General features: G+C 70.4%; 65 protein-coding genes (2 of these 65 only partly in view). 56 read left to right on the top strand and 9 right to left on the bottom strand.

All coding sequences use genetic code 11. The annotated features are described in order from the left end of the window. The 35 genes from rplC to AB0L21_RS05855 form a co-directional block, all read left to right on the top strand. Positions 1–518, top strand: the 3' portion of a protein-coding gene (gene rplC / locus AB0L21_RS06025; RefSeq protein ID WP_059252066.1) for a 50S ribosomal protein L3. The gene continues 127 nt to the left of window position 1, outside the view; 518 of the gene's 645 nt are visible here — the last part of the coding sequence; its start codon lies beyond the left edge, outside the window; its stop codon occupies positions 516–518. Between the two features lie 8 nt (positions 519–526). Beyond that, complete coding sequence (rplD, locus tag AB0L21_RS06020) at positions 527–1,180, top strand: 50S ribosomal protein L4 (RefSeq protein ID WP_103812795.1); 654 nt, start codon at positions 527–529, stop codon at positions 1,178–1,180. Then, positions 1,180–1,599: a 50S ribosomal protein L23 gene (rplW, locus tag AB0L21_RS06015; RefSeq protein WP_189298177.1), complete on the top strand. Its 420-nt coding sequence runs from the start codon at positions 1,180–1,182 to the stop codon at positions 1,597–1,599. Before rplD ends, rplW begins: the two co-directional genes overlap by 1 nt. Positions 1,600–1,637: 38 nt before the next feature. Then, on the top strand, positions 1,638–2,474 hold the full coding sequence (rplB, locus tag AB0L21_RS06010; RefSeq protein ID WP_030601203.1) for a 50S ribosomal protein L2: 837 nt from the start codon (positions 1,638–1,640) through the stop codon (positions 2,472–2,474). Between the two features lie 12 nt (positions 2,475–2,486). Further along, on the top strand, positions 2,487–2,768 hold the full coding sequence (gene rpsS, locus AB0L21_RS06005; protein WP_030641188.1) for a 30S ribosomal protein S19: 282 nt from the start codon (positions 2,487–2,489) through the stop codon (positions 2,766–2,768). A 43-nt stretch (positions 2,769–2,811) separates the two neighbouring features. Further along, positions 2,812–3,159: a 50S ribosomal protein L22 gene (gene rplV, locus AB0L21_RS06000; protein ID WP_006130776.1), complete on the top strand. Its 348-nt coding sequence runs from the start codon at positions 2,812–2,814 to the stop codon at positions 3,157–3,159. After that, positions 3,159–3,980, top strand: coding sequence for a 30S ribosomal protein S3 (gene rpsC, locus AB0L21_RS05995; RefSeq protein WP_014674374.1), 822 nt, complete (start codon positions 3,159–3,161; stop codon positions 3,978–3,980). The genes rplV and rpsC overlap by 1 nt, the downstream gene beginning before the upstream one ends. A 5-nt stretch (positions 3,981–3,985) precedes the next feature. After that, positions 3,986–4,405, top strand: coding sequence for a 50S ribosomal protein L16 (rplP, locus tag AB0L21_RS05990; RefSeq protein WP_009190136.1), 420 nt, complete (start codon positions 3,986–3,988; stop codon positions 4,403–4,405). Continuing rightward, complete coding sequence (rpmC, locus tag AB0L21_RS05985; RefSeq protein WP_003974259.1) at positions 4,405–4,629, top strand: 50S ribosomal protein L29; 225 nt, start codon at positions 4,405–4,407, stop codon at positions 4,627–4,629. The genes rplP and rpmC overlap by 1 nt, the downstream gene beginning before the upstream one ends. Beyond that, positions 4,629–4,913, top strand: coding sequence for a 30S ribosomal protein S17 (gene rpsQ / locus AB0L21_RS05980; RefSeq protein WP_014674375.1), 285 nt, complete (start codon positions 4,629–4,631; stop codon positions 4,911–4,913). Before rpmC ends, rpsQ begins: the two co-directional genes overlap by 1 nt. 104 nt (positions 4,914–5,017) lie before the next feature. Then, positions 5,018–5,386: a 50S ribosomal protein L14 gene (rplN, locus tag AB0L21_RS05975; RefSeq protein WP_003998823.1), complete on the top strand. Its 369-nt coding sequence runs from the start codon at positions 5,018–5,020 to the stop codon at positions 5,384–5,386. Between the two features lie 2 nt (positions 5,387–5,388). Next, on the top strand, positions 5,389–5,712 hold the full coding sequence (gene rplX / locus AB0L21_RS05970; protein WP_014674376.1) for a 50S ribosomal protein L24: 324 nt from the start codon (positions 5,389–5,391) through the stop codon (positions 5,710–5,712). Next, entirely contained in the window at positions 5,712–6,269 is a 558-nt protein-coding gene (rplE, locus tag AB0L21_RS05965; RefSeq protein WP_030345436.1) for a 50S ribosomal protein L5, read from the top strand. The genes rplX and rplE overlap by 1 nt, the downstream gene beginning before the upstream one ends. Positions 6,270–6,274: 5 nt before the next feature. Next, the gene (locus AB0L21_RS05960) at positions 6,275–6,460 is read left to right on the top strand and encodes a type Z 30S ribosomal protein S14 (protein ID WP_003948630.1); all 186 of its coding nucleotides are present in this window, start codon (positions 6,275–6,277) and stop codon (positions 6,458–6,460) included. A 211-nt stretch (positions 6,461–6,671) separates the two neighbouring features. Beyond that, positions 6,672–7,070, top strand: a complete 399-nt coding sequence (gene rpsH, locus AB0L21_RS05955; RefSeq protein ID WP_014674378.1) for a 30S ribosomal protein S8 — start codon at positions 6,672–6,674, stop codon at positions 7,068–7,070. A 24-nt stretch (positions 7,071–7,094) separates the two neighbouring features. Then, on the top strand, positions 7,095–7,634 hold the full coding sequence (gene rplF / locus AB0L21_RS05950) for a 50S ribosomal protein L6 (protein WP_030601192.1): 540 nt from the start codon (positions 7,095–7,097) through the stop codon (positions 7,632–7,634). Between the two features lie 3 nt (positions 7,635–7,637). Further along, positions 7,638–8,021 (top strand): 50S ribosomal protein L18, encoded by a 384-nt coding sequence (rplR, locus tag AB0L21_RS05945; protein ID WP_344349894.1) that lies wholly within the window; start codon positions 7,638–7,640, stop codon positions 8,019–8,021. A 36-nt stretch (positions 8,022–8,057) separates the two neighbouring features. Continuing rightward, positions 8,058–8,663, top strand: a complete 606-nt coding sequence (rpsE, locus tag AB0L21_RS05940; RefSeq protein WP_019753099.1) for a 30S ribosomal protein S5 — start codon at positions 8,058–8,060, stop codon at positions 8,661–8,663. Positions 8,664–8,665: 2 nt separating this feature from the next. After that, entirely contained in the window at positions 8,666–8,848 is a 183-nt protein-coding gene (gene rpmD / locus AB0L21_RS05935; protein WP_003998814.1) for a 50S ribosomal protein L30, read from the top strand. 2 nt (positions 8,849–8,850) lie between these two features. Further along, positions 8,851–9,306 carry a 50S ribosomal protein L15 gene (gene rplO / locus AB0L21_RS05930; protein ID WP_014674382.1) on the top strand — a complete coding sequence of 152 codons (456 nt, stop codon included), beginning with the start codon at positions 8,851–8,853 and terminating at the stop codon, positions 9,304–9,306. Between the two features lie 187 nt (positions 9,307–9,493). Beyond that, positions 9,494–10,807, top strand: a complete 1,314-nt coding sequence (gene secY / locus AB0L21_RS05925) for a preprotein translocase subunit SecY (RefSeq protein ID WP_365704580.1) — start codon at positions 9,494–9,496, stop codon at positions 10,805–10,807. Beyond that, positions 10,807–11,469 carry an adenylate kinase gene (locus tag AB0L21_RS05920; RefSeq protein ID WP_356336820.1) on the top strand — a complete coding sequence of 221 codons (663 nt, stop codon included), beginning with the start codon at positions 10,807–10,809 and terminating at the stop codon, positions 11,467–11,469. Before secY ends, AB0L21_RS05920 begins: the two co-directional genes overlap by 1 nt. A gap of 100 nt (positions 11,470–11,569) precedes the next feature. Then, entirely contained in the window at positions 11,570–12,406 is an 837-nt protein-coding gene (gene map, locus AB0L21_RS05915; protein ID WP_365704583.1) for a type I methionyl aminopeptidase, read from the top strand. Positions 12,407–12,640: 234 nt separating this feature from the next. Then, positions 12,641–12,862: a translation initiation factor IF-1 gene (infA, locus tag AB0L21_RS05910; protein ID WP_003948620.1), complete on the top strand. Its 222-nt coding sequence runs from the start codon at positions 12,641–12,643 to the stop codon at positions 12,860–12,862. A gap of 60 nt (positions 12,863–12,922) precedes the next feature. Next, positions 12,923–13,036 (top strand): 50S ribosomal protein L36, encoded by a 114-nt coding sequence (rpmJ, locus tag AB0L21_RS05905; protein WP_003998809.1) that lies wholly within the window; start codon positions 12,923–12,925, stop codon positions 13,034–13,036. A 193-nt stretch (positions 13,037–13,229) separates the two neighbouring features. Beyond that, the gene (gene rpsM / locus AB0L21_RS05900) at positions 13,230–13,610 is read left to right on the top strand and encodes a 30S ribosomal protein S13 (protein ID WP_030641206.1); all 381 of its coding nucleotides are present in this window, start codon (positions 13,230–13,232) and stop codon (positions 13,608–13,610) included. Positions 13,611–13,676: 66 nt separating this feature from the next. Next, positions 13,677–14,081, top strand: coding sequence for a 30S ribosomal protein S11 (gene rpsK / locus AB0L21_RS05895; protein ID WP_003956432.1), 405 nt, complete (start codon positions 13,677–13,679; stop codon positions 14,079–14,081). Between the two features lie 144 nt (positions 14,082–14,225). Continuing rightward, the gene (locus tag AB0L21_RS05890; protein WP_003966937.1) at positions 14,226–15,248 is read left to right on the top strand and encodes a DNA-directed RNA polymerase subunit alpha; all 1,023 of its coding nucleotides are present in this window, start codon (positions 14,226–14,228) and stop codon (positions 15,246–15,248) included. A gap of 178 nt (positions 15,249–15,426) precedes the next feature. Next, on the top strand, positions 15,427–15,918 hold the full coding sequence (gene rplQ, locus AB0L21_RS05885) for a 50S ribosomal protein L17 (RefSeq protein WP_365704587.1): 492 nt from the start codon (positions 15,427–15,429) through the stop codon (positions 15,916–15,918). Between the two features lie 74 nt (positions 15,919–15,992). Beyond that, complete coding sequence (gene truA, locus AB0L21_RS05880) at positions 15,993–16,856, top strand: tRNA pseudouridine(38-40) synthase TruA (protein ID WP_365704589.1); 864 nt, start codon at positions 15,993–15,995, stop codon at positions 16,854–16,856. A gap of 381 nt (positions 16,857–17,237) precedes the next feature. Continuing rightward, complete coding sequence (locus AB0L21_RS05875) at positions 17,238–18,656, top strand: glycosyltransferase family 2 protein (RefSeq protein WP_365704677.1); 1,419 nt, start codon at positions 17,238–17,240, stop codon at positions 18,654–18,656. Next, complete coding sequence (locus AB0L21_RS05870; protein ID WP_365782463.1) at positions 18,656–19,717, top strand: glycosyl hydrolase; 1,062 nt, start codon at positions 18,656–18,658, stop codon at positions 19,715–19,717. The genes AB0L21_RS05875 and AB0L21_RS05870 overlap by 1 nt, the downstream gene beginning before the upstream one ends. After that, complete coding sequence (locus AB0L21_RS05865; protein WP_365782461.1) at positions 19,714–21,543, top strand: glycosyltransferase family 39 protein; 1,830 nt, start codon at positions 19,714–19,716, stop codon at positions 21,541–21,543. Before AB0L21_RS05870 ends, AB0L21_RS05865 begins: the two co-directional genes overlap by 4 nt. A 37-nt stretch (positions 21,544–21,580) precedes the next feature. Further along, positions 21,581–22,885 (top strand): UDP-glucose/GDP-mannose dehydrogenase family protein, encoded by a 1,305-nt coding sequence (locus AB0L21_RS05860; RefSeq protein ID WP_365704595.1) that lies wholly within the window; start codon positions 21,581–21,583, stop codon positions 22,883–22,885. Further along, on the top strand, positions 22,885–23,628 hold the full coding sequence (locus AB0L21_RS05855) for a polyprenol monophosphomannose synthase (protein ID WP_365704597.1): 744 nt from the start codon (positions 22,885–22,887) through the stop codon (positions 23,626–23,628). Before AB0L21_RS05860 ends, AB0L21_RS05855 begins: the two co-directional genes overlap by 1 nt. A 10-nt stretch (positions 23,629–23,638) precedes the next feature. Here AB0L21_RS05855 and AB0L21_RS05850 read toward each other — a convergent pair whose 3' ends face one another. Next, positions 23,639–24,511, bottom strand: coding sequence for a hypothetical protein (locus AB0L21_RS05850; protein ID WP_365782459.1), 873 nt, complete (start codon positions 24,509–24,511; stop codon positions 23,639–23,641). Positions 24,512–24,779: 268 nt separating this feature from the next. Here AB0L21_RS05850 and rplM point away from each other — a divergent pair, with 268 nt between their 5' ends. The 3 genes from rplM to glmM all read left to right on the top strand — a co-directional run bounded on the left by rplM (position 24,780) and on the right by glmM (position 27,316). Beyond that, the gene (gene rplM, locus AB0L21_RS05845; RefSeq protein WP_014674395.1) at positions 24,780–25,223 is read left to right on the top strand and encodes a 50S ribosomal protein L13; all 444 of its coding nucleotides are present in this window, start codon (positions 24,780–24,782) and stop codon (positions 25,221–25,223) included. A gap of 42 nt (positions 25,224–25,265) precedes the next feature. Beyond that, positions 25,266–25,778, top strand: a complete 513-nt coding sequence (rpsI, locus tag AB0L21_RS05840; RefSeq protein WP_103812805.1) for a 30S ribosomal protein S9 — start codon at positions 25,266–25,268, stop codon at positions 25,776–25,778. 179 nt (positions 25,779–25,957) lie between these two features. Next, positions 25,958–27,316, top strand: coding sequence for a phosphoglucosamine mutase (glmM, locus tag AB0L21_RS05835; protein ID WP_365704601.1), 1,359 nt, complete (start codon positions 25,958–25,960; stop codon positions 27,314–27,316). 98 nt (positions 27,317–27,414) lie between these two features. Here glmM and AB0L21_RS05830 read toward each other — a convergent pair whose 3' ends face one another. Together AB0L21_RS05830 and coaA are read right to left on the bottom strand one after the other, a co-directional pair. Further along, positions 27,415–28,347: a DUF389 domain-containing protein gene (locus AB0L21_RS05830; RefSeq protein WP_365782458.1), complete on the bottom strand. Its 933-nt coding sequence runs from the start codon at positions 28,345–28,347 to the stop codon at positions 27,415–27,417. A 22-nt stretch (positions 28,348–28,369) separates the two neighbouring features. Further along, a complete protein-coding gene (coaA, locus tag AB0L21_RS05825) occupies positions 28,370–29,359 on the bottom strand; it encodes a type I pantothenate kinase (RefSeq protein WP_365704605.1) in 990 nt (329 codons plus the stop codon). Between the two features lie 155 nt (positions 29,360–29,514). On the opposite strand from coaA, the gene glmS reads away from it, so the two are divergent. Beyond that, positions 29,515–31,362 carry a glutamine--fructose-6-phosphate transaminase (isomerizing) gene (gene glmS / locus AB0L21_RS05820; protein ID WP_365782457.1) on the top strand — a complete coding sequence of 616 codons (1,848 nt, stop codon included), beginning with the start codon at positions 29,515–29,517 and terminating at the stop codon, positions 31,360–31,362. A 15-nt stretch (positions 31,363–31,377) separates the two neighbouring features. Here the strand turns inward: glmS and AB0L21_RS05815 are convergent, their stop codons facing one another. Continuing rightward, complete coding sequence (locus tag AB0L21_RS05815) at positions 31,378–32,160, bottom strand: SDR family oxidoreductase (protein WP_365704609.1); 783 nt, start codon at positions 32,158–32,160, stop codon at positions 31,378–31,380. Between the two features lie 99 nt (positions 32,161–32,259). Between AB0L21_RS05815 and AB0L21_RS05810 the strand changes: the two genes are divergently transcribed. From AB0L21_RS05810 to tsaE, 5 genes are all read left to right on the top strand, one after another. Further along, on the top strand, positions 32,260–32,631 hold the full coding sequence (locus AB0L21_RS05810) for a holo-ACP synthase (RefSeq protein WP_103812811.1): 372 nt from the start codon (positions 32,260–32,262) through the stop codon (positions 32,629–32,631). A gap of 53 nt (positions 32,632–32,684) precedes the next feature. Next, on the top strand, positions 32,685–34,127 hold the full coding sequence (locus tag AB0L21_RS05805) for an NAD(P)H-hydrate dehydratase (protein WP_365782455.1): 1,443 nt from the start codon (positions 32,685–32,687) through the stop codon (positions 34,125–34,127). 473 nt (positions 34,128–34,600) lie between these two features. After that, positions 34,601–35,764 (top strand): alanine racemase, encoded by a 1,164-nt coding sequence (gene alr / locus AB0L21_RS05800; RefSeq protein WP_365782453.1) that lies wholly within the window; start codon positions 34,601–34,603, stop codon positions 35,762–35,764. Between the two features lie 134 nt (positions 35,765–35,898). Continuing rightward, on the top strand, positions 35,899–37,158 hold the full coding sequence (locus tag AB0L21_RS05795) for an alpha/beta hydrolase (RefSeq protein ID WP_365704615.1): 1,260 nt from the start codon (positions 35,899–35,901) through the stop codon (positions 37,156–37,158). After that, entirely contained in the window at positions 37,124–37,636 is a 513-nt protein-coding gene (gene tsaE / locus AB0L21_RS05790) for a tRNA (adenosine(37)-N6)-threonylcarbamoyltransferase complex ATPase subunit type 1 TsaE (protein ID WP_365704617.1), read from the top strand. Before AB0L21_RS05795 ends, tsaE begins: the two co-directional genes overlap by 35 nt. A gap of 324 nt (positions 37,637–37,960) precedes the next feature. On the opposite strand, the gene AB0L21_RS05785 is transcribed toward tsaE, so the two are convergent. After that, positions 37,961–38,515, bottom strand: coding sequence for a hypothetical protein (locus AB0L21_RS05785; RefSeq protein ID WP_365704619.1), 555 nt, complete (start codon positions 38,513–38,515; stop codon positions 37,961–37,963). Positions 38,516–38,639: 124 nt separating this feature from the next. Between AB0L21_RS05785 and tsaB the strand changes: the two genes are divergently transcribed. The 8 genes from tsaB to AB0L21_RS05745 all read left to right on the top strand — a co-directional run bounded on the left by tsaB (position 38,640) and on the right by AB0L21_RS05745 (position 46,240). Then, entirely contained in the window at positions 38,640–39,296 is a 657-nt protein-coding gene (gene tsaB, locus AB0L21_RS05780) for a tRNA (adenosine(37)-N6)-threonylcarbamoyltransferase complex dimerization subunit type 1 TsaB (RefSeq protein WP_365704621.1), read from the top strand. Positions 39,297–39,325: 29 nt separating this feature from the next. Continuing rightward, positions 39,326–39,826, top strand: a complete 501-nt coding sequence (gene rimI, locus AB0L21_RS05775) for a ribosomal protein S18-alanine N-acetyltransferase (RefSeq protein ID WP_365704679.1) — start codon at positions 39,326–39,328, stop codon at positions 39,824–39,826. Further along, complete coding sequence (gene tsaD, locus AB0L21_RS05770) at positions 39,819–40,910, top strand: tRNA (adenosine(37)-N6)-threonylcarbamoyltransferase complex transferase subunit TsaD (RefSeq protein ID WP_365782451.1); 1,092 nt, start codon at positions 39,819–39,821, stop codon at positions 40,908–40,910. The genes rimI and tsaD overlap by 8 nt, the downstream gene beginning before the upstream one ends. Beyond that, on the top strand, positions 40,907–41,164 hold the full coding sequence (locus AB0L21_RS05765; RefSeq protein ID WP_365782449.1) for a hypothetical protein: 258 nt from the start codon (positions 40,907–40,909) through the stop codon (positions 41,162–41,164). The genes tsaD and AB0L21_RS05765 overlap by 4 nt, the downstream gene beginning before the upstream one ends. 295 nt (positions 41,165–41,459) lie before the next feature. After that, positions 41,460–42,491, top strand: coding sequence for a LacI family DNA-binding transcriptional regulator (locus AB0L21_RS05760; protein ID WP_365704627.1), 1,032 nt, complete (start codon positions 41,460–41,462; stop codon positions 42,489–42,491). Between the two features lie 367 nt (positions 42,492–42,858). After that, the gene (locus tag AB0L21_RS05755; RefSeq protein WP_365782447.1) at positions 42,859–43,914 is read left to right on the top strand and encodes an LCP family protein; all 1,056 of its coding nucleotides are present in this window, start codon (positions 42,859–42,861) and stop codon (positions 43,912–43,914) included. Positions 43,915–44,583: 669 nt separating this feature from the next. Then, entirely contained in the window at positions 44,584–44,940 is a 357-nt protein-coding gene (locus tag AB0L21_RS05750) for a YciI family protein (RefSeq protein WP_365704631.1), read from the top strand. 43 nt (positions 44,941–44,983) lie between these two features. Beyond that, positions 44,984–46,240, top strand: coding sequence for an RNA polymerase sigma factor (locus tag AB0L21_RS05745; RefSeq protein ID WP_365782445.1), 1,257 nt, complete (start codon positions 44,984–44,986; stop codon positions 46,238–46,240). A 3-nt stretch (positions 46,241–46,243) separates the two neighbouring features. On the opposite strand, the gene AB0L21_RS05740 is transcribed toward AB0L21_RS05745, so the two are convergent. Further along, positions 46,244–47,464: a methyltransferase domain-containing protein gene (locus AB0L21_RS05740; protein WP_365782443.1), complete on the bottom strand. Its 1,221-nt coding sequence runs from the start codon at positions 47,462–47,464 to the stop codon at positions 46,244–46,246. 90 nt (positions 47,465–47,554) lie between these two features. Here AB0L21_RS05740 and AB0L21_RS05735 point away from each other — a divergent pair, with 90 nt between their 5' ends. The 4 genes from AB0L21_RS05735 to groL all read left to right on the top strand — a co-directional run bounded on the left by AB0L21_RS05735 (position 47,555) and on the right by groL (position 51,576). Continuing rightward, positions 47,555–48,466, top strand: a complete 912-nt coding sequence (locus AB0L21_RS05735; RefSeq protein WP_365782441.1) for a polysaccharide deacetylase family protein — start codon at positions 47,555–47,557, stop codon at positions 48,464–48,466. After that, positions 48,463–49,275, top strand: coding sequence for a polysaccharide deacetylase family protein (locus tag AB0L21_RS05730; protein ID WP_365782439.1), 813 nt, complete (start codon positions 48,463–48,465; stop codon positions 49,273–49,275). Before AB0L21_RS05735 ends, AB0L21_RS05730 begins: the two co-directional genes overlap by 4 nt. A 245-nt stretch (positions 49,276–49,520) precedes the next feature. Then, positions 49,521–49,829 carry a co-chaperone GroES gene (groES, locus tag AB0L21_RS05725; RefSeq protein WP_039652762.1) on the top strand — a complete coding sequence of 103 codons (309 nt, stop codon included), beginning with the start codon at positions 49,521–49,523 and terminating at the stop codon, positions 49,827–49,829. A gap of 118 nt (positions 49,830–49,947) precedes the next feature. Beyond that, a complete protein-coding gene (groL, locus tag AB0L21_RS05720; protein WP_365704641.1) occupies positions 49,948–51,576 on the top strand; it encodes a chaperonin GroEL in 1,629 nt (542 codons plus the stop codon). 76 nt (positions 51,577–51,652) lie between these two features. Here groL and AB0L21_RS05715 read toward each other — a convergent pair whose 3' ends face one another. From AB0L21_RS05715 to AB0L21_RS05705, 3 genes are all read right to left on the bottom strand, one after another. Then, a complete protein-coding gene (locus AB0L21_RS05715; RefSeq protein WP_365704643.1) occupies positions 51,653–52,360 on the bottom strand; it encodes an ester cyclase in 708 nt (235 codons plus the stop codon). A gap of 74 nt (positions 52,361–52,434) precedes the next feature. After that, positions 52,435–53,208 carry an SDR family oxidoreductase gene (locus tag AB0L21_RS05710; RefSeq protein WP_365782437.1) on the bottom strand — a complete coding sequence of 258 codons (774 nt, stop codon included), beginning with the start codon at positions 53,206–53,208 and terminating at the stop codon, positions 52,435–52,437. Positions 53,209–53,282: 74 nt separating this feature from the next. Further along, positions 53,283–53,933, bottom strand: the 3' portion of a protein-coding gene (locus tag AB0L21_RS05705) for an MOSC domain-containing protein (protein ID WP_365782435.1). 18 nt of this gene lie beyond the right edge of the window; the window shows 651 of its 669 coding nt (coding positions 19–669); its start codon lies beyond the right edge, outside the window; the stop codon is at positions 53,283–53,285.

The following is a 53,933-nucleotide window of genomic DNA, read 5'->3' as shown; positions in this document are numbered from 1 at the left end:
CGAATGACGTCGACGGCTACGAGTCCGTTCAGATCGCCTTCGGCGAGATCGACCCGCGCAAGGTGAACAAGCCCCTCAAGGGCCACTTCGCCAAGGCCGACGTCACCCCCCGTCGCCACCTCGTCGAGATCCGCACCGCGGACGCCTCCGAGTACACGCTCGGCCAGGAGATCACCGCTGCGGTGTTCGAGGCCGGCGTGAAGGTCGACGTGACCGGCAAGAGCAAGGGCAAGGGCTTCGCCGGCGTCATGAAGCGCCACAACTTCCGTGGCCTCGGCGCCGGACACGGCACCCAGCGCAAGCACCGCTCCCCCGGTTCCATCGGTGGCTGCGCCACCCCGGGCCGTGTGTTCAAGGGCCTCCGCATGGCGGGTCGCATGGGCAACGAGCGGGTCACCACCCAGAACCTGACCGTCCACGCCGTTGACGCGGAGAAGGGTCTGCTGCTCATCAAGGGCGCGGTTCCCGGTCCGAACGGCGGCCTCGTCCTGGTCCGCACCGCGGCCAAGGGGGCCTGAGGTAACCGATGAGCACTGTTGACATCCTTTCGCCGGCGGGCGAGAAGGCCGGTTCCGTCGAGCTCCCCGCGGAGATCTTCGACGCCAAGGTCAGCGTTCCGCTGATCCACCAGGTCGTCGTCGCGCAGCTGGCCGCTGCCCGTCAGGGCACGCACAAGACCAAGACCCGCGGTGAAGTCCGTGGTGGCGGCAAGAAGCCGTACCGCCAGAAGGGCACCGGTCGCGCCCGCCAGGGTTCGACCCGCGCGCCGCAGTTCGCCGGTGGTGGCGTCGTGCACGGTCCCGTGCCGCGTGACTACTCGCAGCGCACCCCGAAGAAGATGAAGGCCGCCGCCCTGCGCGGTGCCCTCACCGACCGGGCGCGTCACAACCGCATCCACGTCGTCTCCGGCGTGGTCGAGGGCGAGACCCCCAGCACCAAGGCCGCCAAGTCGCTGTTCGGCAAGATCTCGGAGCGCAAGAACCTGCTCCTGGTCGTCGACCGCGCCGACGAGGCCGCGTGGCTGTCCGCCCGCAACCTGCCCCAGGTCCACATCCTGGAGCCGGGCCAGCTGAACACGTACGACGTTCTCGTCTCGGACGACGTGGTCTTCACCCAGGCCGCTTTCGAGTCCTTCGTCGCCGGCCCGAAGGCCAACGACACCGAAGGGAGCGAGGTCTGATGGCCATCCGTCACCCCGCTATCGCCTCGAAGGCCGCCAAGGCCGCCAAGGCCGCGCGCGTCGCCAAGGCGCGCCGTCACGCCGCCGAGGGCAAGAACACCGTCGAGACCCCGCTGAGCAAGTCGTACACGGACCCCCGTGACGTCCTGCTGAAGCCGGTCGTCTCCGAGAAGAGCTACGCGCTCCTCGACGAGAACAAGTACACGTTCATCGTCGACCCGAACGCCAACAAGACCCAGATCAAGCAGGCCGTCCAGGCGGTCTTCGACGTCAAGGTCACCGGGGTCAACACGATCAACCGCCAGGGCAAGCGCAAGCGGACCCGCACGGGCTTCGGCCAGCGCGCCGCCACCAAGCGCGCGATCGTGACCCTCGCCGAGGGCGACCGTATCGACATCTTCGGCGGTCCGACCGCGTAAGCGGGTCGGATCGTCCGATATCGGACGAGGACTGAGAAATGGGAATCCGCAAGTACAAGCCGACTACGCCGGGCCGTCGTGGCGCCAGCGTCGCCGACTTCGTCGAGGTCACGCGGTCCACGCCGGAGAAGTCGCTGGTCCGTCCCCTGCACAGCAAGGGCGGCCGTAACAACGCCGGTCGTGTGACCGTTCGCCACCAGGGTGGCGGACACAAGCGCGCCTACCGCGTGATCGACTTCCGTCGTCACGACAAGGACGGCGTGCCGGCGAAGGTCGCGCACATCGAGTACGACCCCAACCGCACCGCGCGCATCGCGCTGCTGCACTACGCCGACGGCGAGAAGCGCTACATCCTCGCCCCGCGCAACCTGCAGCAGGGCGACACCGTGGAGAACGGTCCCGGGGCCGACATCAAGCCGGGCAACAACCTGGCCCTCCGCAACATCCCGGTCGGTACCACGATCCACGCGATCGAGCTCCGTCCCGGTGGCGGTGCCAAGTTCGCCCGCTCCGCCGGTGCCTCCGTGCAGCTGCTCGCGAAGGAGGGCGCCTACGCCCACCTGCGCATGCCGTCCGGTGAGATCCGTCTGGTCGACGTGCGCTGCCGCGCCACCGTCGGCGAGGTCGGCAACGCCGAGCAGAGCAACATCAACTGGGGCAAGGCGGGCCGCAAGCGGTGGCTGGGCGTTCGCCCGACCGTCCGTGGTGTGGTCATGAACCCGGTTGACCACCCGCACGGTGGTGGTGAGGGCCGGACCTCCGGTGGCCGCCACCCTGTGTCCCCGTGGGGCAAGAAGGAAGGCCGTACTCGTTCGCCCAAGAAGGCGTCGAACAAGTACATCGTCCGCCGCCGCAAGACGAACAAGAAGCGCTAAGGACGGGTTGAGATGCCTCGTAGCTTGAAGAAGGGGCCCTTCGTCGACGACCACCTGATGAAGAAGGTGGACACGCAGAACGAAGCCGGCACCAAGAACGTCATCAAGACCTGGTCCCGTCGCTCGATGATCGTCCCGGCCATGCTCGGCCACACGATCGCGGTGCACAACGGCAAGACCCACATCCCGGTGTTCGTCACCGAGTCGATGGTCGGCCACAAGCTCGGCGAGTTCTCGCCGACGCGCACCTTCCGGGGCCACGTCAAGGAAGACCGGAAGTCGAAGCGCCGCTAGCAGCGGATCGCATTCAGACACGTAAGTAACTGAAGGGACAACCATGGAAGCCAGGGCCCAGGCGCGGTACATCCGCGTCACGCCCATGAAGGCCCGCCGCGTGGTGGACCTCATCCGTGGCATGGACGCCACGGAGGCCCAGGCCGTCCTGCGATTCGCTCCGCAGGCCGCCTCGGTGCCGGTGGGCAAGGTGCTGGACAGCGCCATCGCCAACGCCGCGCACAACTACGACCACACCGATGTCGACAGCCTCTTCATTTCCGAGGCCTACGTCGACGAGGGCCCGACCCTGAAGCGGTTCCGTCCGCGTGCCCAGGGCCGTGCCTACCGGATCCGCAAGCGGACCAGCCACATCACCGTGGTCGTCAGCAGCAAGGAAGGAACCCGGTAATGGGCCAGAAGGTAAACCCGCACGGGTTCCGGCTCGGTGTCACGACCGACTTCAAGTCGCGTTGGTACGCCGACAAGCTGTACAAGGACTACGTCAAGGAAGACGTCGCCATCCGTCGGATGATGACGTCCGGCATGGAGCGCGCCGGCATCTCCAAGGTCGAGATCGAGCGCACCCGTGACCGCGTCCGCGTGGACATCCACACCGCTCGCCCGGGCATCGTCATCGGCCGCCGCGGCGCCGAGGCCGACCGCATCCGCGGTGACCTGGAGAAGCTGACCGGCAAGCAGGTCCAGCTGAACATCCTCGAGGTCAAGAACCCGGAGACGGACGCTCAGCTGGTGGCCCAGGCCGTCGCCGAGCAGCTGTCCTCCCGCGTCTCCTTCCGTCGGGCCATGCGCAAGAGCATGCAGTCCGCCATGAAGGCCGGCGCCAAGGGCATCAAGATCCAGTGCGGTGGCCGCCTCGGCGGCGCCGAGATGTCCCGCTCGGAGTTCTACCGCGAGGGCCGCGTGCCCCTGCACACGCTCCGCGCGAACGTGGACTACGGCTTCTTCGAGGCCAAGACGACCTTCGGCCGCATCGGTGTGAAGGTCTGGATCTACAAGGGCGACGTCAAGAACATCGCCGAGGTCCGCGCCGAGAACGCTGCCGCCCGTGCGGGTAACCGCCCGGCCCGCGGTGGCGCCGACCGCCCGGCCCGTGGTGGCCGCGGTGGCGAGCGGCGCGGTCGCAAGCCGCAGCAGGCTGCCGGTGCCGAGGCCCCCAAGGCCGAGGCTCCCGCCGCCGCTCCGGCTGAGAGCACCGGAACGGAGGCCTGACCGTCATGCTGATCCCCCGTAGGGTCAAGCACCGCAAGCAGCACCACCCGAAGCGCAACGGTATGTCCAAGGGTGGAACGCAGGTTGCGTTCGGCGAGTACGGCATCCAGGCGCTGACCCCGGCCTACGTCACGAACCGCCAGATCGAGGCGGCTCGTATCGCGATGACCCGTCACATCAAGCGTGGCGGCAAGGTCTGGATCAACATCTACCCGGACCGTCCCCTCACCAAGAAGCCGGCCGAGACCCGCATGGGTTCCGGTAAGGGTTCTCCGGAGTGGTGGATCGCCAACGTCAAGCCCGGACGTGTGATGTTCGAGCTGTCGTACCCCAACGAGAAGATCGCCCGTGAGGCGCTGACGCGTGCGGCCCACAAGCTGCCGATGAAGTGCCGGATCGTCAAGCGCGAGGCAGGTGAAGCGTGATGTCGGCCGGTACCAAGGCGTCCGAGCTGCGCGAGCTGGGCAACGAGGAGCTTCTGGCGAAGCTCCGCGAGGCCAAGGAAGAGCTGTTCAACCTCCGCTTCCAGGCGGCGACGGGTCAGCTCGAGAACCACGGTCGGCTGAAGGCCGTCCGCAAGGACATCGCGCGGATCTACACCCTGATGCGTGAGCGCGAGCTGGGCATCGAGACGGTGGAGAGCGCCTGATGAGCGAGAGCAACGTGACTGAGAACACCGAAGCCCGAGGCTTCCGCAAGACCCGTGAGGGTCTGGTCGTCAGCGACAAGATGGACAAGACCGTCGTCGTCGCCGTCGAGGACCGTGTGAAGCACGCGCTGTACGGCAAGGTCATCCGCCGTACGAACAAGCTCAAGGCCCACGACGAGCAGAACGCTGCGGGCGTCGGCGACCGCGTCCTCCTCATGGAGACCCGGCCGCTGTCCGCGACGAAGCGCTGGCGCGTCGTCGAGATCCTCGAGAAGGCCAAGTAATTCCTGCGGGGCAGACCCCGCAGGTCAGTTCCGCCAGGCTCGGCAGGGGCTCCCCCTGAGAGGGCAGCCCCTGCCGGGAACCGGCAGACGATCAGGAGATAGACGTGATCCAGCAGGAGTCGCGACTGCGTGTCGCCGACAACACTGGTGCGAAGGAGATCCTTTGCATCCGTGTGCTCGGTGGCTCCGGTCGCCGCTACGCGGGCATCGGTGACGTCATCGTCGCCACCGTCAAGGACGCGATCCCCGGTGGCAACGTGAAGAAGGGTGACGTCGTCAAGGCGGTCATCGTTCGCACCGTCAAGGAGCGCCGCCGTCCGGACGGCTCGTACATCCGCTTCGACGAGAACGCCGCCGTCATTCTGAAGAACGACGGCGACCCTCGCGGCACCCGCATCTTCGGCCCGGTCGGGCGTGAGCTGCGCGAGAAGAAGTTCATGAAGATCATCTCGCTGGCTCCGGAGGTGCTGTAAGCATGAAGATCAAGAAGGGCGACCTGGTCCAGGTCATCACCGGCAAGGACAAGGGCAAGCAGGGCAAGGTCATTGCCGCTTACCCGCGCGAGGAGCGTGTCCTGGTCGAGGGTGTCAACCGGGTCAAGAAGCACACCAAGGCCGGTCCGACCGCCAGCGGTTCCCAGGCCGGCGGCATCGTGACCACCGAGGCCCCGATCCACGTGTCCAACGTTCAGCTGGTCGTGGAGAAGGACGGTCAGAAGGTCGTCACGCGTGTCGGCTACCGCTTCGACGAAGAGGGCAACAAGATCCGCGTTGCCAAGCGGACGGGTGAGGACATCTGATGGCTACCACCACCACTCCGCGTCTGAAGCAGAAGTACCGCGAGGAGATCGCGGGCAAGCTGCGTGACGAGTTCAAGTACGAGAACGTCATGCAGGTCCCGGGCCTCGTCAAGATCGTGGTCAACATGGGTGTGGGCGACGCCGCCCGCGACTCCAAGCTGATCGAGGGCGCCATCCGCGACCTCACCACGATCACCGGTCAGAAGCCGGCCGTCACCAAGGCCCGCAAGTCCATCGCGCAGTTCAAGCTGCGTGAGGGTCAGCCGATCGGTGCCCACGTCACGCTCCGTGGCGACCGCATGTGGGAGTTCCTGGACCGCACCCTGTCGCTCGCGCTGCCGCGCATCCGCGACTTCCGCGGCCTGTCCCCCAAGCAGTTCGACGGCCGTGGCAACTACACCTTCGGTCTCACGGAGCAGGTCATGTTCCACGAGATCGACCAGGACAAGATCGACCGCGTCCGGGGTATGGACATCACCGTGGTGACCACGGCGACCAACGACGAAGAGGGCCGTGCCCTTCTCCGTCACCTCGGCTTCCCGTTCAAGGAGGCGTGAGCGAGATGGCGAAGAAGGCTCTCATCGCGAAGGCTGCTCGCAAGCCCAAGTTCGGTGTGCGTGGCTACACCCGCTGCCAGCGCTGCGGCCGTCCCCACTCCGTGTACCGCAAGTTCGGCCTGTGCCGCGTGTGCCTTCGTGAGATGGCTCACCGTGGCGAGCTGCCGGGCGTGACCAAGAGCTCCTGGTAATCCCGACTTTTAGGGATTCCTGGACCTCTCGGTAAGCAACCGGGACGGCAGAGGCGCCTGCCCTCATGGCTTAGGCTAGGAGGGTTGGGCCTCTGCCGCCCTGAACGACTTACTACGCCGTAGGTCCCCGCACCGCACCCGTCCCGTCCATGTACGGGGAGAGGGATGGCGCATATAGGAAACCCCGGCGAGAAAGGCCACAGGCCAATTCATGACCATGACTGATCCGATCGCAGACATGCTGACGCGTCTGCGGAACGCGAACTCGGCATACCACGACTCGGTGTCGATGCCGCACTCCAAGATCAAGTCTCACATCGCGGAGATCCTCCAGCAGGAGGGCTTCATCACGGGCTGGAAGGTCGAGGACGCCGAGGTCGGCAAGAACCTCGTCCTGGAGCTGAAGTTCGGCCCCAACCGTGAGCGCTCCATCGCGGGCATCAAGCGGATCTCCAAGCCCGGTCTCCGGGTGTACGCGAAGTCCACCAACCTGCCGAAGGTGCTCGGCGGCCTCGGCGTGGCGATCATCTCCACGTCGCACGGGCTCCTCACCGACAAGCAGGCCGGCAAGAAGGGCGTGGGTGGGGAAGTCCTCGCCTACGTCTGGTAACGGAAGGGAACGGAGGAAACAGCTATGTCGCGCATCGGCAAGCTCCCCATCGCGGTTCCCGCCGGCGTGGACGTCACCATCGACGGCCGTACGGTCAAGGTCAAGGGCCCCAAGGGCGAGCTGACCCACACCGTCGCGGCTCCGATCGACATCGCTAAGGGCGAGGACGGCACCCTTCAGGTGCTGCGCCCGAACGACGAGCGTCAGAGCAAGGCCCTGCACGGCCTCTCCCGCACGCTGGTGGCGAACATGATCACCGGCGTGACCCAGGGTTACGTGAAGAAGCTCGAGATCAGCGGTGTCGGTTACCGAGTGACCGCCAAGGGTTCGAACCTGGAGTTCGCTCTCGGTTACAGCCACCCGATCCTGGTCGAGGCCCCCGAGGGCATCACCTTCAAGGTGGAGACCCCGACCCGTTTCTCGGTCGAGGGCATCGACAAGCAGAAGGTCGGCGAGGTTGCGGCCAACATCCGCAAGCTGCGCAAGCCCGACCCGTACAAGGCCAAGGGTGTCAAGTACGAGGGCGAAGTCATCCGCCGCAAGGTCGGAAAGGCGGGTAAGTAAGCCATGGCATACGGGCAGAAGATCCTCAAGGGCGACGCCTACAAGCGCGCCGCGATCAAGCGCCGTCACATCCGGATCCGCAAGAAGGTGTCCGGTACGGCGGAGCGTCCCCGTCTGGTCGTGACCCGCTCCAACCGCCACATCGTGGCGCAGGTGATCGACGACCTGAAGGGTCACACCCTGGCGTCGGCGTCCACCCTGGACGCGTCGATCCGCGGTGCCGAGGGCGACAAGTCCGCGCAGGCCAAGCAGGTCGGCGCCCTGGTCGCCGAGCGTGCCAAGGCCGCCGGTGTCGAGGCCGTCGTGTTCGACCGAGGTGGCAACCAGTACGCCGGGCGCATCGCCGCCCTGGCGGACGCCGCCCGCGAAGCCGGGCTCAAGTTCTGAGCCGCTTGTAGCTAGCGGAAAGAGAGAGGTAATCCAATGGCTGGACCCCAGCGCCGCGGAAGCGGTGCCGGTGGCGGCGAGCGGCGGGACCGGAAGGGCCGTGACGGCGGCGCTGCTGCCGCCGAGAAGACCGCGTACGTCGAGCGCGTCGTCGCGATCAACCGCGTCGCCAAGGTTGTGAAGGGTGGTCGTCGCTTCAGCTTCACCGCGCTGGTCGTGGTGGGCGACGGTGACGGCACCGTGGGTGTCGGGTACGGCAAGGCCAAGGAGGTGCCGGCCGCCATCGCCAAGGGCGTTGAGGAGGCCAAGAAGCACTTCTTCAAGGTCCCCCGGATCCAGGGCACCATCCCGCACCCCATCCAGGGTGAGAAGGCTGCCGGCGTCGTGCTGCTCAAGCCCGCGTCGCCCGGTACCGGTGTGATCGCCGGTGGTCCGGTGCGTGCCGTGCTCGAGTGCGCCGGTATCCACGACGTGCTGTCGAAGTCGCTCGGCTCCGACAACGCCATCAACATCGTGCACGCGACCGTGGAGGCCCTGAAGGGTCTGCAGCGTCCCGAGGAGATCGCGGCCCGCCGTGGTCTGCCGCTCGAGGATGTCGCTCCCGCGGCCCTGCTGCGTGCGCGTGCCGGGGCGGGTGCGTAATCATGGCGCAGCTCAAGATCACGCAGGTCAAGTCCTACATCGGCAGCAAGCAGAACCACCGTGACACCCTGCGGTCGCTTGGTCTCAAGGGGATCAACACCGTGGTCGTCAAGGAGGACCGCCCCGAGTTCCGCGGCATGGTGCACACCGTCCGCCACCTCGTGACGGTCGAGGAGGTCGACTGATCATGGCGGAGCAGAACCCGCTGAAGATCCACAACCTCCGTCCCGCCCCGGGCGCCAAGACCGCGAAGACCCGTGTCGGTCGTGGTGAGGCGTCCAAGGGTAAGACGGCCGGTCGTGGTACCAAGGGCACCAAGGCCCGCTACCAGGTTCCGGAGCGCTTCGAGGGTGGCCAGATGCCGCTGCACATGCGCCTCCCGAAGCTGAAGGGCTTCAAGAACCCGTTCAAGACCGAGTACCAGGTCGTGAACCTCGACAAGCTGGCCGCGCTCTACCCCGAGGGTGGCGAGGTCACGGTCGAGGGTCTGGTGGCCAAGGGTGCCGTTCGCAAGAACAGCCTCGTCAAGGTCCTCGGCCAGGGCGAGATCTCCGTGGCGCTGCAGGTGACGGTCGACGCCGTCTCCGGCTCCGCCAAGGAGAAGATCACCGCCGCCGGCGGCACGGTCACCGAGCTCGTCTGAGTCCTTCGGACGACGCCTCGATGACGTAAACGATCCCGACCGGGGATACCTCACAATGGGGTATCCCCGGTTGGTCGTTCCTAGGGGGCAGTGTCGCCGGTAAGGTGGCCTGCACTGTTCTTTTTCGTATTCGTCGAACTCAGACCGTCACCCTTGACGCAGTTGCGCGGGGGTCGCAGGAGGCACCGTGCTCACCGCGTTCGCCCGGGCGTTCAGGACGCCCGACCTGCGCAAGAAGCTGCTCTTCACGCTGGGCATCATCGTGGTCTACCGGGTCGGTACCCACATCCCGATCCCCGGCGTGAACTACAAGGCAGTCCAGACCTGTGTGAACGAGGCGCAGGGCAACCAGGGCCTGTTCGGCCTCGTGAACATGTTCAGTGGTGGTGCGCTGCTGCAGATCACGGTCTTCGCGCTCGGCATCATGCCGTACATCACGGCCAGCATCATCCTTCAGCTGCTGACCGTGGTCATCCCGCGCCTGGAAGCCCTGAAGAAGGAGGGCCAGGCCGGCACGGCGAAGATCACGCAGTACACCCGCTACCTCACCGTGGCGCTCGCCATCCTGCAGGGCACCGGCCTGGTCGCCACCGCCCGCAGCGGCGCGCTCTTCAGCGGCTGCTCGGTCGCCACGAGCATCGTCCCGGACCAGGCGATCTTCACCACGATCACCATGGTCATCTGCATGACCGCCGGCACGGCCGTCGTGATGTGGCTCGGCGAGCTGGTCACCGACCGCGGTATCGGCAACGGCATGTCGATCCTGATGTTCATCTCGATCGCCGCGACCTTCCCGTCCGCGCTGTGGGCCATCAAGAAGCAGGGCACGCTGGCCGGCGGCTGGATCGAGTTCGGCACGGTCATCGCGGTGGGCCTGATCATGGTCGCGCTCGTCGTCTTCGTCGAGCAGGCCCAGCGCCGCATCCCGGTGCAGTACGCGAAGCGCATGATCGGACGCCGTTCCTACGGCGGCACGTCCACGTACATCCCGCTCAAGGTGAACCAGGCGGGTGTGATCCCCGTCATCTTCGCCTCCTCGCTGCTCTACATCCCGGCGCTCGTGGCGCAGTTCGCGGGGGGCAAGTCGGGCTGGAAGACTTGGATCGAGCAGAACCTCACCAAGGGCGACCACCCGATTTACATCGTTTCGTACTTCTTGCTCATCGTTTTCTTCGCGTTCTTCTATGTGGCGATCTCCTTCAACCCCGAAGAAGTAGCCGACAACATGAAGAAGTATGGTGGCTTCATCCCGGGCATCCGGGCTGGCCGACCGACCGCTGAGTACCTGAGCTACGTGCTCAACCGGATCACCTGGCCGGGTTCGCTGTATCTGGGTCTGATCGCTCTCGTACCGACAATGGCGTTGGTGGGCTTCGGGGCAAGCCAGAACTTCCCCTTCGGCGGGACCAGCATCCTGATCATCGTGGGTGTCGGCCTCGAGACGGTGAAGCAGATCGAGAGCCAGCTCCAGCAGCGCAATTACGAAGGGTTCCTCCGCTGATGCGTATCGTCCTCGTCGGGCCGCCGGGTGCCGGTAAGGGAACGCAGGCCGTCCGGCTCGCAGAGAAGCTGGACGTCCCGCACATCTCCACGGGCGACCTGTTCCGGGCCAACATCAGCCGGCAGACGGAGCTGGGCAAGCTCGCGAAGTCCTACATGGACGCCGGCAACCTCGTACCCGACGAGGTGACGATCGCGATGGCCAAGGACCGCATGGAGCAGCCCGACGCGGAGAACGGCTTCCTGCTGGACGGCTTCCCGCGGAACGTCTCGCAGGCGGAGGCGCTGGACGAGCTGCTGCAGACCGAGGGCATCACGCTGGACGCCGTCCTGGACCTGGAGGTCCCCGAGGACGAGGTCGTCAAGCGCATCGCCGGCCGGCGTATCTGCCGGAACGACTCCTCCCACGTCTTCCACGTGACGTACAGCCCGCCGAAGCAGGAGGGCGTCTGCGACGTCTGCGGCGGCGAGCTGTACCAGCGCGACGACGACTCCGAGGAGACCGTCCGCAAGCGGCTGGAGGTCTACCACACGCAGACCGAGCCGATCATCGACTACTACAAGGCGCAGGGACTGGTCGTGACGATCTCCTCCCTGGGCCCGGTCGACGAGATCACGCGGCGGGCGCTGGAGGCCCTCAAGCGCGAGAAGGCCGAGAAGTAGCTTCTGGCCCTTCCGGCCGCGGTGCCCTCCGAGGGCGCCGCGGCCGTAGTGTTGTACAGGTATCCCCAGTCGATGTGAGTGACGGAGAGCGCAGGCCCCCATGGTGCAGATCAAGACCCCCGAGCAGATCGCGAAGATGCGGGCGGCGGGCCTGGTCGTAGCCGCCATCCACGCGGCCACGCGCGAGGCCGCGGTGCCGGGCGCCACCACCAAGGACCTGGACGAGGTCGCCCGCAAGGTCCTCGCCGAGCACGGCGCCAAGTCGAACTTCCTGGGGTACGGCGGCTTCCCCGCGACCATCTGCACCTCGGTGAACGACGTGGTCGTCCACGGCATCCCCTCCGACGACGTCGTCCTCAAGGACGGCGACATCATCTCCATCGACTGCGGCGCGATCGTCGACGGCTGGCACGGCGACGCGGCCTACACGGCGTTCGTGGGCTCCGGTCACGCCCCGGAGCTGATCGAGCTGTCCCGGGTGACGGAAGAGTCGATGTGGGCCGGCATCGCGGCCATGAAGCAGGGCAACCGCCTGGTCGACATCTCCCGGGCGATCGAGACGTACATCCGCCGCCAGCCCAAGCCGGGCGGCGGCCGGTACGGGATCATCGAGGACTACGGCGGCCACGGCATCGGCACCGAGATGCACATGGACCCGCACCTGCTGAACTACGTCGACCGCCGGCGGGGCAAGGGCCCCAAGCTGGTCCCGGGCTTCTGCCTCGCGATCGAGCCGATGGTGTCGCTGGGCACCCCGCGCACCGAGGTCCTGTCGGACGACTGGACGGTCATCACCACCGACGGCACCTGGTCCTCCCACTGGGAGCACTCCGTCGCCCTCACCGACCAGGGCCCCCTGGTCCTGACGGCCCCGGACGGCGGCAAGGCGAAGCTCGCGGAGCACGGTGTCGCGGCGGCGCCGGACCCGCTCGCCTGACTGCGGGCAGGATCACATCGGTGCCGGATCCACTCGCCCGACGGCGTCAGGGGCGGGGTCCCGCTCGCATAGGGATCACCCCGATGGGGCAGACTTCCTCGATTCGCGTTTCCGGGTGCGCCGACGTAGACTGACTCGTCGGCTCTCGTGCACCCGCATGTCCGCATGCTCCCGCAAGGGAATCCCAGGGATCGCCTGAGAGTCGATCAAGGTAGTCGATTCGAAGGGCGAAGCGTGGCCAAGAAGCAAGGTGCCATCGAGATCGAGGGCACTGTCGTCGAGTCTCTGCCGAACGCCATGTTCAAGGTCGAGCTCCAGAACGGCCACCAGGTCCTGGCACACATCAGCGGCAAGATGCGTATGCACTACATCCGCATCCTCCCTGACGACCGGGTCGTGGTGGAGCTGTCTCCGTACGACCTGACGCGTGGCCGGATCGTCTACCGGTACAAGTAGATCTTGCCCGCGCCCCGGGCCCGCCCGGTGCGATGGCACTGACCCGGAGAACCTCACCCCATGAAGGTCAAGCCGAGCGTCAAGAAGATCTGCGACAAGTGCAGGGTGATCCGCCGTCACGGCCGGGTCATGGTCATCTGCGAGAACCCGCGCCACAAGCAGCGCCAGGGCTGACGCACGACCATCACCCTCTGCACCTCTATCGCAGAGTTTTCGCGCGACGCGAGCTGAATATGTTCATACGCAGAGCCCGAGCCGCCCAGCTCGACACCCCCGGTTCGGAGGCCGGGGACCCGGTTCGTACCTAGTACGGCGGCCGGGAGCCGGTTCTGTGGAAGACCTCCGAAGATTCACCAGGAGCCATTGAATGGCACGCGTTTCCGGTGTCGACATCCCGCGCGACAAGCGCGTGGAGATCGCCCTCACCTACGTGTTCGGCATCGGCCGGACCCTCTCGAAGGAGACGCTGGCTGCGACCGGCGTCGACCCGAACACCCGCGTTCGTGACCTGACCGAAGAGCAGCTGGTCGCGATCCGCGAGTACGTCGACAACAACATCAAGACCGAGGGTGACCTCCGTCGCGAGATCCAGGCCGACATCCGCCGCAAGGTCGAGATCGGCACCTACCAGGGTCTCCGTCACCGTCGCGGTCTGCCCGTCCGCGGTCAGCGCACCAGCACCAACGCCCGCACCCGCAAGGGCCCGCGTCGCGCCATCGCCGGCAAGAAGAAGCCGGGCAAGAAGTAGTCCGCAGCGGACACCTGTCCACGGTCTTCGCTGTAGGACCGACCACCTCCCTCTAGGAGTTTGTAGATGCCCCCCAAGGGACGTCAGGGCGCTGCCAAGAAGGTGCGCCGCAAGGAAAAGAAGAACGTCGCTCACGGCCACGCGCACATCAAGAGCACGTTCAACAACACGATCGTGTCGATCACGGACCCGTCCGGCAACGTGATCTCCTGGGCCTCCGCCGGCCACGTCGGCTTCAAGGGCTCCCGGAAGTCCACGCCGTTCGCCGCGCAGATGGCCGCCGAGTCGGCCGCCCGCCGCGCCCAGGAGCACGGCATGCGCAAGGTCGACGTGTTCGTCAAGGGCCCGGGTTCCGGTCGTGAGACCGCGATCCGCTCCCTGCAGGCCACGGGTCTTGAGGTCGGCTCCATCCAGGACGTCACCCCGACCCCGCACAACGGCTGCCGTCCGCCGAAGCGTCGTCGCGTCTGACGCCTCGCAGGTCGCTGGTTGCGGGCGGCACGGCTCTTTCGGGTCGTGCCGCCCGTACCCTTGCAGTACCCGCGCTTTTCCCGGGCGCGGTTTCCGTCGGACGTCAAATAGCGGGCGTCCACGAAAGAAGGATCTGATCCACACATGCTGATCGCTCAGCGTCCCTCGTTGACCGAAGAGGTCGTCGACGAGTTCCGCTCCCGGTTCGTGATCGAGCCGCTGGAGCCGGGCTTCGGCTACACCCTCGGCAACTCCCTCCGCCGTACCCTCCTCTCCTCGATCCCGGGTGCCGCCGTCACCTCGATCCGGATCGACGGCGTGCTGCACGAGTTCACCACCGTGCCGGGCGTCAAGGAGGACGTCACCGACCTGATCCTCAACATCAAGCAGCTGGTCGTCTCCTCGGAGCACGACGAGCCGGTCGTGATGTACCTGCGCAAGCAGGGCCCGGGTCTGGTCACCGCCGCCGACATCGCGCCCCCGGCCGGTGTCGAGGTGCACAACCCGGACCTCGTCCTCGCCACGCTCAACGGCAAGGGCAAGCTGGAGATGGAGCTGACGGTCGAGCGTGGCCGCGGTTACGTCTCCGCCGTGCAGAACAAGCAGGTGGGCCAGGAGATCGGCCGTATCCCGGTCGACTCGATCTACTCGCCGGTGCTGAAGGTCACGTACAAGGTCGAGGCCACGCGTGTCGAGCAGCGCACCGACTTCGACAAGCTGATCGTCGACGTCGAGACCAAGCAGGCGATGCGTCCGCGTGACGCCATGGCGTCCGCCGGTAAGACGCTGGTCGAGCTGTTCGGTCTCGCGCGCGAGCTGAACATCGACGCCGAGGGCATCGACATGGGTCCGTCCCCGACGGACGCCGCGCTCGCCGCCGACCTGGCGCTTCCGATCGAGGAGCTGGAGCTCACCGTCCGGTCGTACAACTGCCTCAAGCGTGAGGGCATCCACTCCGTGGGTGAGCTGGTCGCGCGCTCCGAGGCCGACCTGCTGGACATCCGCAACTTCGGTGCGAAGTCCATCGACGAGGTCAAGGCGAAGCTGGCCGGCATGGGCCTGGCGCTCAAGGACAGCCCGCCCGGATTCGACCCGACCGCCGCCGCGGACGCCTTCGGTGCCGACGACGACGCCGACGCCGGTTTCGTGGAGACCGAGCAGTACTGAGCGCTCCGCGGGGAGGCCGTACTGCTTCTGCGGGCCGGTTGCGGCTGGTCGCGCAGTTCCCCGCGCCCCTTCCGGGGCGCCCCTTCGGGGACGCCCCGGATCTCCGACGAGCAACCGCTCGCTCGGATACTGACCCCGGTACCTGACACGGCCGGGGCAGACACACAGGAGAAGAACCATGCCGAAGCCCACCAAGGGTGCCCGTCTGGGCGGCAGCGCCGCGCACGAGAAGCTGCTCCTCGCGAACCTGGCGAAGAGCCTCTTCGAGCACGGCCGTATCACCACCACCGAGGCGAAGGCGCGCCGTCTGCGTCCGTACGCCGAGCGTCTGATCACCAAGGCGAAGAAGGGCGACCTTCACAACCGCCGCCAGGTGCTTCAGGTCATCACGGACAAGAGCGTCGTCCACACGCTCTTCACCGAGATCGGCCCGCGGTACGAGAACCGTCCCGGTGGCTACACCCGCATCACCAAGATCGGTAACCGCCGTGGCGACAACGCGCCCATGGCCGTCATCGAGCTGGTCGAGGCGCTGACGGTTGCCCAGCAGGCGACCGGCGAGGCCGAGGCCGCCACCAAGCGTGCGGTCAAGGAGGCCGAGGAGACCAAGGCCGAGGAGACCAAGGTCGAGGAGACCGAGGCTCCCGCCGAGGAGTCCAAGGACGCCTGAGGCTCTGCCTGACGCGGCAAGCGGGTTCGCCCTTCGGGGCGGGCCCGCTTTCGCGTACTTGAGAGGATCCGTACGTGAGTGACGAAGTACAGCCCGGCCATGTCCGTCTCCGCCTCGACCTGTCCTACGACGGCACCGACTTCCACGGCTGGGCCAAGCAGGCCGGTGGCAGGCGGACCGTGCAGGGGGAGATCGAGGACGCCCTGCGCACGGTGACCCGGTCCCGGGAGACGTATGAGCTGACGGTCGCCGGGCGGACCGACGCCGGGGTGCACGCGCGCGGGCAGGTGGCGCACGTGGATCTGCCCGAGGGTGTCTGGCGTGAGCATCACGAGAAGCTGCTCAAGCGGCTCGCCGGCCGGCTGCCGAGGGACGTGCGGGTGTGGGCGCTCAGGGAGGCGCCGAGCGGTTTCAACGCGCGGTTCTCGGCCGTCTGGCGGCGGTACGCGTACCGGGTGACCGACAACCCGGGCGGTGTGGACCCGCTGCTGCGCAACCATGTGCTGTGGCACGACTGGCCGCTCGACGTGGACGCCATGAACGAGGCCGCCCGGGCGCTGCTCGGGGAGCACGACTTCGCCGCCTACTGCAAGAAGCGGGAAGGGGCGACCACGATCCGCACGCTCCAGGAGCTGAGCCTGGTCAGGGGCGATGACGGGATCATCACCGCCACCGTGCGCGCGGACGCCTTCTGCCACAACATGGTGCGGTCGCTGATCGGCGCGCTGCTGTTCGTGGGAGACGGGCACCGGGGGCCGGAGTGGCCCGGGAAGGTGCTGGCAGCGGGGGTGCGGGACTCCGCCGTGCATGTCGTACGGCCGCACGGGCTGACGCTGGAGGAGGTCGGCTATCCGGCCGACGAGCTGCTGGCGGCCCGGAGCAAGGAGGCGCGGAACAAGCGGTCGCTTCCCGGAGTGTCGGGCTGCGAAACCTGTTAGTTACGTTGCATTTCGCTGATCTTATGCCTCATGTCTGGACTTACCGGACGTAACCCTTCTTACCAACTCTTACGCGTTCCATACCTCTCGGATACAGTTGCGCCTCCCGGCCAGACGTTCGACAGGGGTGGCCGGGGTTGGTGGGGGGTCGACGGGCCGGTACGCCCGGGGTTGGACAACGGCATGACATCAGTGGGTTCCGTGCGGACCGGGGGGCGTCGCGCGGCGCGCCAGAGGGGTGGGCGGCGACGGGCCGGGCGGGGCGGTAACCCCGCGCTCGGACTGCTGCCGCTGCCGCCGACGGACCGGGAGAAGTACTCCTACGCGCACCGGCATCTGTGGATCCTGACGATCAGTTCGCTGGTCAGCTTCTGCTGTCTGGTGGTGAGCCAGTTCAAACTGGCCCAGTCCACGCCGGTGCTGTGGATCTACACCCCGCTGCTGGTGTTCACGGTGATCTACTACCTGGTGTCACTGCGGGTGAACGGCTTCACCCGGGACTTCGACATCGCCCACCACCGGCGGCTGGTGCAGAACTGGCGGCCCGAGGTCTACCCGTCCGTCGACGTGTTCCTGCCGGTGTGCGGGGAGCCCATCGAGGTGCTCCACAACACCTGGCGGCACGTGCGGGCGATGGCCGACCGGTACCCCGGAGTCTGCGTGCCGTTCGTGCTGGACGACGGCGCGAGTCCGGAGCTGGCCGCGATGGCCCGGGACTTCGGGTTCCGCTACGGCACCCGGGAGAACCGGGGCTGGTTCAAGAAGGCGGGCAACCTGCACTTCGGCTTCGCCCGGTCCGACGGCGAGTACATCCTCATCCTGGACGCCGACTTCACCCCGCGCGCCGATCTGCTGGAGGAGCTGCTGCCGTACATGGACGGCGATCCCCGGATCGGCATCGTCCAGTCCCCGCAGTACTTCCGGGTGCTCGACTCGCAGAACTGGATCGAGCGCGGCGCGGGCGCGGTGCAGGAGCTGTTCTACCGGTCCGTGCAGGTGTCGCGGCAGGGCAGCGACGGCGCCATCTGTGTCGGTTCCTGCGCGGTCTACCGGCGGGCGGCCCTGGAGACCAACGGCGGCACCACCCTGATCGAGCACTCCGAGGACGTGCACACCGGCTTCGACCTGCGCGGGCTCGGCTGGGACCTGAGGTACGTCCCGGTCGCGGTGTCCACGGGCGTGTGCCCGGACACCGCGGGTGCCTTCTTCAACCAGCAGTACCGCTGGTGCTCGGGCTCGATGAGCCTGCTCGGCAGCCGCAAGTTCTGGCAGGCGAAGATCAGGCTCTCCAGCCGGCTGTGCTACATGTCCGGGTTCTTCTACTACATCCACACCGCGCTGTTCACCTTCGCGGCGCCGGTCATCCCGATCGTGCTGCTGCTGATGATGCCGGAGAAGCTCAAGGTCGAGCATCTGCTCCTGGTGGTGCCCAGCATCCTCTACACCACGATCGTCTTCCCGATGTGGCACCGGGCGCCGTACCGCCTGGAGGCGTGGGCGGCCCGCATGATGTACGGCTGGGCGCACGTCTTCGCCATCTGGGACATCCTGCGCAAGAACCGGATGGGCTGGCAGCCGACCGGTTCCTCCGGCGCCAAGAAGAACAAGACGCGGCGCTTCTGGATCGGCATGTGGGCCTGGAGCGGCGGCACGGCGCTGATCTGGGTCACCGCGGCGGTGTACCGGACCTTCACCATGAACGCCCCGGACTTCGCCCTGATCCTGTCCTCGGGGTTGTTCTACGCGCTGGTCGTGGGCCGGGTCCTGGTCCAGCCGCGCTCGGGGGCGGAGGCCGCCTGATGCGCCTGACGAAACGATTCCGCAGCGGCCGTACGGCCCGACTCCGCAGTGGCCGAACGACCCGCGCCGCCCTGGCCGGCGTCCTCGTCGGCGTCCTCGCGCTCAGCGGCTGCTCGCTGCTCGGCGACGACTCCGGCGACTCGCCGGCGTCCGGCGGCGGCACGTCCGCCCCGCACACCACGGCCGGCGCCGGCCAGGACGTCCCCTATGACGTCACCCCCCTGCTGAAGCCGGCGCGGAAGTACTTCGGCGCCGCGGTGCCGGGCGCGCCGACCTCCATGAAGAACGTCGACGCGTACACGAAGATGACCGGCAAGCAGCCGAACCTGGTCGAGTACTACGCCGGCTGGGGCGACGGCTTCGACGCCACCGGGGTGCGCAACGCCTGGGCCGAGGGCGCGCTGACGCTGATGTCCTGGGAACCCTTCGACACCCCGCTCGCCGACATCGCGGCGGGCGAGTCGGACGCGTACATCAAGAAGTACGCGGCCGCGGTCCGCGAGCTGAACCTGCCCGTGGCGATCGACTTCGCCGACGAGTTCAACGGCCACTGGGAGAAGTGGGGCACGGACGACGTGACCCCGGCCCAGTACGTGGCCGCCTGGCGGCACATCCACCAGACCTTCGTGGACGCGGGCGCCACCAACGTCATCTGGGCCTGGTCGCCCAACATCGTCAACCCGGTCCCGGACGTGAAGCTCGAGCCGTACTACCCGGGCGACGCCTATGTCGACTGGGTCGGGCTGATCGGCTACTTCACCACCGGCGAGGACAACTCCTTCGACGGCGTCTTCGGGACCACACGTGACCGGGTCCGCACCTTCACCAAGAAGCCGATCCTGCTGCTGGAGACCGGCGCCATGCCCGGCGAACGGCGGCGCGCCGACATCCGCAACCTGTTCGCGGGCGTCGCGGCGGACGACGACATGCTCGGTTTCATCTGGTTCAACCACAAGAAGCGCGCCGACTGGCGGCTGGAGGCGAGCCCGCTGGCGCTGAAGGAGTTCAAGCGCCTGGCCGCCGACGACCGGTTCGGCTTCGACGTACGGAAGCCGTCATGAGTTCACGACCCGAGTACTACGTCCCGCAGCCGTACGACCCGTACGCGGACGACGAGCCGCAGGGCGGCTGGTTCAACTCCGACGGCTACGTCCCGCGCCCGCCACAGGGCTACGAGACGCCCCAGGGGCCGGGGCACGAGACACCCCAGGGCTACGACACGCCGCAGGGTCACGACGTCCCCCAGGGCTACGACTACGACCCCCGGACCTATCCGTACCAGCAGCAGGACGACCGGCCGGCGTACGCCCCGCACACGGTGGCCGAGCCGGCGGCGCCCGCCGAGCCCGGGTACACCGTGCCCGAGACGCCCGAGGTCGGCTGGGACATGGCCGCCAGCCGGCGGCGCGCCTGGGTCAGCCGGGCCGTGCTGCTGTTCGTCCTGGCCGTCCAGGCGGTGCTCTCGCTGCGGCTGTCCAACACGGCGTTCCAGGACGAGGCCCTGTACCTGGCCGCCGGCCACGCCGAGCTGCAGCACCTGCTGCACGGCACCCCGCTGCCCATCGACTACGCGGCGTACTTCTCCGGCTCGCCGCAGCTGTACCCGGTGCTCGCCGCCGCCGTCGACGACCGCTTCGGGCTCACCGGGGCCCGCCTCCTGAGCCTGGCCTTCATGCTGGGCACCACCGCGCTGCTGTACTCCTTCACCCGGCGGCTGTTCAACGAGCGGGCCGCGCTGGCCGGCGCGGCGCTGTTCGCCGTGGTGCAGTCGACCGTCGTCATGGGGTACTTCGCCACCTACGACGCCGCCGCGGTGTTCCTGCTGGCCCTGGCCACCTGGATCGTCGTCCGCACCGACCGTGCGCCCGTGGCCGCCGTGCTGCTCGCCGCGCCGGTCGCCGTCCTCGCCGTCGGCGTGAAGTACGCGGCCGCCCTGTACCTGCCGACCATCGTCGTGCTCGCGCTGCTCACCGGCTGGCCGCACAAGGGCGGCAAGGCCTTCCTGCGGATGCTGCTGCTCGCGCTCGGCATCGGCGCCCTGATGGCGGCCGGCATGTACAGCACCGATCTGCTCGCCGGTGTGCGGCAGACCACGACCAACCGCGACCACGGCTCCGACAGCGCCGCCTTCCTGCTCCAGCGGTCGGCCCAGTGGGGCGGGCTGATGTTCCTCACCGCCGTCGGCGGCGCCCTCTCCTATGTGCGGCGCAGCCGGATGAACGAGTCGCCGATCGCCCAGCGGCTCGGCAACCCCGGCTGGCGCTGGCGCGCCCTGCTCGGGCTGGTGCTGTGCGGCACCGCCCTGCTCGCCCCCGCCTACCAGGTGCACCTGGGGACCGTGGTCTCGCTGTTCAAGCACGTCGGCTTCGGCCTGCTGTTCGCCGCGCCGATGGCCGGTGTCGGCGTGACCCGGCTGATCGGGGCCCACTTCCGCTACCCCCAGCTCGGCATCATGCTGTGGACGGCGACGCTCTGCCTCGGGATCTCGCAGGCGGACTGGCGCTTCGGCGTCTGGCCCGACTCCTCGAAGATGATCCAGGTCATCGACTCGCACGTCGACCGCGAGGGCCACTACCTCGCCTCGACGCCCGAGGTCCCCGTCTACTACCTGCGCGAGAAGACCAGCCACCGTCAGTGGCAGGGTGTCTTCGCCCTGGAGTACACGGACAAGAAGGGCACCTACCACAAGGGCGACGCCGCCTATCGCGCGGCACTGCGCGACGGCGAGTTCGACCTGATCGTCCTGGACGGACTCACCAACCCCCGGGTGGACACCGTCGTCGCGGACGCGGTCAAGGGCAATCCGCACTACCGGCTCCTCGCCGACCTGCCCTTCCGCAACTCCAGCGGCACCGGCCACTACCGCATCTGGGTCAAGACCTCCTGACGCACCCGAAGCATCCAAGGCAAGAAAGGCCGTTCCCTTGCGGCTCACCGTCATCGGCACCGGCTACCTCGGTGCCACCCACGCCGCCTGCATGGCGGAACTCGGCCACGACGTGCTCGGCGTCGACGTCGACCCGGAGAAGGTCGCCGCGCTGAACGCCGGCCGCGTGCCCTTCCACGAGCCCGGGCTGCCCGAGCTGATCGCGAAGCACACCGCGAGCGGCCGGCTGCGCTTCACCACCTCCTTCGCTCAGGCCGGGGCCTTCGGCGAGGTGCACTTCGTGTGCGTCGGCACCCCGCAGCGCGCGGACTCCGGCGCCGCCGACCTGAGCCACGTCGACGCCGCCTTCGCCGCCCTCTCCGCGCACGCGGCGCCGGACGCGCTGGTCGTGGGCAAGTCGACCGTGCCGGTCGGTACGGCGCAGCGGCTGGCGCGGACGTACGCCACCGAGGTCGCGTGGAACCCGGAGTTCCTGCGCGAGGGCTTCGCGGTCGAGGACACGCTGCGGCCGGACCGGCTGGTGTTCGGCGTGGACAGCGCCCGCGCCGAGACGATCCTCCGCGCGGTCTACGCCCCGGTCCTCGCCGCCGGCACCCCGCTCGTCACCGCCGACTTCCCGACAGCCGAGCTGGTCAAGACCGCCGCCAACGCCTTCCTCGCCACCAAGATCTCCTTCATCAACGCGATGGCCGAGGTCTGCGAGGCGGCCGGCGGCGATGTGCGCACCCTCGCCGAGGCGCTGGGCCACGACGACCGGATCGGCCCGGAGTTCCTGCGCGCCGGGATCGGCTTCGGCGGCGGCTGCCTGCCGAAGGACATCCGCGCCTTCGCGCACCGCGCCGCCGAGCTGGGCGTTCCGCTCACCTTCCTGCGCGAGGTCGACGCGATCAACATGCGGCGCCGGGACCGGGTGGTGGAGCTGGCCCGCGAACTGTGCGGGTCGGACGTGCTCGGCGCCCGGGTCGCCGTCCTCGGTGCCGCGTTCAAGCCCGGCTCCGACGACATCCGGGACTCGCCCGCGCTGGCCGTGGCGGCCCGGCTGCGGCTGGAGGGCGCCGACGTCACCGTGCACGACCCCGAGGCGATGGACAACGCCCGCAAGGCGTTCCCGCTGCTCGGGTACGCGCTGACCGTGGAGGACGCGCTGCGCGGCGCCGACCTGGTCCTGCATCTCACCGAGTGGCCGCAGTTCCGGGCGATCGACCCGGAGCGGGCGGCGGCGCTGGTGGCCCGCCCCCGGATCGTGGACGGGCGAGGGGTGCTCGACGCGGACCGCTGGGCCGTGGCGGGCTGGCGGTTCCGGGCGCTGGGCACCCCGGCGCCCGCGGGGGAGGGACACTGATGGCACAGGACGAGCTGCCGGTCACCGTGGTGATGCCGACGTACAACGAGGCGGCGAACCTGCCGGGGATGGCCGAGGCGGTGCTCGGGCTGCCGCTGGAGGCGCTGCACCTGAAGATCGTCGACGACTCCAGCCCGGACGGCACCGGGCGGATCGCCGAGGAGCTGGCGGCGCGGTACAACAGCGGCGGGCGGCGCCGGATGAGCGTGCTGCACCGCACCGAGAAGGACGGGCTGGGGCGGGCGTACACGGCCGGGATGTCCGCCGCGCTGGCGGAGGGCGCCGCGTACGTCGTCCAGATGGACGCCGACGGCAGCCACCCGGTGGAGGCCGTGCCCCGCATGCTGGAGGCGGCCCTCGCCTCCGGCGCCGGACTCGTCGTGGGCAGCCGGTACGTCGAGGGCGGCTCGCTGGACGAGCGGTGGGGCGCGCACCGGGCGCTGCTGTCCCGCTTCGCCAACCGGTACGCGCGCGCCGTCCTCGGCACCGAGATCCAGGACATCACGGCCGGCTTCAACCTGTGGTCGGCGGCGACCCTCAGGGACGTGGACCTGTCGTCCCTGGACAGCGCGGGTTACAGCTTCCAGGTGGAGCTGAAGTACAAGGCCGTACGCGCCGGGCACACGGCCGTGGAGATCCCGATCCGGTTCGCCGAGCGCACGGAGGGTGCCTCCAAGATGACCCTGCGCACACAGCTGGAGTCGGCCGTGGTGCCGCTGCGGCTACGGCTGAAGCGGCAGTAGGCGCGCCCGGCTACCGGGCGGCGGCCGAGGCCTGGACCTGGCCGCGGCGGTGGATCTGGTTCGCGGTGAACTGGGCGAGGTCGTTGCCGGCGCCGAAGACCTTGGTGTCCTTGGTGGTGACGTCCCTGCCGCTGGTGAAGCCGGAGATCGTGAAGTAGGCGTAGCGGCCGTAGGCGTTCCTGGTCGAGCGGCAGAACGCGCCGTCGCAGAAAGGCTTGACGCCCTTGCCGAACAGCGAGCGCACGATGCTCTGGTCGTTCGTCTGGGCCTTGGCCTTGGCGGCCTGGGCCGCGTCGTCGAAGACGGCGACGCCGACGGTGACCGCGATGCCGCCGTTGGTGTAGGTCACGCGCATCAGGCGGGTGCAGCCGTTGCCGGTGAGGATCTTGGGGAGGGTGCCGCCGGCGGCGGTGGCACAGCTCTTGGTGTCGGCCGTCAGGCCCTTCTTGTACACCGTGCCGCCCATGGTCAGCTGCGTGCCCGGGAACAGGGTGTCCGGGCTCAGCGGGGCCGTGTCCTTCTTGGCGCTGGAGATGAAGTCCTCGGGGTCCAGCGGCGGCGGCGCGCTGGTGGGCGCGAAGGACGGCGTCGCGGTGCCCGTGCCGGGCAGCGAGGCGCTGGCGGGCAGGTTGCTGGGACCGGCCTCGGGGTCACCGCCGTTCGCGGAGACGACGGCCATGGCGACCGCGGTGCCTATCGCCACGGTGGCGAGCGCTCCGCCGGCTGTGAACAGCAGCTTGCGGCGCTTGTTCCGTGTCTCGGAGGCCTCGGCGAGCGCGGCCCAGTCCGGGGTCCCGTCGTCGGTGCCGCTGTTCCACGGCTGCTGGGATTGCGGTTTCCAGGGATCCCACTGAGACTGGGGTCCCCCCTGCCCGTTACTCATGGGGCGCATCTTAGACGGGGGGCCGGTGGTGCGGGGTCCGTCCGGCGGCCTGCCTCGTTTTGACCCGTCCGGGGGCTGCCCGGTACTCTACTTCTTCGTTGTGTATTGGCTTGCTCATTCTCACGGGACGGGCCCTTACACCGGTCCACCGGGCCGATGACCAGCGACCCCACGCACGCGGTTTGCGTCGCCGCCGTGGGTCAAGGCTGTCGTGATCGTTTCGGTGACCTTGTTTAGGACCATTCACTCGAAGCGAAGGCTACGAACCGTGCGTACGTACAGCCCCAAGCCCGGCGATGTGACGCGCCAGTGGCACGTCATCGACGCTCAGGACGTTGTCCTGGGTCGTCTCGCCACCACCGCTGCGACCCTCCTCCGGGGCAAGCACAAGCCGATCTACGCGCCGCACGTCGACGCTGGTGACTTCGTCATCATCATCAACGCCGACAAGGTGCACCTGTCCGGCAACAAGCGGACCCAGAAGATGGCGTACCGCCACTCCGGTTACCCGGGTGGTCTGCGCTCCGTCCGCTACGACGAGCTGCTCGACAAGAACCCCGAGAAGGCCATCGAGAAGGCCGTCAAGGGCATGCTCCCCAAGAACTCCCTGGGCCGTCAGATGCTCTCGAAGCTGAAGGTCTACAAGGGTGACCAGCACCCGCACGCCGCCCAGCAGCCGGTGCCGTTCGAGATCACCCAGGTCGCGCAGTAAGTCCGGCCACCCCCTAAGACTGAAGAGAATCTGAGGAGAATCGTGGCCGAGACCACTGCCGAGCAGCCGCTCGAAGAGCTTGACATCGACAGCTACACCACCGAGTCCGAGGTCCCCGTCGAGGGCGAGTACACCTCGGAGTCCCTGGCCTCCCGCTTCGGCGAGCCGCAGCCGGCCGCCGGCCTGGGCCGCCGCAAGAACGCCATCGCCCGCGTCCGGATCGTCCCGGGCACCGGCAAGTGGAAGATCAACGGTCGCACCCTCGAGGACTACTTCCCGAACAAGGTGCACCAGCAGGAAGTCAACGAGCCGTTCAAGGTCCTGGAGCTCGAGGGCCGTTACGACGTCATCGCCCGCATCGCGGGTGGCGGTGTCTCCGGTCAGGCCGGTGCGCTCCGTCTCGGTGTCGCCCGTGCGCTGAACGAGGCCGACGTCGACAACAACCGCGGCCCGCTGAAGAAGGCCGGCTTCCTCAAGCGCGACGACCGTGCGGTCGAGCGCAAGAAGGCCGGTCTGAAGAAGGCCCGCAAGGCCCCGCAGTACAGCAAGCGCTAACCAGCAGCTGCCTGCTCGTACTCCGAACGCCCCGGCGGCACGCCACTTGTGCCGTCGGGGCGTTCGTTTATCCCCGCCAAGGGCGTATAACGACACAAGACGCTCAAAGGCTTGTGTGATCGGATCTCATGGCGTCTGCCATCATTCCCGGCAGCAAGGACGCTTCCTCAGGAGGACAAGTGGGACGACTCTTCGGCACGGACGGCGTGCGCGGTGTCGCCAACGCGGATCTGACGGCCGAGATGGCGCTCGGCCTCTCCGTCGCCGCGGCGCACGTGCTGGCCGAGGCGGGCACCTTCGAGGGCCACAAGCCGACGGCGGTGGTCGGACGGGACCCGCGCGCGTCCGGGGAGTTCCTGGAAGCGGCGGTGGTCGCCGGCCTGGCCAGCGCGGGCGTGGACGTCCTGCGCGTCGGCGTGCTGCCGACGCCGGCGGTGGCACACCTGACCGGAGCGCTCGGCGCCGACCTCGGCGTGATGCTCTCCGCCAGCCACAACGCCATGCCGGACAACGGCATCAAGTTCTTCGCGCGCGGCGGCCACAAACTCGCCGACGAGCTGGAGGACCGGATCGAGGCGGTCTACGACGCCCACCGGCACGGCGAGCCGTGGGAGCGGCCGACGGGTGCCGGGGTGGGGCGCATCCGGTCGTACGAGGAGGGCTCCGAGCAGTACGTCGCCCACCTGCTCGCGGTGCTGCCCAACCGGCTCGACGGGCTGAAGATCGTTCTGGACGAAGCGCACGGCGCGGCCTCGGGGGTCTCGCCGGAGGCGTTCGCCCGGGCCGGTGCCCAGGTCGTCACGATCGGCGCCGAGCCGGACGGCCTCAACATCAACGAGGGCTGCGGCTCGACCCACCTGGACAAGCTCAAGGCCGCCGTCGTCGAGCACGGCGCGGACCTCGGCATCGCGCACGACGGCGACGCCGACCGCTGCCTGGCCGTCGACCACACCGGTGAGGAGGTCGACGGCGACCAGATCCTCGCCGTGCTCGCGCTGGCGATGAGGGAGCATTCCGCACTGCGCTCCGACACCGTCGTCGCGACCGTGATGTCCAACCTCGGCTTCAAGCTGGCCATGGAGCGCGCGGGCATCCACCTCGTGCAGACGGCCGTGGGCGACCGGTATGTGCTGGAGGAGATGAAGGAGCACGGATACGCCCTCGGCGGCGAGCAGTCCGGGCACGTCATCGTCCTCGACCACGCGACCACCGGTGACGGCACGCTGACCGGGCTGCTGCTGGCGGCGCGGGTCGCGGAGACCGGCCGTACGCTGCGGGAGCTGGCCTCCGTCATGGAACGGCTGCCGCAGGTGCTGATCAACGTGCCCGACGTGGACAAGTCGCGGGTGCGTACGTCGGCCGACCTGGCCGCCGCCGTGTCCGAGGCCGAGCGGGAACTCGGGGAGACGGGGCGGGTGTTGCTGCGTCCTTCGGGTACCGAGCCGTTGGTGCGGGTGATGGTCGAGGCCGCCGACATCGAGCAGGCTCGGTCCGTCGCCGGGCGGCTGGCCGACGCCGTGAAGTCCGCGCTGGGTTAGTGCCGGGTTCGGGGCGCGCGGACCTGTGCGTCGCGGGCTGCGGCTTCGCCGTGGTTGATCGCGCAGGTCCCCGCGCCCCTCGGTCGGTTCCGCCGGCCTCAGCCGAGACGTTGCCGTTGTCTGGCCCAGAAGTACTTCTGGGTCAGCAGGGTGAGCGTTCCCGCCAGGACGATGCCCAGCAGGTTCAGCAGGAGCTGGGCCGTCGAGCCGCTCGTCTGGGACGTGTCGCCGTAGGCCAGCGCGACCGCCGCGTTGGCGGCGGCCGGGACCGTGGTCACCGAGATGGCGACGCCCACCAGCGCGCCCGACTTGGCGGAGGTCAGGGACAGCGTGCCGGCGATGCCGGCGAGGACCGCGACGATGAGCGAGAAGGCGTCGGGGGCGTACACGAAGGCCGTGTTGGGGCGCTCGCCCTCCAGGTCCGAGCGGTGGAAGAGCCCGATGGCGTCCATGAACAGGGTGAAGCCGACCGTCACCGCCATCGCCAGCGCGAAGCCCACCAGCAGCGCGGTCAGTGAGCGCCATGCCAGGCGTGGACGGCGTCGCACCAGGGCCGTGCAGATGCCGGCGAGCGGGCCGAACTCCGGTCCCACCGCCATCGCGCCCACGATCAGGATCGCGTTGTCCAGCACGACACCGCAGGCCGCGATCATCGTGGCCAGGGTGATGAAGGCCGCGTAGGTGACCGACAGCGTCGACTCCTCGTGGGTGGCCTCGGTCAGGCCCTCCCACAGCACCGCGTCCGCGCCCTCCCCCGGTGCCTCCTCCTCCGCCCGGTCGGCCCGCCGGGACAGGGAGAGGTCGATGGTCTCCATGGCGATCGAGCCGGTGTCGTCCAGGCCGAGGCGCCGTAGCCCGGCGATGAGTTGGTCGCCCGCCTCGCGGGCCACGTCGCACAGGACGACATCTCCGGCGGGGTCGCGGGCGGCGCCGGGCAGGACCACCAGGTGGGTGGTGCCGACCGTCGTCTCGATCAGACGGACCACCTCGTCGGTCCGCTCCGCCGGGGTGATCAGGCGCAGATGCAGCATGGCGCCCATCTAACCGGTACCGCTACAGCTTGCGGAGTCTGAGGCGCTGGACCTTGTGGTCCTGGCCCTTGCGGAGGATGAGGGTGGCCCGGCCCCGGGTCGGGGCGATGTTCTCGACCAGGTTGGGCTTGTTGATGGTCCGCCAGAGCGTACGGGCGTAGTCCAGTGCCTCTTCCTCGGAGACCTGGGTGTACTTGCGGAAGTACGAGTTCGGGTTCTGGAACGCCGTCCGGCGCAGCTTCTTGAAGCGGTTGAGGTACCAGCTCTCGATGTCGTCGGCGCTCGCGTCGACGTACACGCTGAAGTCGAAGTAGTCGGCGAGACCGACCCGGGTGCGGCCGTCCTTGCCGGGCAGGGCGGGCTGCAGGACGTTCAGGCCCTCCACGATCAGGATGTCCGGGCGGCGGACGGTGAGCTTCTCGCCGGGCACGATGTCGTAGATGAGGTGCGAGTAGACCGGCGCGGACACCTCGCCCTTGCCGGCCTTGATGTCGGCGACGAAACGGGTGAGGGCCCGGCGGTCGTAGGACTCGGGGAAGCCCTTGCGCGACATCAGGCCGCGGGCCTCCAACTCCCGGGTGGGCAGCAGGAAGCCGTCCGTCGTGACCAGCTCCACGCGCGGGTGCTCGGGCCAGCGGGAGAGCAGGGCCTGGAGCAGGCGGGCGACCGTGGACTTCCCCACGGCGACCGAGCCGGCGACCCCTATGACGAACGGGGTGCCGGACTGGGAGCCCTTCTCCCCGAGGAAGGTGTTCAGCGCGCCCCGGAGGCCGTCCGTGGCGCCGACGTAGAGATTGAGGAGCCGGGAGAGCGGAAGGTAGATGTCCCGCACCTCGTCCAGGTCGATGACGTCACCGAGGCCGCGGAGCTTCTCCACCTCCTCGGCGGTGAGCGGCAGCGGCGTCTTGTCGCGCAGCGCGCTCCACTCGGCGCGGGTGAGATCGACGTAGGGAGTCGCCTCCGGCCTGTGCCGGTGGGCGCTCCGGGGCATCGAGGAGACCGGTGAGATCACAGTCCATTGTTAACGGAGTTCGAACGGCACGGCGGGTGGGGTCCGTCACGCAGGACGTCCCGGCCGTCACAGGGCCTTCGTACGACGGTGGGAATTTCCGATTTCGGGCAGGCGGAGGCCGTTTTTGATCGTTGTCGGCCCGTAGGCTGCCGCTCATGTGCGGAATCGTGGGATACGTAGGGTCGCAGTCGGCGCTCGATGTCGTGATGGCCGGGCTGAAGCGGCTGGAGTACCGGGGGTACGACTCGGCGGGTGTCGCCGTACTGGCGGACGGCGGACTGGCCGCCGCGAAGAAGGCCGGGAAGCTGCTCAACCTGGAGAAGGAACTGGTCGAACGGCCCCTGCCGGCCGGCTCGACCGGCATCGGCCACACGCGCTGGGCCACGCACGGCGGCCCCACGGACGCCAACGCGCACCCGCACCTCGACAACGCGGGCCGGGTCGCGGTGGTCCACAACGGCATCATCGAGAACTTCGCGGTGCTGCGCGCCGAACTGGCCGAGCGCGGCCATGAGCTGAACTCCGAGACGGACACGGAGGTCGTCGCCCATCTGCTGGCCGAGGAGTTCTCGGCGACCGCCGACCTCGCCGAGGCGATGCGGCTGGTGTGCCGGCGGCTGGAGGGCGCGTTCACGCTGGTCGCGGTGCACGCCGACGATCCGGACGTGGTGGTGGGCGCCCGCCGGAACTCCCCGCTGGTGGTGGGCGTCGGAGAGGGTGAGGCGTTCCTGGCCTCCGACGTCGCCGCGTTCATCGCCCACACGCGGTCGGCCATCGAGCTGGGCCAGGACCAGGTGGTGGAGCTGCGGCGCGACGGCGTCACGGTGACGGGCTTCGACGGCCGCCCGGCCGAGGTCCGCTCCTACCACGTGGACTGGGACGCCTCGGCGGCCGAGAAGGGGGGGTATGACTACTTCATGCTCAAGGAGATCGCCGAACAGCCCAAGGCGGTCGCCGATACGCTGCTCGGCCGCATCGACCCGTCCGGCTCGCTGACCCTGGACGAGGTGCGCATCAGCCCCTCCGAGCTGCGCGAGATCGACAAGGTCGTCATCGTGGCGTGCGGTACGGCCTTCCACGCGGGCCTGATCGCCAAGTACGCCATCGAGCACTGGACGCGCATCCCGTGCGAGGTGGAGCTGGCCAGCGAGTTCCGCTACCGGGACCCGATCCTGGACGGGCAGTCGCTGGTGATCGCCATCTCCCAGTCCGGCGAGACCATGGACACCCTGATGGCGCTCCGGCACGCCCGCGAGCAGGGCTCGAAGGTGCTGGCGATCTGCAACACCAACGGCTCGACGATCCCGCGCGAGTCGGACGCGGTGCTGTACACGCACGCGGGCCCCGAGGTCGCCGTCGCCTCCACGAAGGCGTTCCTGACCCAGCTGGTCGCCTGCTACCTGGTCGCGCTGTACCTGGGCCAGGTACGGGGCACCAAGTGGGGCGACGAGATCCAGGCGGTCATCAAGGACCTGTCCCGCATCTCGGAGGAGGTCGAGCGGGTCCTGGAGACCATGGAGCCGGTGCGGGCGCTGGCGCGGACGCTGGCCGACAAGGACACGGTGCTGTTCCTCGGCCGGCACGTGGGCTACCCGGTGGCCCTCGAAGGCGCGCTCAAGCTGAAGGAACTGGCCTACATGCACGCCGAGGGGTTCGCCGCCGGCGAGCTGAAGCACGGCCCGATCGCGCTGATCGAGGAGGACGTGCCGGTGGTCGTCGTCGTCCCGTCCCCGCGCGGCCGGTCCGTCCTGCACGACAAGATCGTCTCCAACATCCAGGAGATCAGGGCGCGGGGCGCGCGGACCATCGTGATCGCGGAGGAGGGCGACGAGACGGTCGTCCCGTACGCCGACCACCTGATCCGCGTCCCGGCCACGCCCACCCTGCTGCAGCCGCTGGTGGCCACGGTCCCGCTCCAGGTCTTCGCCTGCGAGCTGGCCACGGCCCGGGGCAACGAGGTGGACCAGCCCCGCAACCTGGCCAAGTCGGTGACGGTGGAATGAGGAGACAGGGCTTCGTCAGTGGACGGAGAAGCCGCCGTCCACGTGGATCGACTGGCCCGTGATGTAGGCGGAGGCGCGGCCGGCCAGGAACACGGCCGCGCCCGCGAAGTCCTCGGCGAGACCGTTGCGGCCGGCCATCGTGCGAGCGGCCAGGGCCGCCACCTTCTCGGGGTCGGCCTGCAGCCGCCTGTTGAGCGGGGTCAGCACGAAACCCGGCACCAGGGTGTTGCAGGTGACGCCGTGCGGTGACCAGGCCTCGGCCTGGGAGCGGGCCAGGGACTCCAGACCCCCCTTGGAGACGCCGTAGGCGCCGCTCTGCACGAACGCGCGGTGCGCCTGCTGGGAGGTGACGTGGATGATCCGCCCGAAGCCCCGCTCGGCCATGCCGGGGCCGAACCGCTGACCGAGCAGGAACGGGGCCTCCAGGTTCACCGCCATGGTGGTGTCCCAGACGTCCTCGCCCAACTCGTCCATCGGCGGACGGAGGTTGATCCCGGCGGAGTTGACGAGGATGTCCGGCTCACCGAAGACCGCCGCGGCCTCCTCCGCCGCCGCGCGCACGCCGTCGCGGATACCCAGGTCACCGCTGACCCAGGCCGCCCGGCAGCCCTCCGCCACCAACTCGTCCACGGTGGCGGCCAGTTCCGTCTTCCGCCGCGCCACGATCACCACGCTCGCCCCGGCCCGGGCCAGCGCCCCGGCGATGGCCCGCCCGATACCGGAACTGCCTCCGGTCACCACGGCGACACGGCCGTCCAGGGAGAAGAGACCGGAGAGATAGGCATGCGACGACGTCATGCCGGAAGCGTAGAGCGCGCACGCCGGCCGCCGTGCGGCGGCCGGCGTCCGACGTGGTGTCGCCGTGTCCCTGGTCACCGGGGTCGTAGGGTGCTCGGCATGAGCATCATCGGGGTGGGCATCGACGTTGCCGAGATCGACCGGTTCCGGGCGTCCCTGGAGCGGACGCCGGGCCTGGCCGACCGGTTGTTCGTGGAGCGGGAGCTGCTGCTGCCCAGCGGGGACAGGCGCGGCATCGCCTCGCTCGCGGCCCGGTTCGCCGCCAAGGAGGCGCTGGCGAAGGCGCTGGGCGCGCCGCCGGGGCTGCAGTGGACCGACGCCGAGGTGTACGTGGAGGACACCGGGCAGCCACGGTTGCGGGTGAAGGGGACCGTGGCCGCGCGGGCCGCCGAGCTGGGCGTGCGGGCCTGGCATGTGTCGCTCAGTCACGACGCCGGCGTGGCCTCGGCCGTGGTGGTCGCCGAGGGCTGACCGGTCCCTCGCCCGGGTGTGGGCGATGGGGGTTACGGGGCAGACTCGGTGCCATGCGTACTGCGTACAGCGTGGAGACGGTAAGGGCCGCCGAACGGGCGCTGATGGCACGGCTGCCGGAGGGCGCGCTGATGCAGCGGGCCGCCGCCGGGCTGGCCGCCGCCTGCGCCGAACTGCTCGGGCGGGTGTACGGCAGCCGGGTGGTGCTGCTCGTCGGCAGCGGCGACAACGGCGGGGACGCCCTCTACGCGGGGGCCCGGCTGGCCCGGCGCGGCGCCGGGGTGACGGCCGTCCTGCTGACGCCCGGACGGGCCCATGGCGGGGGGCTGGCGGCCCTGCGGCGGGCGGGCGGCACGATCGCCACCGCGGACTCCGCCGCCTGTACGGACGAACTGGTCCTGCGGGCCGACCTGGTGGTGGACGGGATCGTCGGGATCGGGGGCAAGGGCGGGCTGCGGCCGGACGCCGAGCGGCTCGCCGGGGTGGTGGCGCGGTCCCGGGCCTCCGTCGTGGCCGTGGACCTGCCCAGCGGCGTCGACGCGGACACCGGGGAGGTGCGGGGGGCCGCGCTGCGGGCCGACCTGACCGTCACCTTCGGCGCGTACAAGCCCGGGCTGCTGGTGGATCCCGCGCGGGAGTACGCGGGAGTGGTGCGGCTCGTCGACATCGGTCTCGAACCGCCGCCCGCCGACGCCGTACTGGAGGCCCTGCAACACGCCGACGTGGCACGGCTGTTGCCGCTGCCGACGGCGGAGAGCGACAAGTACCGGCGCGGGGTGGTCGGGATCGCCGCCGGGTCGGCCCGTTATCCGGGGGCGGCCGTGCTGGCGGTGTCGGGCGCGCTGCGGGGCGGGGCCGGGGCCGTACGGTACGTCGGGCCGGCCGGGGACGCGGTCATCGCCCGCTTCCCCGAAACCCTCGTCTCCGACGCCGGGCCCGCGAAGGCCGGGCGCGTGCAGGCCTGGGTGGTCGGGCCCGGCGCCGGGGACGACGCGGCCACCGTCGCCGAGGTGCTGGAGGCGGACGTACCGGTGCTGCTGGACGCGGACGGGCTGCGGCTGGCCGACCGGGACGCGGTGCGGCGGCGTACCGCGCCGACGCTGATGACCCCGCACGCGGGGGAGGCCGCCGCGTTGCTGGGGGTGCGGCGCGAGGAGGTCGAGATGGCCCGGCTGTCCGCGGTGCGGGAGCTGGCGGCGGCGTACCGGGCGACCGTGCTGCTGAAGGGGTCGACGACACTGGTCGCCGACTTCGCGGGCGGACCGGCGCGGGTGAACGCCACGGGAACGCCGTGGCTGGCCACGGCCGGGAGCGGGGACGTGCTGTCCGGGCTGGCGGGGTCCTTGCTGGCGGCAGGGCTGGGGGCGGCGGACGCGGGGAGCGTGGCGGCGTACCTGCACGGGCTGGCCGGGCGGTTCGCCGCGGAGGGCGCACCTACGGGGGCACATGACGTGGCGTCACACATTCCGGAGGCGTGGAGGGACGTACGGGACTGACCGGTGCCGCTTCCCTCCGGGTGCGGTGCGGTCGACGGGGGCGACTCCCTGGTGGCGTGGGGAGCTGTGCGAGCGGCCCCCGCGCACCTGTGGCCCGGTGTCGGCCGGAGGTCTGACGGCGGGACGGCTCGGCCTCGCCTTGTGCGGGGTCGCTCCCGGCCGGGCGGTGCGGCGCGGTCGACGGGGGTGCGATTTCCTGCGGGTGCGGGGAGGCCTGCGAGTGGCCCTCGTGCACCCGCGCGCCCGGGGTCGGTCGCAGGTTTGACGGTGTGACGGCTCGGCCTCGCCCTGTGTGGGGCTGCTCCCGGCCGGGCGGTGCGGTGCGGCGCGGTCGACGGGGGCAACTCCTGGGGTGTGGGGAGCGCGCGAGTGGCCCGGCGTGCGCCCGTGCGCCCGGTGGCGGTCGGGGGTCTGGCGGCGGGGTGACCCGGCCCACGCCCCGTGCGGGGTGGCTCTGAGAGACTGGGGGCGCGATGAGTGAGACAGCAGCTGTGCCGACCGCCGCCCTGCGCGCCCGCGCCGAGATCGATCTGGGTGCCCTGCGCGCCAATGTGCGGGCCCTGCGCGCCCGGGCCGAGGGCGCCGCCGTGATGGCCGTCGTCAAGTCCGACGGATACGGCCACGGCGCGGTGCCGTGTGCCCGCGCCGCCCTCGCGGCGGGCGCGAGCTGGCTCGGCACGGCCACGGCCGAGGAAGCCCTCGCGCTGCGCGCGGCCGGGCTGCCCGGCCGCATCCTGTGCTGGCTGTGGGTGCCGGGCGGGCCCTGGCGGCAGGCGATCGAGGCCGACATCGACGTCTCGTTGAGCGGCATGTGGGCCCTGCGGGAGGCCGTCGAGGCCGCCCGGGCGGCGGGGCGCCCCGCCCGTGTGCAGCTCAAGGCCGACACCGGACTCGGACGCAACGGCTGCCAGCCGGGGGAGGACTGGTCCGAGCTGGTCGGCGCCGCCCTGCGCGCGGAGGCCGAGGGGCTGGTCCGTGTCACCGGAGTGTGGTCGCACTTCGCGTGCGCAGACGAGCCGGGGCATCCGTCCATCGCCGCCCAGCTCACCCGCTTCCGGGAGATGCTGGCGTACGCCGAGGGACAGGGCGTACGGCCCGAGGTGCGGCACATCGCCAACTCGCCGGCCACCCTCACGCTGCCCGAGTCCCACTTCGACCTGGTCCGCACGGGCATCGCCCTGTACGGCGTCTCGCCCAGCCCGGAGCTGGGCACCCCGGCGGACTTCGGGCTGCGCCCGGTGATGACGCTCAGCGCCTCGCTGGCCCTGGTCAAGCGCACCCCGGCCGGGCACGGCGTCAGCTACGGCCATCACTACGTCACCCCCGGCGAGACCACGCTCGGTCTGGTGCCGGTCGGCTACGCGGACGGCATCCCGCGGCACGCCTCGGGCACCGGCCCGGTGCTGGTCGGCGGCAAGTGGCGGACGATCGCCGGGCGGGTCGCCATGGACCAGTTCGTGGTGGACCTGGGCGGTGACGAACCCCCGGTGGGCAGCGAGGCCGTGCTGTTCGGGCCCGGTGACCGCGGTGAGCCCACGGCCGAGGACTGGGCGCAGGCCTGCGGCACGATCGCGTACGAGATCGTGACACGCATCGGAACGCGCGTTCCCCGCGTCTATGTGAACGGGCCTGCGTGAACGGGCCTGCGTGAACGGGTCTGTGTGATCGCGTCCATGTGACCGCATTCATGTGAACGCGCAAGAACTCGGGTAACCCGTTCCGCGGCGGCACCCATCCAGGCGAACTGCAGTACGGCGAAGAGGAGCGGTACGTGAGCGAGAGCAGCGCGGAGGTCGTGGCGGACGTCGTCGCCTCGGCGGCCGCCGCGTCCGCCGCGGGGGCGGCCGGGAGCTGGCGCAGGGCGACCGGCATCGCCGGTGCCGCGATAGGCGTGCTCGCCGCGGGAGCGGCGGCCGGTGTCGCCATCGAGCGGATGACGGTGGGGCGCGGGATGCGCCGCAGGGCCCGGCTGGCGCTGGACTCGGCGGGCCCGTACGGCACCCTGCGCGGCACCCCCGGCAAGGCGTACGCCGACGACGGCACCGAGCTGTACTACGAGGTCGACGAGGTCGAGCCCGACGCCGGCCCGAACGTCTCGCCGCGCCGGCGCCGGCTCTTCGGCCGCAAGGCGCCCGCCCCGGTCACCGTCGTCTTCTGCCACGGCTACTGCCTCAGCATGGACTCCTGGCACTTCCAGCGGGCGGCCCTGCGCGGGGTCGTACGGACCGTGCACTGGGACCAGCGCAGCCACGGGCGGTCCGGCCGGGGCGTGGCCCAGACCCGGGACCGGGAGCCCGTCACCATCGACCAGCTCGGCCGTGATCTGAAGGCCGTCCTCGACGCCGCCGTACCGGACGGGCCCGTGGTGCTGGTCGGTCACTCGATGGGCGGCATGACCATGATGGCCCTCGCGGCGCAGTACCCCGAGCTGATCCGGGACCGGGTCGTCGCCACCGCTTTCGTCGGGACGTCGTCCGGGCGGCTCGGCGAGGTCAACTTCGGGCTGCCGGTGGCCGGCGTCAACGCGGTCCGCCGGATCCTCCCCGGGGTGCTGAAGGCGCTCGGGCAGCAGGCGGAGTGGGTGGAGAAGGGGCGCCGGGCCACCGCCGACCTGTTCGCCGGGATCATCAAGCGGTACTCGTTCGCGGGCCGGGACGTCGACCCGGCCGTGGAACGCTTCGCCGAGCGGATGATCGAGTCGACGCCGATCGACGTGGTCGCCGAGTTCTACCCGGCCTTCACCGACCACGACAAGACGGGAGCGCTCGTCTGCTTCCGGGACATGCCGGTGCTCGTGCTGGCCGGCGTCCAGGACCTGGTCACACCCAGCGAGCACAGCGAGGCCATCGCCGACCTGCTGCCCGACGCCGAGCTGGTGCTCGTGCCGGACGCCGGGCACCTGGTGATGCTGGAGCATCCTGAAGTGGTCACCGACCGCCTCGCCGACCTGCTCACCCGCGCGGGTGCGGTGCCCGCAGGGGCTACCGTAAGTGGCTATGGAAGCACCAGCAGCACCGCACAACCCCGCTGAGACCCAGCTGACCGTCACCTCCCCGGAGCAGATGCGGGAGCTGGGCCGCCGACTGGCCAAGCTGCTGCGCGCGGGCGACCTCGTGATGCTCACCGGCGAGCTGGGCGCGGGCAAGACCACGCTGACCCGCGGGCTCGGTGAGGGCCTCGGCGTGCGCGGCGCGGTCACCTCGCCGACCTTCGTGATCGCCCGGGTGCACCCGTCCCTCGGTGACGGCCCGCCCCTGGTGCACGTCGACGCCTACCGGCTCTCCGGCGGCCTGGACGAGATGGAGGACCTGGATCTCGACGTCTCGCTGCCCGACTCGGTGATCGTCGTGGAATGGGGCGAGGGCAAGGTCGAGGAGCTGACCGAGGACCGCCTCCAGGTGGTGATCCACCGCGCGGTCGGCGACACCACCGACGAGGTGCGGCACGTGACGGTGACCGGCCTGGGCGAACGCTGGTCCGAGGCGGATCTGGAGACGCTGTCCGGCTGAGACCGCCGACACGTTCCGACAAGCCGTCGGCAAGATATTGCGCAGGACATCCCGGGCGTGGTGACATGGGGGCCAGCCCGTACTTAGGTGTGCCTAAGTGCGTCCGCCCCCGCAGCTCAGGAGGCGTCCCATGCCCGCAGCGCAACCGGTGTCCATGCGTGATCTGCTGGCGGCCTGCGCCGCGGCGAACGCCCTCTCCCGGCCGCCGCGGCCCGAGCGCCCGGAAGGGGTTCGGGGCCGTGCCGGACATGCGGCTGCCGCCGCGGGGGCACGCCCGGCCGCGACGAACCCGCAGCCGCCCGACACCACGTCCCGGCACGGGGATTAGCGGATCACCACGACCTTCACGCCGATCGTCGCGAAGTTCCACATGGCGTCCCCGTCCGCCCGCGTCTCCCGGATGCCGCCCGTCTTCACGCCGGAGTCGGTCGCCATGCCCTCGGCGCCGCTGTTCACCGCCGCGCTGAACCCGATGGCCACCCCGTCCACGCTGGTGAACCGGACCACGTGCTCGATGGGGATGCTGTCGGTGCCGGTGGCCGTGTTGGAGCGGGACGTGACCCAGTACGTGCCGACCGGCGGATCGACGCTGCCCGGCCGCACCGGGAAGGTGCGCTGCACCCGGTTCCCGGGGGTGACCAGCCAGACCCGGTCGTCGTCCACCGAGTACACGACCCGTTCACCCGTTCCGGAGCCGCTCGGCAGGGCGCTCGGGTGGTGCCGGTCCCGGGGCGCCTTGGACGTGGGCGTCGCGTGCACCGCCGGCCCCGCACCCAGGCTCGCCGGAACGGTCGCCTGGGCCCGGTAGGCGAGGAAACCGACCGTTCCCAGCGCCGCCGCGGTGAGGGCGGCCACGATCCCCGAGCTGGTCCCTGCCACCTGCGCCACCTCTGCCTCGCGCCGTTATTTGGTGCATATGTCGTACTTCGTACAGACGGTAGCAGTCGGTGACCGTCCGTCCCGGACGACCCTGCGGGCGGCGCGGGAGCCGTAGGCTGTTCGCGTGCTCTTGCTCGCTCTGGATACCGCAACACCCGCCGTCACCGTCGCCCTGCACGACGGAACCGACGTCATCGCCTCGTCGAGCCAGGTGGACGCGCGCCGGCACGGAGAGCTGCTGCTGCCGGCCGTCGACCGGGTCCTCGCCGAGGCCGGACTGAAGCTGGAGGCCGTCACCGGGATCGTCGTCGGCACCGGGCCCGGCCCCTACACCGGTCTGCGTGTCGGACTGATGACCGCAGACACCTTCGGCCTCGCGCTCGGCGTCCCCGTGCACGGCGTGTGCACGCTCGACGGCCTCGCCTACGCCGCCGACATCGACAAGGGCCCCTTCGTCGTGGCGACCGACGCCCGGCGCAAGGAGGTCTACTGGGCCACGTACGCAGACTCCCGGACCCGGCTGACCGGCCCGGCCGTCGACCGCCCGGCCGACATCGCCGAGCAGGTCGCGGGCCTTCCGGCGGTCGGCGCCGGCGCGCTGCTCTACCCGGACACGTTCCCGCGCGCCCACGAGCCCGAGCACGTGTCCGCCGCCGCCCTCGCCTCGCTCGCCGCGGAGAAGCTGGCCGCGGGCGAGGAACTCACGGCGCCCCGGCCGCTGTACCTGCGCCGGCCGGACGCCCAGGTCCCCAAGAACTACAAGGTGGTCACCCCCAAGTGACACAGCCGGCACCCCCCCGACTGCGCGAGATGCGCTGGTGGGACATCGACCCGGTCCTGGAGCTGGAGCGGGACCTGTTCCCCGAGGACGCCTGGTCCCGGGGCATGTTCTGGTCCGAGCTGGCCCACTCCCGGGGCCCCGAGGCCACCCGCTGCTATCTCGTCGCCGAGTCCGCCGACGGCCGGATCGTCGGGTACGCCGGCCTGGCCGCCGCCGGTGACCTGGCCGACGTGCAGACCATCGCCGTCGCCCGCGACCACCAGGGCACCGGCCTCGGTGCCCGCCTGCTGACCGAGCTGCTGCGCGCCGCGACCGCGTTCGAGTGCCACGAGGTGATGCTCGAATGCAGGGTGGACAACCTCCCCGCCCAGAAGCTCTACGAGCGTTTCGGCTTCACCCCCATCGGCTTCCGGCGCGGCTACTACCAGCCGGGCAATGTGGACGCCCTGGTGATGCGCCTGACCACGGAACCCGGCAGCGGCTCGGCCGCCGGCTCCGCCCCCGTACAAGGAACCGATATCCATGACTGACGAACCTCTCGTCCTCGGCATCGAGACCTCCTGCGACGAGACCGGCGTCGGCATCGTCCGCGGCACCACCCTGCTGGCGGACGCCGTCGCCTCCAGCGTCGACGAGCACGCCCGCTTCGGCGGTGTCGTGCCGGAGGTGGCGTCCCGGGCGCACCTGGAGGCCATGGTCCCCACCATCGACCGCGCGTTGAAGGAGGCGGGGGTCAGCGCCAAGGACCTGGACGGCATCGCGGTCACCGCGGGCCCCGGCCTCGCGGGCGCCCTGCTCGTCGGCGTCTCGGCGGCCAAGGCGTACGCCTACGCGCTCGGCAAGTCCCTGTACGGCGTCAACCACCTCGCCTCGCACATCTGCGTGGACCAGCTGGAGCACGGCCCGCTGCCCGAGCCGACGATGGCCCTGCTGGTCTCCGGCGGCCACTCCTCGCTGCTGCTGTCGGCGGACATCACGTCGGACGTGCGGCCGATGGGCTCGACCATCGACGACGCGGCCGGCGAGGCCTTCGACAAGATCGCCCGCGTGCTGAACCTGGGCTTCCCCGGCGGCCCGGTCATCGACCGGTACGCCAAGGAGGGCGACCCGGAGGCCATCGCCTTCCCGCGCGGCCTGACAGGCCCGCGCGACCCGGCGTACGACTTCTCCTTCTCCGGCCTGAAGACCGCCGTGGCCCGCTGGATCGAGGCCAGGCGCGCGGCCGGCGAGGAGGTCCCGGTCCGTGACGTGGCCGCCTCCTTCCAGGAGGCCGTCGTCGACGTACTGACCCGCAAGGCCGTCCGTGCCTGCAAGGACGAGGGCGTGGACCACCTGATGATCGGCGGCGGTGTGGCGGCCAACTCCCGGCTGCGCGCCCTCGCCCAGGAGCGCTGCGAGGCGGCCGGCATCCGGCTGCGCGTGCCGCGCCCCAAGCTGTGCACGGACAACGGCGCGATGGTGGCCGCGCTCGGCGCCGAGATGGTCGCCCGTGACCGGGCCGCGTCCAGCTGGGACCTGTCGGCCGATTCCTCCCTGCCGGTGACCGACCCGCATGTGCCCGGCCACGACCACGACCATGTGCACGAGATCAGCAAGGAGAACCTCTACTCGTGACCGTCGCCCTGATGTGGGAGGCCCGGGCGGCCGAGGGCCGGGGCGCGGACCTGCTGGCCTGGGTGCGCGAACAGCCCCTCGCCGCCGAGCCGTTGCGCCGCGAGACCTTCCGCGCGCCGCAGGACCGGGTGCTGGTCATCACGTGGTGGGACGCGCCGTACGACGCCCCGCTCCCCGAACTGCCGGAGCCGGGCCAGGAGTTGGTGACCCGGGCCGTGCACCGGTGGCGGTTCGAGGCGGTGACGGAGGGCTGAGTTGGGGAAACGGCCCCGACTGCGCTATGATCATCACACAGCGAACGGCCGGAACACCGGTTCGGACGCAGTGCGTTGGTGGTCCAAGGAAAGACGTCCCGCTTCCTGCGGGGAGATGCAGGTGCAAGGCCTGCCCGGCGCTCCATTCGACACCCCGCCCCCGGGTTCCCGGCGGCGGGGTGTTCGCGTTTCACGGCCGAGGGGCGAATGTTTCACTAGATCATTCGAATATTTCGATGGACTCCGGCATGCCGAGGGCTTCGTCAAGCGGTCCGGCGGCGATACGATCCCGGGCATGAAGCCCTCGAAGCCCGCAGAAACCCAGACGGCGACCCTCGCCGAGATCGCCCGCGAGGCGGGGGTCTCCGCTCCGACTGTTTCGAAGGTCCTCAACGGCCGGGCCGATGTCGCCCCCGCGACCCGCACCCGTGTCGAGGAGCTGCTGCGCGCCTACGGCTACCGGCGCCGCCGCGCCGAGGCCTCCCGCTCGCCCCTGATCGACGTGGTCTTCCACGAGCTGGAGAGCGCCTGGGCGATGGAGGTCATCCGAGGTGTGGAGAACGTCGCCCGGGACGCCGGGCTGAGCGTGGTCCTGTCCGAGTCCGCCGGCCGGCTCACCCCCGGCCGCACCTGGGCCGACCAGGTCGCCGCCCGCCGCCCGCACGGCGTGGTGCTGGTGCTCTCCGAGCTCGACGAGTCCCAGCGGGCGCTGCTGACCAGCCGCTCCATCCCGTTCGTGGTGATGGACCCGGCCGGCGACCCGGGCCCGGACGTGCCGTCCATCGGAGCCACCAACTGGCAGGGCGGTCTCGCCGCCACCCGCCACCTGGTGGAACTCGGCCACACCCGGATCGGCGCGATCAGCGGCCCGACCCGGATGATGTGCAGCCGCGCCCGGGTCGACGGCTACCGGGCCGCCCTGGAGACGGCCGGACTGCCCGCCGACCCCTCCCTCGTCGTGGCCGGCGACTTCCACCACGACGCGGGCTACCGCCTGGGCCTGGAGCTGCTGCGCCGCCCGGACCGGCCCACCGCCGTCTTCGCGGGCAACGACCTGCAGGCGCTCGGCCTGTACGAGGCCGCCCGTGAGCTGGGCCTGCGCGTCCCGGAGGACCTCAGCGTGGTCGGCTTCGACGATCTGCCGGTGGCCCGCTGGGTGGGCCCGCCGCTGACGACCGTACGGCAGCCGCTCACCGAGATGGCCGAGGCCGCGGCCCGGCTGGTGCTGGAGCTGGGGAGCGAGCGGGAGGAGCGGGCGGCGACCCGGGTGGAGCTGGCGACGAGTCTGGTGGTGCGGTCCAGCACGGACGTGCCTCCGGCCGCTTAGCGGTACGGCTACGACGGGCGCCGAGGGTTATCGACGGGTACCGGTGGTCACCCCGCACTGCTTCGAAGTAGATCGGTTACAGAGCCGAAACTTTCGGATTGCCGTGCAAGGTCGTCGGCACCGCCGTCACCGGCCCCTGCTATCGCCGCCTGGGACGTCGTCCACGAACCCTTGAGGGCGTCGCCGCGCGAACGCCTCCTGCAACGGGTCGGTGCTGGACGGCGGTTCGGTGACCTTCGGCTTCAACGCGTCCTGGAACGGCGGCAATCCGGTACCGACAGTGACGCTGGATGAGAATTCGCCAAGAAAACCGACTCGGACGGCTTCCGCTAACAGTCCGCTAATAATTCGGACTTATGTTCCTGTGGTGACGCGACACGAGGAGCAAGGCGACGCGGGCAGACGGGTGGGCCGGCGATCGAGAGCGCTGAAGATCGCCGGCCTCACTCTGACGGGCACCCTGGTGCTGGGCGTGGCGGCGGCCGGCTGGGCCTACTGGCATGTCAACCGCAACATCACAAGCGTCGACATCGACAGCGCACTCGGCGACGACCGTCCGGCCAGGGCCGTGGTCACCCCGTCCGCGACCGCCTCGGCGGACACCTCCCCGCTGCCCACCGGCGCCCTGAACATCCTGGTCCTCGGCTCGGACTCGCGCAGCGGCAAGGACAACCAGGAGCTGGGCGGCGGCGACAGCGGCGGAGCCCGGTCCGACACCGCGATGGTCGTGCACATCGACGCGGGCCGGACGAAGGCCACCGTCGTCAGCATCCCCCGCGACACCCTCGTCACCCGCCCGTCCTGCCCGCTCACCTCCGGCGGCAGCACGGCACCGGCGTACGGCGCCATGTTCAACAGCGCCTACGCGGTGGGCGGCCCGGTGTGCGCGGTGAAGACCGTCGAGTCCCTCACCGGTGTCCGCATGGACCACTACCTGGAGATCGACTTCTCCGGCTTCGCCGAGCTGGTCGACGCGCTCGGCGGGGTCGACGTCACCACCGGCCAGGACATCGACGACGACAAGAGCCACCTGCACCTCAAGGCCGGCACCCACCACCTCGACGGCACGCAGGCCCTCGCCCTCGCCCGCACCCGGCACGGCATAGGCGACGGCAGCGACCTGGGCCGCATAGGGCTCCAGCAGACGCTGGTCAAAGCCCTGCTGGAGCAGATGTCCGGCGCGGGCCTGCTCTCCGACCCGGCCCGGCTGTACCAGGTCGCCGACGCCGTCACCACCAGCCTCACCACCGACACCGGCCTGAACTCCCTGAACGAGCTGGTGAGCCTCGGCCGGAGCCTGAAGGGGCTGACCGCCGACCGGGTGCGGACGGTGACCATGCCGGTCGTCACGGCACCCTCCGACCCCAACCGGGTCGTCGCCGAGGAGCCGGCGGCGAACGACCTCTGGGCCTCCCTGCGCTGAGCCGTAGTTCTCGGCCGCTCACGTTCGCACGCCCGTGGGGATCTCCCGGCGGCCCCGGGCCCGACCGCCCCCGGGTTCACCGTCCCGGCCACGTCCACCCCACCACCGGGGAGCGCGGCTCCGATCCATGAGCCGACGGCCACGCCAACCTGCCGATCGGCACCACCCGACCGTCCACCGTGCCACCGCCGGCATCCTCGGCGCCCCGCCGATGGCGAGGGCCTGGGGGTCCAGCTCTGCGAGGGCGGCCTGGGCGGCGACGCGTACGCCGGCCTGGGTCGGCACGGGGTCGTCGTCCGAGACGGCCCGCGCGGCCCGGCCGGCGGCACGTCGGTCCCCGCCGCCGGCACCCGGACCGGCGACTCCGACGCGACGGCCACGCCGACCTGGCCGCCGCCCCCGGCGAGGGCGGCGACGGTGCGGTCCGGGTGCTGCGTGGACGTCCGGCCGGCCCGGGCGCGGACGGGGGCGCCGTCTTCGGCGGGAAGGTGGTCGGGACGCCGTACCCGAAGGCGTCGTCCGGCTTCGCGCCGAAGGAACGGTGGGTCGTCGGGACGGCGGAAAAAATCCCGCGGATTTTTTCCGCGAGCGTGTCGATCCGGGTGTCTCCCGTTCGACGCAAGGGGTGAGCGGCGGGAACGGACCCGCCGCCCGACCGAAGGAGTCACCATGCCCCGCTACCTGTCGCTCGTGCGCATCGACGAGTCCGCCGGCCCCGCCGGGGGCCCCAGCGCGGAGCTGATGCGGCGGATGGGCGAGCTGATCGAGGAGATGACCAAGGCCGGTGTCCTGCTCGACACCGCCGGGCTCACCCCGTCCGCCGAGGCCGTCCGGATGGACTGGGACGGCGAGAAGGTCTCCGTGACCGACGGCCCGTTCACCGAGTCCAAGGAGGTCGTCGGCGGCTACGCGCTCATGCAGTGCAAGGACCGGGCCGAGGCACTGGAGTGGACCCAGCGCTTCCTGAAGATCCACGGCCCGGAGTGGCAGTTCGCCTGCGAACTGCGGGAGATCGTCGAGGGCTGAGCCCGTTTGGCCCGCCGCCGTCCAGGGTGTTGCATGGGGGGCTGTGGAGACACAGCCCGCCACCGCGCACGCCATCGAGACCGTCTTCCGCCTGGAGTCGCCCCGGGTGATCGCCGGCGTCGCCCGGATCGTCCGGGACGTCGGCATCGCCGAGGAGCTGGCGCAGGACGCCCTGGTCGCCGCCCTGGAGCGGTGGCCGCTGGACGGCGTGCCGGACAACCCCGGTGCCTGGCTCATGGCCACCGCCCGGCACCGGGCCGTCGACCTGATCCGGCGCCGCGAGACCTACGCCCGCAAACTCGCCGAGCTCGGCCGCGACCTGGAGACGACCCCGCCGTCGTACGACGAACCGGCCGACCCGGACGACATCGACGACGACCTGCTCCGGCTGGTCTTCACCGCCTGCCATCCGGTGCTGTCGCCGAAGGCCCGCACCGCGCTCACCCTGCGCCTGATCGGCGGCCTGACCACGGCCGAGATCGCCCGTGCCTACCTGGTCCCGGAGCCGACGGTCGCCCAGAGGATCGTCCGCGCCAAGCGCACCCTGGCGAAGCGGAACGTCGCTTTCGAGGTGCCGTACGGCCCCGACCGCGAGGCCCGCCTCGGCTCCGTGCTGGACGTCATCTACCTGATCTTCAACGAGGGCTACGCGGCCACCGCCGGCGACGACTGGCTGCGCCCCGGCCTGTGCGAGGACGCGCTGCGGCTGGCCCGGGTGCTGTCCGCGCTGATGCCCGAGGAGCCCGAGGTGCACGGTCTGGCCGCGCTGCTGGAGTTCCAGGCGTCCCGCGCCACCGCCCGCACCGGACCCGACGGCGCACCGGTGCTGCTGAAGGACCAGAACCGCCGTCGCTGGAACCGGATGCTCATCGCGCGCGGGATCCGTGCCCTCGACCGCGCCGAGGCCACCGCGAGCGGCCCCCCGGGCCCGTACACCCTCCAGGCGGCCATCGCCGCCTGTCACGCGCGCGCGTACACGTACGAGGAGACGGACTGGCGCGCCATCGCCACCCTGTACGGCCTGCTGGCCGTCCGCGCGCCGTCCCCGGTGGTCGAGCTGAACCGCGCGGTCGCCGTGTCGATGGCCGACGGCCCGGCGGCGGGCCTGAGGCTGGTGGACGCCCTGGCCGACGCGCCCGCGCTGCGCGGCTACCACCTGCTGCCCAGTGTCCGCGGCGACCTCCTCTCCCGCCTCGGCCGCACCGCCGAGGCCCGCGAGGAGTTCCTCCGGGCGGCGGCCCTGACCCACAACGAGAGGGAACGGCAGCTGCTGTCGCGCAGGGCGCGTGCGTGCGGCTGAGCGTCAGCCGAGCGGACGGCCGATCAGCATCGTCGGCGCGCCGGCGACGCGGGTGAGGAAGACGGTGGCCGCGTTCGGCCCCTGCGGTTTCACCTTCCGGCGCAGTTCCTCCGGCTCGACGGCCGAGCCGCGCTTCTTCACGGTCAGCGTGCCGACCTCGCGCTCGCGCAGCAGGGCCTTCAGCTTCTTCACGTTGAACGGGAGCCGGTCGGTGATCTCGTAGGCGGTGGCGTACGGCGTGGGCCGTGCCTCGTCGGCGGTGACGTACGCGATGGTCGGGTCCAGGAGCCCGCCGCCGACCTCCTCGGCCACCTCCGCGACCAGGTGCGCGCGGATCACGGCGCCGTCCGGCTCGTACAGGTACCGCCCCACCGGCCGGACCGCGGGATCGGGCAGCCCGCGGCCGAGCAGCGTGCGCGGGCCCGGCAGCAGCGTGGCCCGCACCGCGCCCGGCGCTCCCGTCCCGAACCACAACACCGCCTCCTTCACGTCCCCGCCGTCGGAGACCCACTCGGCCTCGGCCGCGGCCGGGATCACCTCGTGCGGGATGCCCGGGGCGATCTTCAGCGCGGCGCGGGGCGCCTTGAGGGCCGTCTCGACCGCCCAGGACAGCGGCGGCGAGTACGCCTCCGGATCGAAAACGCGCCCGCCCGTCGCCCGGCCACCGCCCTTCACCGACGCGCTGCGCGCGGCCCCTCTTGCCTGCCCGCCCCGGCGCGCGGGGTCCACGAACACCGCGTCGTACCCGGCGGTGTCCACCTCCGTGACGTCGGCCTCCCGCACCTCGATCAGGCCGGCCAGCCCCAGCGCCTCGGCGTTGGCCCGCGCCACGGCCGCCGTCAGCGGGTCCCGGTCCACGGCCAGCACCCGGATCCCGGCCCGCGCCAGCGCGATGGCGTCCCCGCCGATCCCGCAGCACAGGTCGGCGAGGGAGGTCACGCCCAGCTGCTTCAGCCGCCCGGCCCGGTACGCCGCCACGGAGGCCCGCGTCGACTGCTCGACCCCGTTGGGCGTGAAGAACATGCGCCCGGCGTCCTCGGCCCCGAACTTCGCCACCGCCCGCTGCCGCAGCCGGGCCTGGCCGAGCGCGGCGGAGACCAGCTCGGCCGGGTGCTCGCGGCGCAGCCGGGTGGCCACGGCCAGCTCCTGCGCGGGCTCGGTGTCGCGCACCTCGTCGAGGAGGGCGCGGCCTTCGGGGGTGAGGAGCAGAGCGAGGTCGTTCACCGGGTCATTGTGGGCCAGTCGGTGGATGGTGCGCCTCCGGCGGCGGTGTCGTCCGGGGTCGCGGGCCGGGGCCTGGGAGGATCCGGCACCATGCGAGCAGTAGTACAAAATGACAAAAGTCGGACTTGTCTGCGGCGACTGGCCCTCGGGGGCGGAGCAGTCACGCTGGCCACCGCCACCCTGCTCTCCGGCTGCGCCGGGCCCGAGTCCGTGCGCGCCCCGTCCGGCCAGGGCGGCCCCGCCCAGCCCCAGGACCCGGCGGCGCGCCGGGCCGCCGAACACGCCCGGCTGGCCGCCGCCGCCCGGCGCTGGGGGCTGGACCAGGTCCCGCTCACGCCTCCGCCGCCCCCCACGGTGAAGCCGAGGATCACCGCCCGCGACGGATTCGAGGTGGACCACCAGGAGGACTGGAACCTGCCCCCGGTCTTCACGACCATCCCCACCCGGAACAAGGTCGTCTTCCTGACGATCGACGACGGCGCCGAGAAGGACCCGCGCTTCCTCGCCATGATGCGTGAGCTGAAGATCCCGTACACCGCCTTCCTCAGCGACTACCTCGTCAAGGACGACTACGCCTACTTCCGGAAGATGCGGTCCTACGGCAACACCCTCGACAACCACACCCTGCACCACCCCTACCTGCCGGGCCTGTCCTACGAGGAGCAGAAGGACGAGATCTGCGGCATGCAGGCCGTCATGAAGAAGCAGTTCGGCAAGGCGCCCACCGTCTTCCGCCCGCCCTACGGCAACTACAACCAGGACACCCTGGTCGCCGCCAAGGAATGCGGCATCAAGTACGCGCCGATCTGGAACGAGGAGGTCTTCGTCGACCACTGGGAGTACCGCGAGGACGACAAGCGGCTGCGCCGCGGCGACATCGTGCTCACCCACTTCCGCGGCCGGGACGACTGGGACGGCACGATGGTGGACGACATGCGCCGCTTCCTGAACAAGGTCACGCGCGAGGGCTACGCCGTGGCCCGCCTGGAGGACTACCTGTGAGGCGCGCCCGGGGCCCGGCCGCGGTCCTCGCCGCGGCCCTGCTCCTGACGGGCTGCGCCCAGTCCGTCGACCCCATCGAACGCCTCGGCAAGAGGGCCGCCGAAGGGGTACGCCCGCACGCCACCGCCTCCGACCACCGCTACCGCTTCTGGGGCCTGACCCGGCCCCTCGTCCGCTCCCCGGTGCACCCGGCCCGCCCGCTCGCCGAGCACCCCGGGGCCGGCGCCCCGCCCGCCGTGGCCGACCACGTCCCCACCCGCGACCCGGTCGTCTTCCTCACGTACGACGACGGCGCCGAGCGGGACCCCCGCTTCGTCGACATGGTCCGCGAACTCCGGCTCCCGGTCACCCTGTTCCTCACCGACAGCGTCGCCGCCCCCGGCTACCGCCACTTCGCCCGCCTGCGCGCCCTCGGCGCCGGCATCGGGAACCACACCGTCGACCACCGGGCCCCGGCCGGACTGCCGTACGCCGGACAGCGCGCCGAGATCTGCGGTCAGCAGGACCGCCTCCGCGCCGCCCTCGGCGTCCGCCCCCGCCTCTTCCGCCCGCCCTACGGCTCCTACGACCGCACCACCCTGCGCGCGGCGGCCGACTGCGGCATCTCCGCGCTCGTCCTGTGGCGCGCCGCCCTGACCCCGGCCGGCCTCGCCTACACCCACGGCCCCCACCACCTCCGCCCCGGCGACATCGTCCTGGTGGGCCCCGACGAGTCGACGGGCCCCTCCCTGCGGGAACGCACGGTCACGGTGCTGAGGAAGGCCCAGGAGAGAGGCCTGACGGTGGGGCGCCTGGAGGACTACCTGTGAATGCCGGCCCGTCACGCGGGGCGCCCGGGCACTCGCGCGCGCCGTTCGCTGCCGACGCGCCGCACGGCAATTGGCACTCCGCTTGACCGAGTGCTAATCGCGGTCATAGTCTCGGCTCTGGCACTCCCCCCTGGAGAGTGCCAGATAAACGCGACGGGCAGGTCCGGCACCCGCGACGACGGATCGACCTGGTCGCCACCTCAGACAGTTAACCCCGTGAGATCTCCGAAGGGGGAGGTCGGATCGTGACGACCGCCAGCTCCAAGGTTGCCATCAAGCCGCTCGAGGACCGCATCGTGGTCCAGCCGCTGGACGCCGAGCAGACCACGGCCTCTGGCCTGGTCATCCCGGACACCGCGAAGGAGAAGCCCCAGGAGGGCGCCGTCCTCGCCGTGGGCCCGGGCCGGTTCGAGAACGGCGAGCGCCTTCCGCTCGACGTCAAGGTCGGCGACGTCGTCCTCTACAGCAAGTACGGCGGCACCGAGGTGAAGTACAACGGCGAGGAGTACCTCGTCCTCTCGGCTCGCGACGTGCTCGCGATCATCGAGAAGTAATCACCTCAAGCGACTCTCTGCTTGCAGCTGCGCCCCTGGCCCCCGCGATCGATAAGAAGCCGGGCGCCCGGGGCGCGGCGTTTTTCACCCACAGATTTCCGAGAGGGCTCCCGCTGCCATGGCGAAGATCCTGAAGTTCGACGAGGACGCCCGTCGCGCCCTTGAGCGCGGCGTCAACAAGCTTGCCGACACCGTCAAGGTGACGATCGGCCCCAAGGGCCGCAACGTCGTCATCGACAAGAAGTTCGGCGCCCCCACCATCACCAACGACGGTGTCACGATCGCCCGTGAGGTGGAGATCGAGGACCCGTACGAGAACCTCGGCGCGCAGCTGGTGAAGGAGGTGGCGACCAAGACCAACGACATCGCCGGTGACGGCACCACCACCGCCACGGTCCTCGCCCAGGCGCTGGTCCGCGAGGGTCTGAAGAACGTCGCCGCCGGTGCCTCCCCGGCCGCCCTGAAGAAGGGCATCGACGCCGCGGTCAAGGCCGTCTCCGACGACCTGCTGGCCTCGGCCCGCCCGATCGACGAGAAGTCCGACATCGCCGCCGTCGCCGCGCTGTCCGCCCAGGACCAGCAGGTCGGCGAGCTGATCGCCGAGGCCATGGACAAGGTCGGCAAGGACGGTGTCATCACCGTCGAGGAGTCCAACACCTTCGGTCTGGAGCTGGACTTCACCGAGGGCATGGCCTTCGACAAGGGCTACCTGTCGCCGTACTTCGTGACGGACCAGGAGCGCATGGAGGCCGTCCTGGAGGACCCGTACATCCTCATCCACCAGGGCAAGATCTCCGCCATCACGGAGCTGCTGCCGCTGCTGGAGAAGGTCATCCAGGCCGGTTCCTCCAAGCCCCTGCTGATCATCGCCGAGGACCTCGAGGGCGAGGCCCTGTCGACCCTGGTCGTCAACAAGATCCGCGGCACCTTCAACGCCGTCGCGGTGAAGGCCCCCGGCTTCGGCGACCGCCGCAAGGCGATGCTGCAGGACATGGCCGTCCTCACCGGCGCCACCGTCATCTCCGAGGAGGTCGGCCTCAAGCTCGACCAGGTCGGCATCGACGTGCTCGGCTCCGCCCGCCGCGTCACCGTCACCAAGGACGACACCACGATCGTCGACGGCGCCGGCAAGTCCGAGGACGTGCAGGGCCGGATCGCGCAGATCAAGGCCGAGATCGAGAACACCGACTCCGACTGGGACCGCGAGAAGCTCCAGGAGCGCCTCGCCAAGCTGGCCGGCGGCGTGTGCGTGATCAAAGTCGGCGCCGCCACCGAGGTGGAGCTGAAGGAGAAGAAGCACCGTCTGGAGGACGCCATCTCCGCGACCCGCGCCGCGGTCGAGGAGGGCATCGTCTCCGGTGGTGGCTCCGCCCTGGTCCACGCCTCCAAGGTGCTGGACGGCAACCTCGACAAGTCCGGCGACGAGGCCACCGGTGTCTCCGTGGTCCGCAACGCCGTGGTCGAGCCGCTGCGCTGGATCGGCGAGAACGCCGGCCAGGAGGGCTACGTCATCGTGTCCAAGGTCAAGGACCTGGACAAGGGGCAGGGCTACAACGCCGCCACCGGCGAGTACGGCGACCTGATCAAGGCCGGCGTCATCGACCCGGTCAAGGTCACCCGCTCCGCCCTGGAGAACGCCGCCTCCATCGCCTCCCTGCTGCTCACGACCGAGACCCTGGTCGTCGAGAAGAAGGAAGAGGAGCCGGAGGCCGCCGGCCACGGCCACAGCCACGGCCACGCCCACTGAGCCCAGCGCTCCCGAGTGAAGGCCCGGCACCCCGGACGGGGGCCGGGCCTTCGCCCTGTCCACTGCTCCGGCGCCTCTACTGCTCCAACGCGTCCAGCGCCCCCAGCTGCTGCATCAGCCCCAGCTGGTCGTGCTGCCACCACAGCTCGGCGATCTTGCCGTTGTCGCCGAACCGGAACAGCGTCATCCCGGTCGTGGTGACCTGCCTGCCGGTGGGCGCGATCCCCAGGAAATCGCCCTGGTGCGTGGCGTACCAGGTCCACCGCGCGCAGGCCCGCTCGCCCTGGGCGAGCACGTCCTCGACCGTGAACGCGTAGTCGAAGGCGCCGCGCCACATCCGGAACTCGGCGCGGACGTTGTCCAGCCCGATGGTGTCCTGCGGGTTCAGCGGATCATGGCTGTGGATGTCCTCGTCCAGCAGGTCGTTGAGCGGCGGCAGCTCGCCCTCGGCGCACAGCGCCTCGAAGAACCCGCGCACCATGCCCTCGGACAGGCTCTCGTCCCGTACGACGTCCAGGTCGATGAACGTCGGCATCTCGTCGCACAGCGCGACCAGGCCCCGGAAGATCCGGTCGGTCTCCGGGAGGTTCGAGTTCCGCATCGCGTCCTCGTACGACGGGAACTCCACCACTTCGACGACGTGCGACGCGTCCGAGCGGTCCGTGCCGACCACCGCGTGCGTCGCCGTCCGCTTCCCCTTGGTCTGCTGGACCCAGTCGTCCATGAGCCGGTTCATCTCGTCCAGCCGGCTCGTCCTGCACTCGATGAGCTGTACGAAGGTCATGCGCCGCCTCCGGCCCCCCTGGTCCGGTACCGTCCCGCCCATTTTCCCACCGGGACGGCGGCGACACCCGCCCGCTACTGCGGCCCGTACTTGCGCCCGGTCCGGGAGCTGATCCCGCCCAGCAGTCCGCGCGGCGTCACTTTCACCAGGCCCATCAGCGCCTTGTACCGGGGATCGGGGATGGACAGCGTCTTGCCGCGCGCGAGGTCGGACAGGGCCGCCGCGACCAGCTTGTCGGCGTCCAGCCACATCCAGCCGGGGATGTTGTCCGTGCCCATCCCGGCCCGCTGGTGGAACTCGGTGCGGACGAACCCCGGGCACAGCGCCATCAGCCGGACCCCGCTGCCGGCCAGGTCCTTGGCCGCGCCCTGGGTGAACTGCACGACCCACGCCTTGGACGCGCCGTACGTGCCGCGCGGGAGGAACGCGGCCACCGAGGCGACGTTCACCACCCCGCCCCGGCCGCGTTCGCGCATCGCCTCGGCCGCCGCCGACGTCAGCCGGAGCACCGCCTCGCAGTGCACCTTGAGCATCCGCAGCTCGTCCGCCATCGGTACCTCCAGATAGCGGCCCTTGTTGCCGAAGCCGGCGTTGTTGACCAGCAGGTCGACCGGGTTCTTCCGGTCGCCGAGCCGGTCGGCCACCGCCTCGATGCCCTTGTCCTGCGCCAGGTCGGCGGTCAGCACCTCCACCTCGATGCCGTGCCGGTCGTGCAGTTCCGTCGCCTGCTCGCGCAGCCGCTTGGTGTCCCGCGCGACCAGGACGAGGTCATGCCCGTCAGCCGCCAGCCGCCGCGCGAACGCGGCACCGATCCCCGCGGTCGATCCCGTAATCAGAGCCGTTGTCATGGCCCAAGCGTAGTGACCCGGACCGACAGCCTCCGCGGTCCGCGCGCTGTGCCCGGTGGTCTGCCCGCGGGCTGTCAGGCCCCGTGCTCCGCCACGTACTTCCGGGCCTTCGCCAGCGTCTCGCTGTGCAGCGCGGTGCCCGCCGCGAGCAGCCGGGGCAGCAGCTGCCGCTCGGTGGTGACCGCGCGGAACTGCATCGCCGCCGTCACCCCGTGGTCCGGCCGCTGCACGATCTCGACCGGATCGCCCGCCCGGATCTCACCCGGCTCGATCACCCGGAGGTAGGCACCTGTTGCGCCCTTCCGCGTGAATCTCCTGACCCAGCCGCGCTCGCCCAGATGGCCCTGGAAGGTGGCGCACGGAACGCGGCCGGAGGTCACCTCCAGTACGACGGTGGAACCGATCCGCCAGCGCTCTCCGATCAGCGCCCCGGAGACGTCCAGACCGTCCGTCGTGAGGTTCTCGCCGAAGCAACCATTGGCCAACGATCTGCCGAGTTCGCGCTCCCAGGCGTCGAGGTCCTCCCGGGCGTACGCGTACACCGCCTGGTCGTCCCCGCCGTGGTAGCGCGTGTCACACACCGCGTCCCCGGTGAGCCCGCCCGCGCCGATACCCCTGGGCCCGGGCGCCGCCACCCGCACCGGTCCGTCGGCCGGGTGCTTGTCGATGCCGGTGAGACCGTCCGGCTGATTCGTGTAGGGCACCCGCCGGGGCCGGCCCAGGTT

Origin of the sequence: Streptomyces sp. NPDC052721 (assembly GCF_040678315.1) — a bacterium.
In the GTDB taxonomy this organism is placed as follows: Bacteria; Actinomycetota; Actinomycetes; order Streptomycetales; family Streptomycetaceae; genus Streptomyces.
Note: the sequence above shows the minus strand (reverse complement) of the source record. Positions and strands in the feature narration are given on the sequence as shown.

What these genes read in the sequence shown, in the direction of transcription:
- rpsM (WP_030641206.1), top strand. Translation starts at nt 13,230, where the DNA reads ATGGCACGCGTTTCCGGTGTCGACATCCCGCGCGACAAGCGCGTGGAG.
- AB0L21_RS05870 (WP_365782463.1), top strand. Translation starts at nt 18,656, where the DNA reads ATGCGCCTGACGAAACGATTCCGCAGCGGCCGTACGGCCCGACTCCGC.
- rpsK (WP_003956432.1), top strand. Translation starts at nt 13,677, where the DNA reads ATGCCCCCCAAGGGACGTCAGGGCGCTGCCAAGAAGGTGCGCCGCAAG.
- rplW (WP_189298177.1), top strand. Translation starts at nt 1,180, where the DNA reads ATGGCCATCCGTCACCCCGCTATCGCCTCGAAGGCCGCCAAGGCCGCC.
- rplB (WP_030601203.1), top strand. Translation starts at nt 1,638, where the DNA reads ATGGGAATCCGCAAGTACAAGCCGACTACGCCGGGCCGTCGTGGCGCC.
- rplF (WP_030601192.1), top strand. Translation starts at nt 7,095, where the DNA reads ATGTCGCGCATCGGCAAGCTCCCCATCGCGGTTCCCGCCGGCGTGGAC.
- AB0L21_RS05865 (WP_365782461.1), top strand. Translation starts at nt 19,714, where the DNA reads ATGAGTTCACGACCCGAGTACTACGTCCCGCAGCCGTACGACCCGTAC.
- rplV (WP_006130776.1), top strand. Translation starts at nt 2,812, where the DNA reads ATGGAAGCCAGGGCCCAGGCGCGGTACATCCGCGTCACGCCCATGAAG.
- AB0L21_RS05830 (WP_365782458.1), bottom strand. Translation starts at nt 28,347, where the DNA reads ATGCTGCATCTGCGCCTGATCACCCCGGCGGAGCGGACCGACGAGGTG.
- rpmC (WP_003974259.1), top strand. Translation starts at nt 4,405, where the DNA reads ATGTCGGCCGGTACCAAGGCGTCCGAGCTGCGCGAGCTGGGCAACGAG.
- rplR (WP_344349894.1), top strand. Translation starts at nt 7,638, where the DNA reads ATGGCATACGGGCAGAAGATCCTCAAGGGCGACGCCTACAAGCGCGCC.
- alr (WP_365782453.1), top strand. Translation starts at nt 34,601, where the DNA reads ATGAGTGAGACAGCAGCTGTGCCGACCGCCGCCCTGCGCGCCCGCGCC.
- AB0L21_RS05710 (WP_365782437.1), bottom strand. Translation starts at nt 53,208, where the DNA reads ATGACAACGGCTCTGATTACGGGATCGACCGCGGGGATCGGTGCCGCG.
- rpsC (WP_014674374.1), top strand. Translation starts at nt 3,159, where the DNA reads ATGGGCCAGAAGGTAAACCCGCACGGGTTCCGGCTCGGTGTCACGACC.
- rpsS (WP_030641188.1), top strand. Translation starts at nt 2,487, where the DNA reads ATGCCTCGTAGCTTGAAGAAGGGGCCCTTCGTCGACGACCACCTGATG.
- AB0L21_RS05810 (WP_103812811.1), top strand. Translation starts at nt 32,260, where the DNA reads ATGAGCATCATCGGGGTGGGCATCGACGTTGCCGAGATCGACCGGTTC.
- AB0L21_RS05855 (WP_365704597.1), top strand. Translation starts at nt 22,885, where the DNA reads ATGGCACAGGACGAGCTGCCGGTCACCGTGGTGATGCCGACGTACAAC.
- rplO (WP_014674382.1), top strand. Translation starts at nt 8,851, where the DNA reads ATGGCGGAGCAGAACCCGCTGAAGATCCACAACCTCCGTCCCGCCCCG.
- AB0L21_RS05920 (WP_356336820.1), top strand. Translation starts at nt 10,807, where the DNA reads ATGCGTATCGTCCTCGTCGGGCCGCCGGGTGCCGGTAAGGGAACGCAG.
- AB0L21_RS05805 (WP_365782455.1), top strand. Translation starts at nt 32,685, where the DNA reads ATGCGTACTGCGTACAGCGTGGAGACGGTAAGGGCCGCCGAACGGGCG.
- rplP (WP_009190136.1), top strand. Translation starts at nt 3,986, where the DNA reads ATGCTGATCCCCCGTAGGGTCAAGCACCGCAAGCAGCACCACCCGAAG.
- rplX (WP_014674376.1), top strand. Translation starts at nt 5,389, where the DNA reads ATGAAGATCAAGAAGGGCGACCTGGTCCAGGTCATCACCGGCAAGGAC.
- tsaD (WP_365782451.1), top strand. Translation starts at nt 39,819, where the DNA reads ATGACTGACGAACCTCTCGTCCTCGGCATCGAGACCTCCTGCGACGAG.
- rpsQ (WP_014674375.1), top strand. Translation starts at nt 4,629, where the DNA reads ATGAGCGAGAGCAACGTGACTGAGAACACCGAAGCCCGAGGCTTCCGC.
- AB0L21_RS05815 (WP_365704609.1), bottom strand. Translation starts at nt 32,160, where the DNA reads ATGACGTCGTCGCATGCCTATCTCTCCGGTCTCTTCTCCCTGGACGGC.
- AB0L21_RS05715 (WP_365704643.1), bottom strand. Translation starts at nt 52,360, where the DNA reads ATGACCTTCGTACAGCTCATCGAGTGCAGGACGAGCCGGCTGGACGAG.
- tsaE (WP_365704617.1), top strand. Translation starts at nt 37,124, where the DNA reads ATGGAAGCACCAGCAGCACCGCACAACCCCGCTGAGACCCAGCTGACC.
- rpmJ (WP_003998809.1), top strand. Translation starts at nt 12,923, where the DNA reads ATGAAGGTCAAGCCGAGCGTCAAGAAGATCTGCGACAAGTGCAGGGTG.
- rplE (WP_030345436.1), top strand. Translation starts at nt 5,712, where the DNA reads ATGGCTACCACCACCACTCCGCGTCTGAAGCAGAAGTACCGCGAGGAG.
- rpsE (WP_019753099.1), top strand. Translation starts at nt 8,058, where the DNA reads ATGGCTGGACCCCAGCGCCGCGGAAGCGGTGCCGGTGGCGGCGAGCGG.
- rpsH (WP_014674378.1), top strand. Translation starts at nt 6,672, where the DNA reads ATGACCATGACTGATCCGATCGCAGACATGCTGACGCGTCTGCGGAAC.
- map (WP_365704583.1), top strand. Translation starts at nt 11,570, where the DNA reads ATGGTGCAGATCAAGACCCCCGAGCAGATCGCGAAGATGCGGGCGGCG.
- glmS (WP_365782457.1), top strand. Translation starts at nt 29,515, where the DNA reads ATGTGCGGAATCGTGGGATACGTAGGGTCGCAGTCGGCGCTCGATGTC.
- rimI (WP_365704679.1), top strand. Translation starts at nt 39,326, where the DNA reads ATGCGCTGGTGGGACATCGACCCGGTCCTGGAGCTGGAGCGGGACCTG.
- rpmD (WP_003998814.1), top strand. Translation starts at nt 8,666, where the DNA reads ATGGCGCAGCTCAAGATCACGCAGGTCAAGTCCTACATCGGCAGCAAG.
- AB0L21_RS05760 (WP_365704627.1), top strand. Translation starts at nt 41,460, where the DNA reads ATGAAGCCCTCGAAGCCCGCAGAAACCCAGACGGCGACCCTCGCCGAG.
- AB0L21_RS05960 (WP_003948630.1), top strand. Translation starts at nt 6,275, where the DNA reads ATGGCGAAGAAGGCTCTCATCGCGAAGGCTGCTCGCAAGCCCAAGTTC.
- rplQ (WP_365704587.1), top strand. Translation starts at nt 15,427, where the DNA reads ATGCCGAAGCCCACCAAGGGTGCCCGTCTGGGCGGCAGCGCCGCGCAC.
- AB0L21_RS05850 (WP_365782459.1), bottom strand. Translation starts at nt 24,511, where the DNA reads ATGAGTAACGGGCAGGGGGGACCCCAGTCTCAGTGGGATCCCTGGAAA.
- AB0L21_RS05735 (WP_365782441.1), top strand. Translation starts at nt 47,555, where the DNA reads ATGCGAGCAGTAGTACAAAATGACAAAAGTCGGACTTGTCTGCGGCGA.
- rplD (WP_103812795.1), top strand. Translation starts at nt 527, where the DNA reads ATGAGCACTGTTGACATCCTTTCGCCGGCGGGCGAGAAGGCCGGTTCC.
- groL (WP_365704641.1), top strand. Translation starts at nt 49,948, where the DNA reads ATGGCGAAGATCCTGAAGTTCGACGAGGACGCCCGTCGCGCCCTTGAG.
- AB0L21_RS05750 (WP_365704631.1), top strand. Translation starts at nt 44,584, where the DNA reads ATGCCCCGCTACCTGTCGCTCGTGCGCATCGACGAGTCCGCCGGCCCC.
- AB0L21_RS05890 (WP_003966937.1), top strand. Translation starts at nt 14,226, where the DNA reads ATGCTGATCGCTCAGCGTCCCTCGTTGACCGAAGAGGTCGTCGACGAG.